Below are 57,227 nucleotides of genomic sequence, written 5' to 3' on the forward strand. Positions count from 1 at the left end.
GCGGAAATAGCCGTCGCTGTCGCGCACCACACGGTCGCCGGTGTGATACCACAGGTTGCGCCAGGCTTCGACGGTCTTTTCCGGCATACCGAAGTAGCCACAGGCGAAAGCGAAGGGCTGCTCGGCGCGCAGTACCAGTTCGCCCGGCTCGCCATCGGCTACCGGCCGATCCTGGCTGTCCACAACGCGAGCACTGAAGCCTTTGGCCAATCGGCCCATGAAACCAGGCCGCTGCCTCTCCAGTGGCCCGCCAATCACAGCATTGGTTTCGGTGGCGCCATAACCATCGATCAGGCCGATACCGGTGCGCTGGATAAACGGCGCATGGAACTGTTCCGGTACGCCCGGCGCCAGCGCGACACGCACGTTGTGCGTGCGCTCCTGCTCATTGTGCGGGCGGCTGAGCAGGATAGGCACCATCGCGCCCAGCAGATAAGTCACCGTTGCCCCGGTTTGCGCCAACGCCTGGTAAAAACCACTGGCGGAAAAGCGTTTGTCTACCACCAACTGTGCGTCGTGCAACAAAGCCTGGAAAAAGGCGTTCAACGCATTGGTATGGAACAGTGGCAAGCAGGTGTACAGCACATCGCCGGGCACTACTTGCAGGTCACCACCGGTATTCATGCCCCACCAGAAGAACTGTGCGTGAGGGCAGATCACGCCCTTGGACAGCCCGGAAGTTCCGGAGGTGTAGAGGATAACCAGCGGGTCACCATCCTCCAGCACTGCAGGTGGCGCCTTGGAAGCACTGCGAGGCGGCATCGACTGCACCCGTAAACGCCCCTGCCATCCCGCGTCGACCGTACACTGGGGCGAAACGACCCACAGGGTTTCGATAGCAAGCGCTGTGTAGTCCAGTGCTGCAAGCACGTCCAGATGGACTTCTTCACTGACCAGCAAGCGCGCCCCACTGTTCGCCAGGACATGAGTCAACTGCATGCCGCGACAGGCAGTATTGATAGGCACCGCCACCGCGCCCAGCCAACCACACGCCAACAATACCTCAAGGAACTCGGCGCGGTTGGCGCACATCAACGCTACCCGGTCCCCACGTTGAATGCCATATTCCGCCAGCGTTGCCGCACGCGCTGCTATCGCATCGACAAGTTGCGCCGCAGTCCAGGTGCTGCTTCGGTCGGAAAAAAGTGCAGTGTCAGGGCTGCGTTCAATACGTTTGGACAACAACACTGGAAGTGTAAGTGCTCCGCCAGTTGCTGGTTGCTTGCAAAAACTTTCGTCCATTACTCAACGCCTCAAATTGTTGTATTGCCTGGCTGTTGTTCCGAAGTCTATGAACCTGTAATCTATAAGTCAAATTCATGACTATTATTTTGTTAATAAATGGGATTTATTCGGATGCGCAATTTGAATGATGTCGATCTGAACTTGCTCAGGGTGTTTCAAGCCATCATGGAGGAACGCAGTTTGACACTCGCGGCTGGCCGCCTGGGGATTACCCAACCGGCAGTAAGTTATGCCCTGGGTCGCCTTCGCACGTTATTTGATGATGCGCTGTTCGTGCGTACGCCGGAAGGCATGCTGCCGACCCAGACCGCCGAGCGTATTGCCCTTCCGATCGGGCGGGCACTCACGGCCGTACGTGACGCCCTGAATGAAACCGAACCATTTGATCCTGGCACCAGCGACCGTGAGTTCCGTTTGTGTATGTCGGACATTGGCGAACAGGTATTCCTGCCGGCACTCTGCGAACGGCTTCAGACCCTCGCGCCGCGCATCAAGCTGTCATCTGAGCTGGTACCCGTCGCCATGGTGGTCGAGCGCATGCGCATGGGGCAGCTGGACTTTGCCATCGGCAATCTACCCACGCTGAAAACCACCACCCGATACAAATCCCTGTTTCATGAGCAATACGCCTGCATGACGCGCAAGCGAGACGGACTTCCGGCAGAGCGCATCAGCGTGGAACAGTTTCTTGCCCTCTCCCACGTCAGTATCACGTCTACCGATAGCAGCCACGTGGCCATCGAGGACACCCTGGCTTCAAGCGGCCTGAACCGCCAAATCGCCTTGAGGATTCCGCACTTCACGGTGGTGCCGCAGATCCTCAGGCATACCGGGTGGATGGTTACCCTGCCTGAAGGCGTCGCCCGTGCGCTGAACCATTCCGGAGATTTCGTCATCTATCCACTGCCCGTGGAGATGCCGGGGGTCGAATCCACCGTTCACTGGCATGGTACTTATGACGCCGATGCCGGCAATCGATGGTTCAGGGAATTTCTGTTCGAAACCTTGCGCAGGTGAGGCGGCGCTTGAGAACCCTCGGTGTATCGCTACAGCGAGGAATTCAACTCAGAGATAAGCTCTTCCCGATACTTGAGCGCGGCGACTGCGGACTCGCCCAGGGCGCTGGCGACCGCACTCAGCAGTCCCTGCGCCAGGAGCATGAACGCGCACATGCTGTTGCTGAAGAACAGGCTGTGGTTGGGCACATAAAAACTGTGCAGCGCGGTCTTGGCCAGAGGCGAACTGGCAGAGTCGGTCAAAGCAACAACCTTTACCCCGTGTCGTTGGGCCACCTCGGCGGTCGCCAGCACGCTCGGGGTATACGGGAAGCAGCTGGCGACAACCAACAGGTCTCCGGCATCCAGTTGAGCAAGCGCATCAGCAACGCCTTGGCGACTGGAATCCAGTGCGCTGACATCCGGCCGAAGCATTCCAAGCCCGTAAGACATGAACAGCGCCAGCGAATTGAATTGCCTCATGCCATGGATGCGCACACGCTTGGCGCTGCACAGCAGGTCGACAACCTCGTCAAACGCAGCGGGGTCGACCTGCTCGACCAGACTGGCGATGTTGGCGCTTTCCTGGCGCCCCAGTCGCGCCAATTGGCTAATCGCTCCAGCGCCTTCCGTATTGACCACCAACCGCGAGGCCTGGTCGCTGTAGAAGCTTTTGCCCTCTGTCAGCTCTCGTCGGAAGACATCCTGCAATTTGCTGAACCCTGAATACCCAAGCCGTCTGGCGAGCCTGGACAGTGTCGAGGCGTTGACCCCGAACTGCGCGGCCAACTCAGTGATTGAAGACACCGCCGCGTGTTGCGGCGATTCAATCATCTGGGTCAGCACTCGCGTCGAACTGCCGCCTAAAGCGATATCCACCTCTTGTCTATCGATGGCAGCCAGCAGCTGTTTCAGTTCAGCCACTGTTTCGGGTAGGTATTCATTGAACTGCGTCATCGGAGCTATCCGTTATTGGTCTAACACAACGGCGCCCTGGGCGTCAGGATGATCTGTCACGCGGCGCGCATAAACCCGCCATTCTACAGCGCTGGACGTCAGCGTGAAGATCGCCGTGGCAAGCGTATTTTCGTCATCAGGGTCATCTCCGGCGCAGCGGTAGACTGGCAACGTTGCGCTCTGCTCGTCGCGCAGGATTTGCAGCGCCAGCGTGAGATCGAGCTTACGGCTTGAGCCGGCCAACAGATGATCGACGCGCTGCTGACGAGCACCAGAACTACCTGTCACGATCTGCTTGAAATCCCGGAACGACGCATCGACCAGATGGTTCGAGTGGCCAGTCGATGCTTCAACCTCACGCACGACAACGCCATCTGACGTTGCTTCGACGCTGACGACACGAGCGCTACCCGCTTGCCCGAACGCGTGGTGGAACGCCCCGGCGCGAGGCATCGGGGAGACTGCGGCAATGGCCTCATCCACCGTTCGGGCATCCAGCGAAGCCCGCCCCAGAATCATCCGAGGCACGCCCACGGGGATATCAACCGGGCGAATATTGTTGACCGTCGCAACGACGCCGAACTCGTTGACTGCAAAGGTATGGCCCGCAATCGAGCCGGGATAGACGAAGCTGATGAAGGCCGCACCGTCCTCCGGCTTGGCGTGGACAATCGCACAATCACCGCGCAATTGCGGCAGCCCGTCTTCATTGTGGGCGATCAGGGTCCCCTGCTCTGCCTGGCCCAATACCGTGGTACAGCCATCCACACTGACCAACCCAGGAAAATCGCCCCTGCAGTTCCACATGAAGACTTCATCGACGGGCAATTCAAGCCCGGCGGCCAGGCCTTCGATCTCCTGCCAGTAGCGCGGATAGCGTTCACGCACCAGCGTTTTCATTTGCCGCGCCTTGTCCGTATCGGCCAACGAAACGAGGTGTTGCCAGAGCGGCAACCTGCGCAGTTTGCCATGTACGGATTGACGACCGAATTCACCCAGGCGCCGTCCGAGCTCGAACGCATCGCCGGCGATGTGAAGTTGAGTGAGCATCGCATTGCCCCTTATGAAACGTGCTGGAGAAACTCGCGCAAGCGCGGGCTGGGTGGGTTGGCGATCAGCTCTTGTGGCTTGCCATCTTCGGCGATGCGCCCCTTGTCGATGAAGATCAGTCGGCTGGCTACCTTGCGCGCGAAATCCACTTCATGGGTGACGATGACCATGGTCATGCCCTCCTCTGCCAGCGCCTTCATCACCGTCAGCACCTCATGACGCAGCTCAGGGTCCAGCGCCGAGGTCGGCTCGTCGAACAGCATCATCTTGGGCTTGACCGCCAGTGCCCGGGCAATGGCCACTCGCTGCTGTTGGCCGCCGGACAGCTGCGACGGGTAATGGTCAGCGCGTTCGGCCAGGCCTACCTTGGCCAGCAGCTCACGACCAAGCGCATGCGCTTCGGCCTTGCTTGCCCCGCGCACCCGGATCGGCCCGAACGCCACGTTTTCCAGAGCCGTCATCTGTGGGAACAGATGGAACTGCTGGAACACCATGCCGGCTTCCTGGCGAATGAGGCGCTCATCGACCTTGGGGTCGTTGACCTTCAAGCCGTCGACAATCAGCTCGCCCTCGGTGACTTCTTCCAGCTTGTTGATGCAGCGCAGCAAGGTGGATTTGCCAGAGCCCGACGGCCCGATGATGACCACGACCTCACCGCTGGCAATGCTCAGGTCGATGTTATGCAGCACCTGGGTGCTGCCGAAGTGTTTGGAAACGTTCTTGAATTCGATCACAGGATTTTCAACCTCGCTTCCATACGGCGCAGGATGTAGCTGAGCACCAGGGTAATGATCAGGTAGATCACGGCCACGGCAGACCAGACCTCCATCGCACGGAAATTGCCGGCGATGACTTCCTGGCCCTGGCGAGTCAGTTCGGCCACACCGATGACGATGAACAACGACGTGTCCTTGATACTGACGATCCACTGGTTGCCCAGGGCCGGGATCATCCGACGAAACGCCAGCGGTGTGATGACATAGCGAAGGGTGTCGCGGCCAGAGAGACCCAGCGCCAGTCCAGCTTCACGGAAGCCCTTGTTGATCGACAGCACAGCGCCTCGGGTAATCTCGCCGATGTAGGCGCCCGAATTGATCATGATGGTGAACACAGCGGCCCCGAACGGATCGATGCGCACGGGAATCATCAGGGGCAAGGCGAAGTAGATGAACATCACCTGCACCATGATGGGGGTGCCGCGAATCAGCTCGATGAATACCAACGCTACCCGACTGCTGAAGAAACCGCCGTAAGCGCGGGCGAAGCCCGCGATCACGCCGATGATGGCGCCGCCGATCAGGCCCAGGATCGAGATCCAGAGCGTGAGTTTGGCGCCTTCCAGCAGAACCGGGAGCGCATCCCAGATGGCGCTCCATTGAAAATGCATGACGGTGAACTCTCAGAAAACTTGGGAAGATTTACTGTGGTTGGGTGCCAAACCACTTTTCATAGATTTTGGCGTAGGTGCCATCCTCCCGAAGTTTCTTCAGGGCTGCATTGACTGGCTCACGCAATTCGCTGCCTTTGGGGAAGCCGATGCCGTATTGCTGTGCCATCATCTGCGCGCCCACGGCTTTGACCTGACCTTCGCCGGCGGTCTTGATGTAATAAAGCACGTTCGGCGTATCGTGCATGGCGGCGTCGACGCGCCCCGTGCGCAGCTCCAGGTAGGCGTTGTCGATGTTCGGGAACTGACGCAGATCCTTGGCCTTGAGATTGGCCTTGGCGTAGTCGGCGGCCGACGTTCCGCTCTTCACCGCCAGGCTTTTGCCGGCAATGTCTGCTTCCCCCTTGATGGTCTCGTTGTCACTCTTGACCATCAGCAGAAAGCCGCTGTCGTAGTAGCCGTCGGAGAAATCGATGGCCTGTTTGCGCTCTTCCTTGATCGTGATCCCCGCCAGCGCCGCGTCCACGTTATGGGTTTGCAACGCCGGAATGATGCCGTTGAAATCCATCGGCTTGAGCTGGTAGGTCACCCCCAGCTCTTTGGCGATGGCCGCCCACAGATCGATGTCGAAGCCCACATACTCATTACCCTGCTTGAATTCGAAAGGCACGAACGCCGTGTCTGTTGCGATCAGCAGCTCTTTCCCGGCAGCCATTGAGGTGCCTGAAATGGCCAGAGCAAAAGCTGCAAGCGATACCTTAAGAAATTTTTTCATCGTCTTTCCTCTGTAAGGGGGAGGCTCGGTTGCCGTTGGCGGCCCGAGGGAAAGCGGCAGTAGCAAGATATGGGGCAGGCCCCTGATTGTTATTGGCGGCAATTCCATGCCAGTGGTGCGCGTGCACCAGCGCAAGGCGAGCCGCGCTCCCTGCGGCTAGATGCAAATATCCGTTGCTTATGATCTATATGCAAGTATTATTTGCACACCCCTTGGAGGTGATCATGAGCCACGTCTTGCATCGAAGCTTCAACCATACCTACCCCACAGCCGTAGCCGGTGACGGGCCCTATCTGATTGATAGCGCCGGCAAGCGCTACCTGGATGCCAGTGGCGGCGCAGCAGTTTCCTGCCTTGGCCACAGCGACCCCGAGGTCATCGAGGCGGTACGCCATCAGATTGGCCAATTGGCCTACGCCCACAGCTCTTTCTTCACCACTGACGTCATGGAAGAGCTGGCAGATTTTCTCGTCGCTCGCGCGCCGAAGGGTCTGGAGTCTGTCTATTTCGTGTCCGGGGGTTCTGAAGCGGTGGAAACCGCACTCAAGCTGGCGCGGCAATACTTCGTGGAAATCGGTCAACCCAGCCGCAAGCATGTAATTGCGCGTCGTCAGAGCTATCACGGAAACACGTTGGGCGCCCTGGCGGCAGGTGGTAACGAATGGCGACGGCGGCAATTCGAGCCATTGCTGATCAACGTCAGCCACGTAAGCCCGAGCTATGCCTACCGTGATCAGTTACCGACTGAGACCGTCGAGCAATATGCTCAGCGCCTGGGCGCAGAGCTGGAATCGGAAATCTGCCGCCTGGGCCCGGCAAACGTCATGGCTTTCATCGCTGAGCCTGTCGTAGGGGCCACCTTGGGTGCCGTTCCAGCTGTCGCGGGCTACTTCAAACGCGTGCGTGAAATCTGCGATCGCCATGGCGTGCTGCTCATTCTCGACGAAGTCATGTGTGGCATGGGCCGCACGGGTTCATTGTTCGCGGCCGAACAGGAGGGAATCACGGCCGACCTGATCACTGTCGCCAAAGGGTTGGGCGCCGGCTACCAGCCGATTGGCGCAACGATGGTCAGCGCGAAGATCCGTGACGCTATCGCCAACGGTTCAGGCTTCTTTCAGCATGGCCACACCTACATCGGCCACGCGACCGCCTGTGCCGCGGCATTGGCCGTGCAGAAAACCATCGAGAAACGCGGGCTTCTGAACCGGGTCGTGACGCTGGGAGACACCCTGCAAGCACGCTTGACCGAGCGGTTCGGCGAGCACCCTCATGTGGGTGATGTCCGCGGGCGCGGGCTATTTCGTGGCATCGAACTGGTCAATGACCGCGCAACGAAAACGCCTTTTGATCCATCGATCAAACTGCACGCACGGGTGAAGAAAGCCGCCATGGCACACGGCCTCATGTGCTACCCCATGGGCGGTACTGTGGATGGGCAACAAGGCGATCACATTTTGCTGGCGCCGCCCTTCATCATCGACTCAAGTCATGTCGACGCGATCGTGGACAAGCTCGCGCTGGCAATAGACAGCGCAATCGCGGGGGTTTGAGAGGACGCTTATGAACATTCGATCCCGATTGACCTCACTCCATGAAGAGGAGATGAGCCAGGATCAGCGCAAGGTGCTGAGTGACATCCTTCAGGGGCCAAGGGGAAATCTTGACGGCCCCTTCCTCGCCTGGATCCATAGCCCTGCACTGGCTGATCACGCACAACGGCTTGGCGCTTTCTGCAGATACCACACGCGGCTGGACCTGCGTTTGAGCGAGCTGGCGATCCTGCTCACCGCAGCCTGGTGGCAGTCCCAGGCAGAGTGGCAGATCCATGAGCCTATTGCTCGCAGCAGCGGGCTCAGCGATGAGGTCATCGAGGCGCTGCGGGTACAACGTACGCCCACTTTCATCCAAAAAGATGAGGCCATCGTCTACCACTTGGGTGAAGAGCTCTACCGTACGCGCCGAGTCAGCGATGAGCGCTACCAGGACGCGGTGGATGCTTTCGGCGAGCCAGCCGTAGTCGAGCTGGTTGCGATTTTCGGGTACTACGCCTTGGTGGCCATGACGCTTAACGTCTTCGCTGTCCGGCGCCCTACAACCGCACCTTTGCCATTCCCTGAACCTTGATGACGGCCGCCGCAGGAGGAGCGGGAGAACTCGCTCCTGCAGCTTGGCTGACGTCCTGGTTCCAGCGCCCTGCTACATCCGTATGCTGACTAATCCTGGGCCGGCTCATAAAGGCTTACCGCGCGGGCATCCACCGCTTTTGGCAGTAGCCCTTCGCGATAGAACGCATCGGCGATGCGCTGCTGCTCGGCCAGGTTCTCCAGCTTCACTGGCTGCACGTCATAACTACGCCGGGCATTGGCCTGCTGCACCGTGGTGCTGTCCAGGTTGCCCCACAGCGGGCCGAGGATCCGCGCGGCCTGCGCCGGGTTGGCCTTGGTCCAGGCCCCGACCTCGCGCAAGGCCAGGTAGACCTGCTGGAGCACCTCGGGGTGGGCCTTGGCGTAGTCGCTGCTGGCCAGGTAATAGCGCTGGTAGCTGGCCAACTCGCTGCCATCGGCCAGGATGCGCGCGTTCTGCTGGCGCTGGGCACTGGCCACGTAAGGGTCCCAGGTCACCCAGGCATCGACCTTGTGGTTCTCGAAGGCGGCCCTGCCGTCGGCGGGGATCAGGTAGGCCGGGGTGATGTCCTTGAACGTCAGCCCGGCCTTGGCCAGGGCCTGGATCAGCAGGTAATGGCTGCCTGCCGCCTTGGTCACCGCCACGCGCTTGCCTTTGAGGTCGGCCAGGGTCTTGAGCGGCGAATCCGCCGGCACCAGGATCGCCTGGGCCGTTGGCGATGGTGTTTCGCGGGCGAAGTAGGTCAGCTTGGCCCCCGCCGCCTGGATGAACACCGGCACGGTGTCGGCGACGTCCGCCGACAGGTCGACATTGCCCAGGTTCAGTGCCTCCAGCAGCGGCAGCCCGCTGGGAAACTCATGCCAGCTGACCCGGATGCCCTCGGCCTGCAGGCGTTGCTCGAGGCTGCCACGGGCCTTGAGCAGGGTCAGCAGGGTCGAGGACTTCTGGTAACCGATGCGCAGGGTCTGGTCGGCGCTGGCCAGGCTTGGCAGCAGGGCGCTGGCCAGCAGCGCCAGACCCAGCTGGCGTAGAGCTTTGAATGGCATGAAGGAATCTCCTGAGTCAGGGTTGTGCGGCCAGCTTGGCTGGTCGCAGGAATGCTGAACCCGCTGGCGAAGGTCGGTGCCACATCGAGGCGTTCGTTCATCAGGCCGTGGGCATGATAGAAATCGGCGGTGTCCTGCTGCGTTGCCACGGTCTGTGGGTCGATCACTTGCCAGCGCAGATGGCGGCGTTCGAACTGCAGGCGGGCGGCATCCTCGGGGAAGCCAATGATCGCGGCCAGGGTTTTCGAATAGCTGTCCAGGTGCTGGTTGGCCCACACCTGCGCCTCGGCCAGGCGGTTGAGGTAGTCTTGCAGTGCTGCACGCCGCGCAGGCTCGCCCAGCGCCTTGTCGGTGGCGGCAAGGAAACTGTTGCCGCTGGACAGACCGCGGCCGTTGACCAGCACCCGGCCCTGCCCGCTCAGCTCGGCCAGCGCGGTGTAAGGCTCCCAGGTCGCCCAGGCGTCCACCGCGCCATTGGCCAGGGCGATCTTGGCGTCCACCGGCCCGAGAAAACGAAACTCCACGTCCTTCTCGCCGAGCCCGGCCTGGTCCAGTGCCTTGAGCGCCAGATGGTGCCCGATCGAACCTCGGCCAGTGGCAATGCGCTTGCCCTTGAGGTCCGCTGCGCCTTGCAGCGGCGCATCAGGCCGGACCAGCAGCGCGGTACCGTAAGGGTCTGACTTGTCCACGGCGACGGCTTTGACCGGCGCCCCCGAAGCCAGCACGAACAACAGCGGCGCATCACCAATGATGCCGGCATCGATCGCCCCGGCATTGAGTGCCTCGGCCAGCGGCGCGGCAGCGGGGAATTCGGCCCAATGGATGTCGTAGGGCAGGTCGCGCAAGGCGTCGGCTGCCTCCAGCTGGGCGCGCATGTTGCCCTTCTGGTCACCGATGCGCAGGGTCAGGCGCTCTGCGGCAATCGCCTGGCCTGTCAGCAACAGGGCCGCGGCAAGGGTCAACAATTTCGTTCGAATGGACATGGCGCTCCTCGCTGCCTGGGCGGGCAGCGTCATGCGGCCCGGTCAGGCGACTCTAGCGACAACCGTCAAATAAACTAAATTGATTTTAGGAATAACCTAATATGCGTTTTAATCAAAGCAAACCCTGCAGATGTCATTACCCGCCAGTGCGATTATGCTGATGCCTTATTTTTCCCGTTCGATCCTGTGAGCGCCGATTATGAAAATCGATGATATGGACGCCTTCGTCGCGGTCATTCGTTGCCAGTCGACCAACCTTGCCGCCGAAGCCTTGCAACTGACGCAACCGGCCATTACCCGCCGGGTGCAGAACTTCGAGGAAGACCTTGGCGCCACCCTTCTCGACCGCAACACCAAACCGCTCAAGCCGACGCCCATGGGGCTGCGGGTGTACGAGCAGTGCAAGGCGATCCTGCGCGAGATCGACTCGCTGCGCGAACTGGTGGCCAACGATGGCGCCCCGTCGGGCACGCTGCGCCTGGGCGTGCCGCAGACCCTGGGCGATGTGGTACTGCTTGACGCCCTGGCACAGATCCGCGAAGCCTACCCACAGCTACGCACCCAGGTCAGCAGTGGCTGGGGCAGCAGCTTGATCGCGCGCATGGAAAACGGCGAACTGGACGCTGCTGCCGCATTGTTCCCGCCAGGCAAGATCTTCCCCGAGGGCATCGCCAGCCAGTCCATCGCACGCATGCCGCTGAAAGTGGTGGCGGCCAAGGGTAGTGCAGGCAAGCGCAGCTACAAGCTCAAGGACTGCTATACCCGCGGCTGGGTGCTCAACCCTGACGGCTGCGGTTTCCGCGCAGGGCTGCAGCGAGCGCTGAGCGAACAGGGGCTGAGCCTGTCCATCAACCTGGAGACCTTCGGCACCGAGTTGCAACTGGGGCTGGTTGCCAATGGCCAGGGCCTGGGGTTGGTCCCGGAACCGTTGCTGCAAGCAAGCCGGCATCGCGATGCCCTGGACGTGCTCAATGTCACCGATTTCAAACCGCAGGTAGACCTGTGGCTGTTCCATCCGCGCTACCTGGGTAATTTGCAGGAGCCAGTGGAACTGTTTGGTGAAGTAGCCGGGCATAGACTGCTGGGCTGAGCGTCCCGAGGACCAGCGTGTGCAGCGTCACTAAATGCATTTTTCGCATAACATGATGCTGCATAGATTCTTAAAACAAATAATTAGCATAGAACAAAAAAGACTTTTACAGCCTTCATCCATACGAATACGGTCTTAAGCACTTACCGTCATTCAGGGATGAAACCCCATGAGTCACCCCTCCGACAGCGCCCTCGCCGAGCTGACGCAGGCCCTCGCCGCCAATGCCGAGCGCTATGATCGCAGCGGCCAGTTTCCGCAGGACAACTTCGACCTGCTGCAACGTCACGGCCTGCTCGGCTTCACCGTGCCCCAGGCCCTCGGCGGCGGCGGTGCTGACCTTGCCAGCGCTCGCCGGGTGATCGGCGCGGTCGGCAAGGGCGACCCGGCCACCGCGTTGATCCTGGTGATGCAGTACCTGCAGCATTTCCGCCTGCAGGACGAAGCGCGCTGGCCCGAGCACCTGCGCCAGCGCGTGGCCCGTGAAGCCGTGCAACAGGGCGCACTGATCAACGCGCTGCGCGTCGAACCCGAACTTGGCAGCCCCGCCCGCGGCGGCTTGCCGGCCACCGTCGCCCGGCGTACCGCCGAAGGCTGGCGCCTGAGCGGGCGCAAGATCTATTCCACCGGTAGCCACGGCCTGACCTGGTATCTGGTCTGGGCGCGCAGCGACGATGCCGACCCGCTGGTGGGCGGCTTCCTGGTGCACCGCGACACGCCCGGGATCACCATCATCGACGACTGGGACCACCTGGGCATGCGTGCCACCTGCAGCCATGAGGTGCGATTCGATGACGTGCTGATCCCTCTCGACCACGCCGTCAGCGCCAGCCCTGCCAGTGCCGCGAGAGCCGAACTCGATGGCCACGGCCTGCTGTGGATGGCCGTGCTGCTGCCAGCGGTGTATGACGGCGTGGCCCGCGCCGCCCGCGACTGGCTGGCGGGCTTCCTCAAGCAGCGCACGCCGTCGAACCTGGGTGCGCCGCTGGCCAGCCTGGCGCGTTTCCAGGATGTGCTGGGGCGCATCGACACGCTGCTGTTCGCCAACCAGAGCCTGCTCGATGCCGCCGTCGCCGGGCAAACGGCGGCGCAGCACGCCGGCCAGCTCAAGCACCTGGTGAGCAGCAATGCCATCCAGGCCGTGGCCCTCGCCGTCGAGGCCGCCGGCAACCCCGGGCTTTCGAGACGCAACCCGCTGGAGCGGCACTACCGCGACGTACTCTGCAGCCGCATTCACACCCCGCAGGACGACGTGGTATTCGGCCAGGTCGGCCGCGCCGCGCTGACGGAGGTTCGCCCATGAGCCATTCGATCATTGCCAGCCAGCTCGACGCCCAGGCCAACCAGCAGCTGCGCGAGCAGTTGCCAGACCATGAAGTGCTCGACATCGCCCCCGGCCAGTTGGCCCTCGAAGCACCCGCCGATGTGTTCATCCTGCGCCCGGTCAATGTGCGCGGGCAGCGCGTCGACAGCCCGCCGCCAGGTTGGCCCTGGGGTTTGAAATGGGTGCAGCTGGTGTCTTCGGGCATCGACTTCTACCCCGACTGGGTCTTCAAAGGCGCGCCGGTGACCAGCGGCAAGGGCGGCAACGCCGAGCAGGTGGCCGAGTTCGCGCTGGCCCTGGTGTTCGCCGCTGCCAAGCACCTGCCAGGGCTTTGGGTCAAGGATGCCGACTGGCGCCTGACCCCGCTGGCGCCGCTGCGTGGCCGCACCCTGGGTATTCTCGGTTTCGGCAGCATCGGCCAGAGCCTGGCGCGCAAGGCCGTGGCACTGGGTATGCGGGTGCTGGCCCTGAGCCGCCCTGGCCAGCCAATTGCCGAAATACCTGGTGTGCAACGTGCCGACCACCTGCGTCAGTTGTTCGCTGGCAGCGACCATCTGGTGCTGGCCGCCCCGCTCACCCCTGCCACCCGCGGCCTGATCGACCGCCAAGTGCTGAGCGACGCCCGCCCTGGCTTGCATCTGGTCAACATCGCCCGGGGTGGGCTGCTCGACCAGCAGGCCCTGCTGGAGGCCCTGGACAGCGGTTTGATCGGCCGTGCCAGCCTGGATGTCAGCGACCCCGAGCCGCTGCCCGTCGGCCACCCGCTGTATCACCACCCACGGGTATTTCTGTCACCCCATACCTCGGCCATTTCCGAGGAGGGTTACCCCGCCTTCCTTGAAGCCTTCCTCGCCAACTTCCACCGCTACCGCGCGCAGGCGCCCCTGGCCAACCTGGTCGACACCACACGCGGCTACTGATTACCGGAGAGCACACCATGAGTTCACTGTCTGCCATCACGCCCCGTTCTGCCAATGTGCGCGAGCGGGTCAGCGCCGAAGAATGGGAGGTACGCGTCAAGCTGGCCGCAGCCTACCGCCTGGCGGCGCTGTTCCGCTGGACCGACCATATCTACACGCACTTCTCCGCCCGCGTGCCGGGGCCGGACGAACACTTCCTGATCAACGCCTTTGGCTTGCTGTTCGACGAAATCAGCGCTTCCAACCTGGTCAAGGTGGACGTCGACGGCACGATCATCGACGACCCACTGGGCCTGGGTATCAACCAGGCCGGCTATGTGATCCACAGCGCCATTCACCGCGCCAGGCCCGACCTCAAGGCGGTGCTGCACACCCACACCCGCGACGGTGCGGCGGTGTCGGCCCAACGCGACGGCCTGCTGCCGATTTCCCAGCACGCCCTGGCCTATTACAGCCGGGTGGTTTACCACGATTACGAGGGCGTGGCCCTGGACCTGGACGAGCAGCAGCGGCTGGTGGCCAACCTGGGCGACAGCAACATCCTCATCCTGCGCAACCACGGGCTGCTCACCGGCGGCATCAGCGTGGAGCATGCGTTCCGCGAACTGCATGGGCTGGAGCGGGCGTGCAACATCCAGGTGGCGGCCCAGGCCGGGGGCAATGACCAGCTGTTGCATGCACCGCAAGCGGCGATTGCCAAGGTGCATGAGCAATCGAAGCGGTTTGCCGATGGCAAGGGCGAAGGTATCCAGCGGCATTGGGATGCGTTGATCCGGCAGCTGGATCGCGAGGGCCGCGATTACCAGGACTGATTGCAAGGCAACCGTCGTCTGTGCCGGCCTCTTCGCGGGTACAGATAACCCTCTCTCATCGAAGGACATCCCATGCCCCCACTGCATCGCCTGTTCGCCACCGGCTGCCTGGCCCTGGCCCTCGCTGCCTGCTCGCCCGCCGACGACAGCACCACCAGCAAAACCCTCAGCGTTGCCTTCTGGGGCGACAACACCACCCTGGTCAGCGTCGACCCTTTCCAGGTCTACTGGCTGGAACACCGCGTGTTGCTGCGCAACGTCGCTGAATCGCTCACCGACCAGGACCTGGACAGCGGGCGCATCATCCCGTGGCTGGCAAAAAGCTGGGAGATCAGTGCCGACGCCCTGAACTACACCTTCCACCTGCGCCAGGACGTCACCTTCAGCAATGGCGAGCGCTTCGATGCGCACGCCGTGAAAGCTGCCTTCGACAGCAACAAAGCCTTCGCCAGCCAGTTGCCCGCCACCTTTGGTGCCACCTACCTCGCCGGCTACGACCACGCGGAGGTCATCGACGACTTCACCGTGCGGCTGGTGCTGTCACGGCCCAATGCCGGCTTCCTGCAGGCGACTTCCACCACCAACCTGGCGATCCTCGCGCCGGCCTCGTACCAGCTGACCGCGCAGGAACGTTCGCAAGGCAAGATCATCGGTACCGGCCCGTTCATCCTCGAGCACTACACCCCCGAGGTCGGCGCACGCCTGGTCAAGCGCCCCGACTACGCCTGGCCGTCGGCCAACATGCGCAACCAGGGCCCGGCCCACGTGGAGGCCGTGGAGATCAGTTACATCCCCGAGGAAAGCGTGCGCAATGGCCTGTTCCTGCAGGGCAAGGCCGACATCCTGTGGCCACGCAACCCGTTCTCGGAAGTCGACCTCAAGCTGTTCCAGTCCAAGGGCGCGACCATCCAGAGCCGCTCGTTGCCAGGCCCGGCGCTGAACCTCTACCCCAACACCCGCAACGACCGCCTGCTGGCCGACCGCCAGGTGCGCCTGGCGCTGCAGAAAGCCATCGACCGTACCAGCTACGCGCACACCGTGTACAACGCAGCGTTCCCGGTGGTGAGCGGCGTGTATGACGTCACCACGCCGTATTTCAAGCCACAGGCCAGCAAGCTTGCCTATGACCCCGAAGGCGCCGAGCAATTGCTGGACGCCGCTGGCTGGCGCAAGGGCGAGGATGGCTACCGGCACAAGAACGGCCAGCGTTTGACCCTGCGCTACAACCTCACTCCGGCCGAAAGCGCCGGTGACGTGCTGGTGCAGGACCAACTGCGCAAGGTGGGTATCGATCTCAAGCTGAATGTGCTGACCCGTGCCGAATGGGTTGCCGGCAACGCAGCCGGTAACTATGACCTGACCTCCACCTACATGACCCGCGCCGACCCGATCATCCTGCAGACCATCCTCGACCCCCGCTCGGCCAACAGCGCCACGCTGGCCACCAACACCTACGAGCCACCCACACTGGCCAAGGCCCAGGTGCTGTTTGACCGCGGCATCACTGCCACCGCCGATCCGCAGCGGGCACAGGCCTATGGCCAGCTGCAGGACCTGCTGATCGACGAAGCCTCGGCGTTCCCGCTGTACGAGCGGGTCTGGCAGGCCGCCACCGCGCCGCGGGTCAAGGACTTCCGCTGGACCGCAGAAGGCTTCGCCCTGTTCAGCGACATCCAGGTCGGCCAGCCATGAAGCGCTACCTGACCGGCCGTATCGGCCAGGCGCTGCTGGTGCTGTGGGGTGCCTACACGATCACTTATTTCATTCTCTACCTGCTGCCCGGCGATACCCTGGCGATCATGCTCAGCGCCTCGGGCCTGGAGGCCGACGGCCTGTCACCCGAGGACCTGGCCAAGGCCCGCGCCTACTACGGGCTGGACAAAGGGCTGTTCGAGCAGTACTTCGACCTGCTGTGGCGCGCGCTGCACGGCGACCTTGGGCAGTCGCTGTCCCTGGGGCGTCCGGTCACCGCGCTGCTGGCCGAGCGCCTGCCGCAGACCCTGGCGCTGGCGGGCTCTGCCATCGTGCTGTCGCTGCTGGCCGGGGTCGGTCTGGCCTACCTGACCGCCTACCTGCAATGGCGACCGCTGAAGACGGCACTGGCCCGCCTGCCCTCGCTGGGCTTTTCGGTGCCGGTGTTCTGGATGGGCCTGCTGCTGATCCAGGTGTTCGCCTTCGCCCTCGGCTGGTTCCCGGCCACCGGTAGCCAGGGCCTTGCCAGCCTGGTGCTGCCGGCGATCACCTTGGCGATACCCAGCGCCGCCGTCTACGCCCAGGTATTGCAACGCGGCTTCCAGGGGGTGTGGCAGGAACCGTACATCACCACTGCCTTCGCCAAAGGCCTCAGCCGGGCCCAGGTGCAGGCCCGTCACGGCCTGCGCAACGCCGCCTTGCCGTTGCTGACCCTGGTCGGCCTGCAGGTCGGCAATACGGTGTCTGGCGCCGTGCTGGTGGAGACCATCTTCTCGCGTAACGGCGTCGGCCGCCTGGCACAGGAGGCCGTGTTGCGCCAGGACATCCCGGTAGTGCTGGCGATCGTCGCGGTATCGGCGACCGCGTTCGTGGTGGTCAACCTGCTCGTCGACTTGCTCTACCCCTGCCTCGACCCGCGCATCACCCATACGGCCAAGGTGAACTGAAATGACCATCGATATCTCCCTGACCCCGATTGGCACCGCCCCCGCCAGCGACGAGGCCCGCCCTGCAGTTACCTGGAAGCGTCGCACACGCTGGCAGCGCGCACGGCAAACCTTGCTCCCGTTGCTGCGCCGCCCCGGCTTCAGCCTGGCGCTGCTGGTCGTGCTGTTTGCCTTGTGCGCGGCGCTGGCACCCCACCTGCTGACCAGCTACGACCCTTATGCCACGTCGCCTGCCGACAAGCTCAGCGCCCCCGGCCTGGCGCACTGGTTCGGTACTGACGAGCTGGGCCGTGACCTTTACTCCCGGGTGGTGTACGGCGCACGCCTGTCGGTGATGGCCGCCCTGCTGGCGGTGGTCATCGCCCTGTTCGGTGGCCTGGGTCTTGGTGTACTGGCTGGTTTTGCCGGCGGGCGCATCGACGCGGCGCTGATGCGCCTGATCGATGTGTTGCTGGCCCTGCCCGGCCTGCTGCTGGCGCTGGCCATCGTCACGGCCATCGGCTTCGGCACGGTACCAGTGGCCGTCGCCGTAGGGGTCGGGATCATCCCGGGTTTCGCCCGCACCACCCGCGCCGAAGTGCTGCGGATCAAGACCCTGCCCTACGTCGAAGCCGCGCGCCTGGGCGGCGCCAGTTGGGCACGCACGCTGCTGCGCCACGTGCTGCCCAACGCCTGGGGCCCGGTGGCGGTGCTCGCCACCCTGGACTTCGGCGCCGCCATCCTGGCGACCGCCGGGCTCAGCTTCCTCGGCTTCGGCGCCGCTCCGCCAGCGGCGGAATGGGGCACGCTGATCGCCAACGGCCGCCACTTCCTCATCACTGCGCCTTGGGTATCCCTGCTGCCGGGGCTGTTCGTGGTGGCCGTGGTGTTCAGCCTCAACCACCTGGCGCGCAGCGCCGAGGAGCATGCCCGATGAGCCCGTCGCCGTTGATCGAGGTACGCGACCTGAGTGTCAGCTACGCCTTCGCCGGGCAACGCACCCAGGCCGTGAGCCAGCTGTCGTTCAGCCTGGCCCAGGGGGAAACCTTGGCGATCGTCGGCGAGTCCGGTTCGGGCAAGTCGACCCTGGCCAACGCCTTGCTCGGCCTGCTGCCCGGCAATGCCCAAATCGACCAGGGCCAGCTGTGGGTCGACGGCGTCGATGTGGCCCAGGCCGACGCGCGCACCCAGCGCCAGTTGCGCGGGCGTACCATCGGGCTGGTGCCACAGGACCCGATGGTCAGCCTCAACCCTACCCTGCGCATTGGCCGGCAGATCGCCGAGGCGCTGGTGCTGGCCCGCGGCCGGCGCTACCGCGAGGTGCACAGCGAAGTCCTGGCGTTGCTGGCCCAGGTTGGCCTGGACGAGCCAGCGCTGCGGGCGCGCCAGTACCCCCACGAATTGTCCGGCGGCATGCGCCAGCGGGTACTGATCGCCATCGCCCTGGCTGGCGCGTCGCGGCTGATCATTGCCGACGAGCCCACCAGCGCACTGGATGTAACGGTGCAGCGGCGCATTCTCGACCACTTGCAACAACTGGTGGCCGAGCGCGGCATCTCGTTGCTGATCATCACCCATGACCTGGGCATGGCATGCGACCGCGCCGACCGCCTGCTGGTGATGAAGCAGGGCAAGCTCATCGAGCACGCCCCCCCCAGGCGGATACTCTGGGGTGCACAGCATCCCTATACCCGTGCTCTGCTCGATGCAGCGCCGGCCTTCGTGCCGCGGCGCAGGCCGGGCGTGGTGCCGGGCCAGGCGCCACTGCTGCGCCTGAGCAACGTCGGCAAACACTTTGCGCTGCCGGGGCAGCCTGCCCCCTTCACCGCCCTGCATGACCTGAACCTTGAAGTGCACGCCGGGCAGACCCTGGCCATCGTGGGCGAGTCGGGCTCGGGCAAAAGTACAGCGCTGCGTATTGCCCTGGGGCTGGAAAAGCCCAGCCAGGGGCAGGTCGAGTTCGCCGGCGAAGCGGTCAGCACGCTCAGCTGGCGGCAGTTCCGCCCCCTGCGTCGGCGCATCCAGCTGGTGCAGCAGAACCCGTTTGCCGCACTCGACCCGCGCTTCACCGTGTTCGACAGCATCGTCGAGCCGCTGGTGTCGTTCGGCCTGCTCAAGGGCCAGGCACTGGAACGCAAGGCCCGCGAACTGATCGCCAGGGTGCACCTGCCGGTGCACTTCCTCGACCGCCTGCCGCGGGAATTGTCCGGCGGCCAGCGCCAACGGGTGGCCATTGCCCGGGCCCTGGCCCTGGAGCCGGACGTGTTGCTGCTCGACGAACCGGTCAGCGCACTGGACGTATCGGTGCAGGCACAGATCCTCGCCCTGCTGGATGAGCTGCAGCGCGAATCGGGCATGGCTTACGTACTGGTCTCTCATGACCTGGCGGTGGTGGCAAGCATGGCCGACCAGGTGCTGGTGCTGCGGCGCGGGCAGGTGGTCGAGCAAGGGCCGGCGCTGCAGGTGTTCGGCCAGCCGGCCAGCGCCTATACCCGAGCGCTGATCGAGGCCATACCTGGGCATTCGCGCAGCGTACTGCCCGTGGCGGTTTGACCGTTGTGCCACGCGGCACGGGCGTGCCGCGTGGATCAGACATTGAGGCCTATCTGGCCAGAGGTATTGAACGTGAGCAAACGACAGATCCATCTCGGCGCGATGATCCATGGTGTCGGCCACGGCTGGGGCGAGTGGCGGCACCCCGAGGCACTGGCCGACGCCAGCGTCAATTTCGCTTACTACAAGCAACAGGCACAACTGGCGGAGGCTGCGAAGTTCGACTTCGCCTTCATCGCCGACAGCCTGCACATCCACGCCCGCTCCAGCCCGCATTACCTCAACCGCTTCGAGCCGCTGACCATTCTCTCGGCGCTGGCAGCTGTGACCTCCCGCATCGGCCTGGTGGCCACCGTCACGGTCAGCTACACCGAGCCTTTCCAGGTCGCCCGGCAGTTCGCCTCGCTGGACCTGATCAGCGGCGGTCGTGCCGGCTGGAACGTGGTCACCTCATGGCTCTCGGGCACCGCTGACAACTTCGGCAAGGATCAACACCCTCCGCATGCCGTGCGCTACCGCATCGCCCGTGAACATGTCGAAGTCGTCCAGGGCCTGTGGGACTCGTGGGAAGACGACGCCTTCACCCGCGACAAACAGACCGGCGAGTTCTTCGACCCGGCCAAGCTGCACACCCTGGGCCACCAAGGCGAGTTCTTCAAGGTCAAGGGCCCGCTGAACATCCAGCGCTCACCCCAGGGCCAACCGCTGATCTTCCAGGCCGGGGTGTCGGAGGACGGGCGCAACTTCGCCGCGCAGAAGGCCGACGCGATCTTCGTCAACCCCGAGTCGTTCAGTGATGCCTGCGCTTATTACCAGGACCTGAAACAACGCGCCGCGGGCCATGGCCGCGACCCGGAGCAACTGTTCATCCTGCCGGGTATCCGCCCCATCGTCGGCCGCGATGAAGCCGAGGTCGAGTGCCGCTACCAGCAGGCCGTAGACCTGGTGAGCATCGAAGACGCGCTGGTCGCCCTGGGCCGGCCATTCAACGACTATGACTTCAGCCGGCACGACCTGGATGCACCGTTCCCCGACCTGGGCAGCCTCGGCGACAACAGCCACAAGGGCACCGCCGACCAGCTGAAACAGCTGGCCCGCGACGAGGGCCTGAGCCTGCGCGAGATTGCCTTGCGCTTCTCGCGCCCGCGACGGGACTTCACAGGGACCCCAGAGCAAGTTGCCGATGCCTTGCAAGGCTGGTTCGAGGGCGGCGCCGCCGATGGTTTCATCATCAACGCGTTGCTGCCCGATGGCCTGCAGTACTTCACCGAGCTGGTGGTCCCCCTGCTGCAGGCGCGCGGCCTGGTGCGCAGCGAGTACACCGGCAGCACGTTGCGCGACAGCTTCGGCCTGGGCGTACCGAGCAACCGCAATACCCAACGTCGCCTCCAGGCCGCCGTCGCCTGACCGCCGCCCCTTGAAAAGGAGTTCCACCGCATGACCCTCGAATTCATTGGCCTCATCGGCCCCCAGGAAAGCAGTGAATCCCAGGCTCCGCGGGGCCCGCTGGTTGACCTGGATTTCATCAAGGCGTTCGCCCAGGCCCAGGAATACGCCGGGTTCGACAAGGCCCTGCTGGCGGTCAACACCAGTGCGCCGGACTCGATGATCCTGGCCAGCTACGTCGCTGCACTGACCGAGCGCATCGGCCTGCTGGTGGCACACCGCCCCGGCTTCCAGGCCCCGACCTTCGCCGCCCGCCAGTTCGCCACGCTCGACCAGCTCAGCCGTGGCCGAGCCTCGATCAACGTGATCACCGGCGGCGACAGCGGCGACCTGCAACGCGACGGCGACTTCCTCGACAAGGATGCCCGCTACGCCCGCACCGACGAATACCTGGAGGTGCTGCACAATACCTGGACGCAGACCACGCCGTTCGACCACCACGGAACGCATTACCGGGTGGAAGACAACCTGACCCTGGTCAAACCCGTGGGCAAGCTGCCGGTGTACTTCTCCGGCGCCTCGGACGCGGCAGTGGAAGTCGCGGCCAGGCACGCCGATGTCTACATGATGTGGGGTGAGCCGCTGGCGCAAGTGCGCGAGCGCATTGCCCAGGTGCGCAAGGCCGCTGCCCGCTACGGGCGGGAGAACCATATCCGCTTCAGCCTGTCGCTGCGGCCGATCCTCGGTGCAACGGAAGAACAAGCCTGGGCGCGGGCCGAGCGCATCCTGGCCGAGGCCCGGCAACGCATCGGCATTCGCCAGGGCAACCGCCGCGAGAAGAACTTCGGCAAGAGCAACGCCGGTTCCGAACGCCTGGTGCAACTGGCCAGCCAGCGCAAGGTGCATGACACCCGGCTGTGGACCGAGATCGCCGCCCTGGGCGGCGGCGCCGGCAACTCCACCTCGCTGGTGGGCACGCCCGAGCAGGTGGCCGAGGCCGCGCTGGCTTACTACGAACTGGGCGTGAGCACCTTCCTGTTCCGCGGGTTCGAACAATTGCGCGACGCCGTAGAGTACGGGCAGGAGCTGATTCCGCGGATTCGCCAGCGGGTCGAGCAGTTCGAGGCGCAGCGCGCGAGCCGCACGGGCTAGAACGCCAGCGCCCGTCCGAGCGTCGCCCAGGCGGCGCTCGCTTCATGTTTCAGCATAAATACCCAACGGCAGCAAAAATCAGCGTTGCGCATTTTTCAATAAGACAATTATCAGATATATACATAATTAAGTTAGAACCAAAAAGACTTTCACATCAATCTGAAAGTCCATTAGGTTCTACATACCGACCCCGACATGGCGGAGGCAAATGGATTTGTGCCAGCCACCGTCGAGCCTTTCACCAGGGCAGCCCAACCGTTGCGCACATCCGGACCCAACCTTTTCGGAGCATGCGACATGGGATTGTCCCGTAGAGACCTGATCACCCGCCTCGCCGCCATTGGCGGCTATTCGGCAGCCCTCGGCGCGCTGGGGCACAATGCCCTGGCCGCCACCTTCCAACCCCTGCAACTGGCTGCCAATGGCGGCAATGGCAAGCGCGTAGTGATAGTCGGTGCCGGCATCTCCGGCCTGGTATCCGCCTACGAACTGCGCAAGGCCGGCTTTGCCGTCACCGTGCTGGAAGCACGCGAACGCGTTGGCGGCCGGGTCTGGACCCTGCGCCAGGGCGACCGCATCGAACACAACGACGGCAGCTCGCAAACCGTCGAGTTCGACCCGGGGCACTTCTTCAACGCCGGCGCGGCACGCCTGCCCAGCCATCACCTGACCATCCTGGGCTACTGCCGTGAGCTGGGCGTGGAGTTGCAGGTGCTGGTCAACAGCAGCCGCAATGCCCTGGCCCAGCCGGACCTGGCCCGCCCGCCGCTGCTGCTGCGCCAGGCGGTCAACGACACCCGCGGGCACTTCAGCGAGCTGCTGGCGCGCAGCATCAACCGCAACAGCCTCGATGCCGACCTCAGCAGCAGCCAGCGCAAGGCCTTGCTGGCGTTCCTCAAGGTCTATGGCGACCTCGACAGCCAGCAGCAGTACCGCGGTTCGGTGCGCGCTGGCTACACACGCTTTGCCGGTGCCGGCGACCAGACGCCAATCCAGCGCCAGCCGGTGCCGCTGGAGCAATTGCTGGACAGCAACCTGCTGCTGCCCCTGGTATTCGACGAGATCCCCGAGTTCTCCTCGACCATGTTCCAGCCCGTTGGCGGCATGGACCAGATCCCCAAGGCGTTCTACCGCCAGGTCAAGGACAGCGTACGCCTGGGCGCTGAAGTGCTGGCGCTGGACACCGGCACCACCGGCGCCAGGGTGACCTGGCGCGACCGCAAGAGTGGCCAGCAGCATGTCGAGCACGCCGACTACGCCATCGTCACCTTGCCGCTGCCGTTGCTGGCCAAGCTGCCGAACAACTTCGACCACGCCTTCAGGCAAGCCATTGCCAGCGTCGAAGGCGACAAGGCCAACAAGGTCGCCTGGCAATCACCGCGCTTCTGGGAAACCGATTTCCAGATCTACGGCGGGCTCAGCTACATCAACCATGAGGCGCGCACCTTGTGGTACCCCAGCGATCACCTCAACAGCGCCCAGGGCGTACTGGTCGCAACCTACAACACCGGCGAGGTGGCCCGGCAGTTTGCCGCCAAGTCGCTGCAGGCGCAGGTGGCCTCGTCGCGCCAGGCCGTGGAGTCGCTGCACCCCGGCCACAGCCACAAGCTTGGCCGGCCGGTGGTGGTGAACTGGTCGAAGATCCCGTTCAGCGAAGCCCCGTGGATCGTCCATGACGAAGTCGCACAGCCGGGCTACGACCTGCTCAACCAGCCCCAGGGCCGCACCTGGTTGGCCAGCGATGCCTTGGCCCATGGTGGCGTGGGCATCTGGCAGAACAGCGCAGCCGAATCCGCCCGCCGGGTGGTCGCGCTGATCGCCCGCCATGCCAGCCAGCCCACCCGCGGCGTCGCCGCCTGACCTGCAAGGAACCTTGCCCATGCCTCGTCTTCTCCTGCTTGCCGGAGTGCTCATGTCGCTCAGCCTCAACGCCAACGCCGACCCCATCACACGGATCGCGCCGCCCGGCTCGAATTTTCCCATCTCGCAACTGGTCACGGTACCGGCCGGCAGCCAGCTGACGTTCGTCAGTGGCACCCTGCCGGATGTCGTCGACCCCAACGCGCCCAAGGGCAGCACGGCCGCACTGGGCAACACCGAAACCCAGACCCGCTCGGTGCTGAACAAGCTGCGCACGGCGCTGCAGCGCCAAGGCCTGGACCTGGGCGACATCGTCCAGTTGCGGGTGTTCCTGGTAGGCGACCCGGCCAACGGCGGCGCACTCGACTTCGCCGGTCTGCAGGCGGCCTACACCGAGTTCTTCGCCACTGCCGAACAACCCCGCACCCCGACCCGCACGGCCATCCAGGTGGTGGCCCTGCCGCTGCCGGGCGCGCTGGTGGAAATCGACGCGATCGCGGCCAAGGCGCCGTGAGCGCTCCCGGCCTGGCCGAGGAACCCGCCGCCCAGGCCCTCGGCACGGTGATCGTCACCGGCAACCGGGGTAGCGAGAAACGCACCGTCACCAGCAGCCCGGTACCAATCGACGTGATCAGCGCCAGGCAACTGCAGGAAACCGGCAAGCCCGGCCTGATGGAAGCCCTCAGTGCCAGCGTGCCGTCGCTGACCCTGCCGGAGAAGACCGGCTGGGACGCCAGCGGCATGGCCCGCGCACCGAACCTGCGCGGGCTCAATGCCGCCCAGGTGCTGGTGCTGGTCAACGGCAAGCGCCGCCACACCAGCGCCACCCTGAACATCAGCGGCATCAACGCCGGCGCGGCGCCCAGCGACCTCGACCTCATCCCCATCGCGGCCATCGACCATGTCGAAGTGCTGCGTGACGGCGCCGCTGCCCAGTACGGCTCCGACGCCATCGCCGGGGTGATCAACGTGATCCTCAAGGCCGACACCCGTGGCACGGCGGTGAGTAGCGTCGGCCAAGGCTACGACGGCAAGAAACAGACCGTGCAGCAGAACCTGAACAAAGGCTTCGAGATCGGCCGCGACGGTGTCGTCCAGCTGGCCCTGGACGCCCGCAGCCAGAACGACGACAACAAGGCCAGCGCCAACGGCTACAGCCAGGCCGAAGCCCTGGACCGGGCCGGCAAGGTCACCTACGGCGGCTATGGCACGCCGAAGATCAACCTGCTGACCCTGGGCTACAACGCCGAACTGCCGCTGCAGGACGACCTCACCCTCTACTCGTTCAGCACCTGGTCCTACCGCAAGGCCGAGCAAGGCCAGAACTTCCGCCTGCCGACCATCGTCAACACCATCACCACCGGGCCCAACGGCCGCCCTGCCGGCTATACGCCTACCTGGTACATCGAAGAGTACGACTACCAGGCGGCGTTCGGCGCCAGGGGCCTGGGCGCTGAGTGGGACTGGGACCTGTCCAGCACCTACGGGCGCAACCAGGCCGAACAAGGCACCTGGAACAACCAGAACCCGTCCCTGGGCGAGGCCACGCCCGACCATTTCGAGTCCGGCACCTGGGTCAGCTCGCAGCTGACCAGCAACCTCGACCTGCGGCGCAGCTTCGAGGTCGGCCTGGCCAGGCCCCTGGACGTCTCCTGGGGCCTCGAGCAGCGCCGCGATACCTACCAGGTCCAGGCCGGCGACTGGGCCAGCTGGGCCGACGGCGGTTTTTGTGTGGCGCCTGGCAACTGCGCAGCTTCAGGCGCCCAGGTCACCAACGGCATCTCGCCTGCCGAAGCCAGCAGTGCCAGCCGCAACAGCTACGCCGGCTACCTGGATGTCGGTTTCAACCCGCTACCCCAGTGGTACTGGGGCGCGGCCCTGCGCTACGAGCACTATGACCGCGGCATCGGCGCCACCCGCAGCGGCAAGCTGACCACGCGCTACGCGTTGACCCCCGAACTGGCCGTGCGGGCCACTGTGAGTAACGGCTTCCGCGCCCCGTCGCTGGCCAACAGCCTGTTCAGCGCGCGCTCCACCACCTACGGCGTGGTCGATGGCGTATACCAGTCGATCAACTACGGCGTGCTGCCGGTGGACTCTGCCGCGGCCCAGGCCCTGGGCGCCGAGCCGCTGAAACCGGAAAAATCCACCAACTACAGCCTTGGCCTGGCCTGGCAGCCGAGCGAGCGCCTGGCCTTCACCGCCGATGCCTACCTGATCAACGTGCGCGACCGCATCACCCTGACCGGCACCCTGCTCGGCCCGGAAGTGACCCAGGCCCTGCTGGCCAACGGCATCGACTCGACCTCGGGCGGCCAGTACTTCACCAACGGTGCCAGCACCCGCACCAAAGGCCTGGACCTGGTGGGCAGTTATGACCAGGACCTGGGCAGTGCCGGGAGCGTGAAGTGGACGGCAGCCTTCAACTGGAACGACACCGAGATCCTCGCCTACAAGGACAGCGTGAGCATCCTCGGGACCGCATACGAGCTGATGAACCGCCAGGCGCGCAACCTGCTGACCGAGGTGCAGCCGCACACCAAGCTGATCCTCGGCGGCAACTGGCGGCTGGACCGCTACCGGGTCAACCTGGGGCTGACCCGCTACGGCTCGTGGCGCGAGGTGAATGCGGCCAACGACCGCTCGCTGGACCGCGAGTACAAGGCGCGCTGGATCACTGACCTGGATGTGGGCTACCAGCTGACCAAGGACCTGGAGCTGGCGATCGGGGCGCGCAACCTGTTCGACGTGTACCCCGAGCGCCAGGCGCCAAGCAGCAAGACCATGGTCAAGGGGTACGGCGTGTATTCGCCGTACGGCTTCACCGGGGGGTACTACTTCGGGCGGCTGACCTACACCTTCTGAGGCAGTCGGGGCTGCTGTTGCGGCCCCGACGACCTAGCGGCTGAAGCGCGGGATCGGCAGCCCCAGGCTGTCACGCAAGGTAGTCCCCTCATAGGCAGTACGATAGACCCCGCGCGCCTGCAACAGCGGCACCACCTCCTGGGTAAACCGGCGAAACTGTCCCGGATGGCCAATGTAGATATTGAAACCATCCAGCGCCCGCGCCTCGAACCACTCAGTCATCTTCGCCGCCACCGTTTCAGCCGAGCCCACGAAAGCGCCCGGTCGCAACTGACGGCCGAACTCGACCGCCTGGCGCAAGCTGAAGCCCTTGGCCAGCGCCTGGTCGGCGATACGCTTGGCGTTGGTGAAGAAACTGCTGCGCGCATATTCCAGGCTTTGCTGGGGGAACGGCGTGTCCAGGTCGTACTGGCTGAAATCATGCCAGCCAAAATTGCGCCCGAACTCCTTCAGCGCCAGTTCGAAGCTGTGGTCGACCTGGTGGTAGTGGCGTTCGATCTCACGGGCATGCTCGTCGTTATCGCCCACATAGATCTCCGCCCCCGGCAGCACCAGCAGTTGCTCCGGATCGCGCCCCAGGCGCGCGGCACGGGCCTTGATGTCGCGGTAGAAGGCCTGACCCTGCTCGATACTGGCGGCATGGGTGAACACCACGTCGGCAGTGGCGGCGCCGAGGTCGCGGCCCTGCTCGGAATCGCCGGCCTGGAAAATCACCGGCTGCCCCTGGGGCGAACGCTGGATGTTCAACGGGCCGACCACCGAGAAGTGCGGCCCCTTGTGGTCGAGGGCGTGCAGCTTCGCCGGGTCGAGGAAGCGACCGCTGGCCCGGTCACGAGGGAAGGCATCGTCTTCATAGGAATTCCACAGGCCTTGCACGACCTGCACATGTTCCTCGGCCCGGGCGTAGCGGGTGTCGTAGTCGTAATGCTCGTCCAGCCCGTAGTTGCCGGCGGTGCCGGCATCGCCGCTGGTGACCACGTTCCAGCCCGCGCGGCCCTTGCTGATCAGGTCCAGCGAGGCCAGCCGGCGGGCGACGTTGAACGGTGCGTTGTAGGAGGTGGTAAGCGTACCGACCAGGCCCAGGTGACGGGTACTGACCGCCAGCGCCGAGAGCAGGGTCAGCGGCTCCAGGCGGTTGAGGTAGTGCGACGGTGAGCCCGGGGTGATGAACTGGCTGTCGACGATGAATATCAGGTCGAACAGTGCCGCCTCTGCCTGGCGTGCGATGTCGATGTACCAGTCGATGTTGACGCTGGCGTCGGCTGGCAGCTCGGGATCAAGCCACAGGTTATGTCGGCCCGGGCCACCGCAGCCCATGGTCAGGGCGCCGAGTTTGATCTGTCGTTTGCTCACGGGAAATCCTTTCAATGGCTGCTGGAATCGGCCGCCTGGAAGGCCGCGCCAAACGAGTTGTCGAACAGCTCTGCGGCTGGGTAGGCCTTGATCAGGCCGAGCCCGGCGAAGAAGTCCACGGTCTTCTGCGCGTCGACGATCACCTGCGGGTTCAACGGCGCCAGGTCGGTGCGGGCGCGGGCGAACCAGGCACGGGCGATGTCGCGGTCGGCGCGGGTGCGCTGGGCCCAGGCATCGGCGTAGGCCTCGGTATTGGCCGGGTTGTCCAGGGCCCAGTCGCGGGCCTTTTTCAGGCGCTGCAGGAAGTCGGCGATCTGGGCACGCTTGTTCTCCACGGCTTTGCTGTTGGCCACCACGAAACTCTGCGCCGGGATCACCCCTTCGGCGGTGGCCAGCACCCGGGCGCCCTGGCGCTCCTGCTGGGTGACATAAGGCTCCCAGGTGGCGATCACGTCCACCGCACCGCCATCCAGGGCGTGGGAAGCATCCAGGGCACTGAGGTAGCGCAGCTCAAGGTCATCGCGCGGCACACCCGCCTTGTCCAGGGCGCTGAACAGCAGTTGCTGGCTCCACGAGCCTTTCCAGATCGCCGCGCGCTTGCCGCGCAGGTCCTGCAGGCTGTGAATCGGCGAATCCTTGCGCGCCAGGATGGCCACGCCTTCGAGGTTCTGCCGGCTGACCGCGATCACCTTGATCGGCGCCCCCAGGGCCCCGAGGAATAACGGCGGAGCATCACCGAGCAGGCCGATGTCGAGGCTGCCGACGTTGAGTGCCTCGGCCACCGGCGAACCTGCGGTGAACTGCTTCCACTCCAGGGTATAGGGCAGGTTGTCGAGCACGCCGGCCGCTTCCATCACCGCACGGGCATTGTAGCTCTGGTCACCGACTACCAGGCTCTGGGCAGCGGCGGCAAGGCTGAAGGTGGTGGCCAGCAGCGTGGCGGCCAAATGTTTGATGTAGCGCACGTTCGTCTCCGGATACCCGCCTGGGGTATGTGAGGCGATCCGCGCGTGCGGTCTCGTCCAGGGTTTATTTATAGCCTTAAGGCATTGATTTAGCGTTTTTTATAATTTAAAGCGTGTTCGCCGGCCTGTGAAATGCGCATTAGGCATAACCTCATGCTTGCGACCGGCACCATTTCAAAACAGAACAGCACCAGTGTAAATGCGATTTTTGCATATTAGCTTATTATCATTTTGCATTTTGAGAATAGAGAGGAGGTTTGCTAGGGTGACTTCAAACCCGAAAGCCGAGCCTGCCCCATGACCCAGAACCTGCGCCCGGAGCGCTTGCGTCATTTCATAGACCGCTTCGCCGCGTTGCTCGACCAGCAACCTGACGAGGCCACCCTGCTCGACCATGGCCAGCAACTGCTGGCCGAACTGCTCGCCGAGGACGACTGGTTGCCGGGCGAGCTTGCCCAACCCGATCCGCAGCGCTACCAGCAATACCTGTTGCATTGCGACTCGCGCCAACGCTTTTCAGTGGTGAGCTTCGTCTGGGGCCCCGGGCAACAAACCCCCATCCACGACCACCGGGTCTGGGGCCTGATCGGCATGCTGCGCGGCGCCGAGCTCGCCCAGGGCTTCGCCCGCGACGCGCAGGGCGCGCTGCGGCCCGAGGGCGCGGCGGTGCGCCTGGCGCCGGGCCAGGTGGAAGCGGTGTCGCCGCGTATCGGCGACATTCATCAAGTCAGCAATGCCTTCAGCGACCAGGTTTCGATCAGCATCCACGTCTACGGCGGCAACATCGGCGCGGTCAAGCGCGCCGTATACGCCGTGGACGGCAGCGAGAAACCGTTCATTTCCGGCTACTCCAACACCCACCTGCCCAACATCTGGGACCTGTCCAGCGAGAACCCTGCCCGATGAGCACCGTCACCACCCGCCACTACCACGACATCCGCCACGCCCTGCTGGCCCGGGAGGAACTGGCCCTGATCGACGTGCGCGAAGAAGACCCGTTCGCCCAGGACCACCCACTCTTCGCCGCCAACATTCCGCTGTCGAAACTGGAGCTGGAGGTGCTCGCCCGGGTGCCGCGGGCAGATACCGCCATCACCGTCTACGACAATGGCGAAGGCCTCGCTGCCGTGGCCGCGCAACGCCTGTTGGCGCTGGGCTACAGCGACGTCGCCCTACTCGAAGGCGGCCTTGCCGGCTGGCGCGCCGCCGGTGGCGAGCTGTTCCGCGACGTCAACGTGCCCAGCAAGGCCTTTGGCGAACTGGTAGAGAGCGTGCGCCACACGCCGTCGCTGGCCGCCGAGCAGGTGCAGGCGCTGCTGGATGAAAAGGCTGACGTGGTAGTGCTGGATGCCCGCCGTTTCGACGAATACCAGACCATGAGCATTCCGGGCGGCATCAGCGTGCCCGGCGCCGAACTGGTGCTGCGCGTGGCCGAACTGGCGCCGGACCCTAACACCCAGGTGATCGTCAACTGTGCCGGGCGTACCCGCAGCATCATCGGTACCCAGTCCCTGGTCAACGCCGGCATCCCCAACCCGGTGGCGGCCCTGCGCAACGGCACCATCGGCTGGACCCTGGCCGGCCAGCAACTGGCCCACGGTCAGCAGCGGCGCTTCAGCGAAGTCGGCGCCGGCACCCGTGCCAATGCGGCGCGCCAGGCCCGAACAGTGGCCGACCGTGCCGGGGTCCTGCGCCTGGAGCGCGCCGGGCTGGCGCAATGGCAGGCCGAAGCCGGCCGCACCACCTACCTGTTCGACGTGCGCACGCCCGAGGAATACAGCACCGGGCACCTGCCTGGCAGCCGCTCGGTACCGGGTGGTCAGCTGGTGCAGGAAACCGACCATGTGGCAAGCGTGCGCGGGGCGCGCATCGTGCTGGTGGATGACGACGGTGTACGCGCCAACATGAGCGCCTCGTGGCTGGCACAGATGGGCTGGCAAGTGGCGGTGCTCGATGGCCTGGTCGCGGCGGACTTCAGCGCGACTGGCGAATGGCAGCCAGCGCTGCCGGAATTGCCCGCAGTCAGCGCGGTGAGTGTCGAACAACTGGCCAGCTGGCTGCAGGAGGACGGCACCGTGCTGCTCGATTTCACCACCAGCGCCAACTACGTCAAGCGCCATATCCCCGGTGCCCACTGGGCAATCCGCGCCCAGTTGGGGCAAGCGCTGGAACGCCTGCCCCAGGCCAGCCGCTTCGTGCTGACCTGTGGCAGCAGCCTGCTGGCGCGCTTTGCCGCGCGCGATCTGCAGGCCCTGACGCGAACCCCGGTGTACGTGCTCGAAGGTGGCACCGCACGCTGGATCGCGGCCGGGCAACCGCTGGAAACCGGCGAAACGCGGCTTGCCGTTCCACGCAGCGATCGCTACCGGCGCCCGTACGAGGGCACAGACAATCCCCGCGAGGCGATGCAGGGGTATCTGGATTGGGAGTTTGGGCTGATTGCCCAACTCGAGCGTGACGGCACCCATGGGTTCAAGGTGCTGTGAGCCTGGACAAGTGTTCACCTGGGCGGATGTAGCGCCGATGAGACCGAGCGCCGCGCGGGCGGCGCTCGGTCTCATCGGCAACGAAGATCTTGAGCCAAACACTAGGACAGCCCGCTAGGGGTCGAAAGCTGTCATGCGCAACCGTCCGCTCTACGGCGCATTTTATCTACTTGAAACCGCTCGTGAGGGCAGCCGGGTTTTACTGACGTGTATCGTTCCGGCCGTTCCGTGCAGCGATTTGCCTGTCAAGACTTGATGGCATATAGCCATCAATTGATAATCGTGCTTTCTCCCCCTCACGCAAGGACCTGCCGTGAAGAAGCGCTACCTGACCCTCCTCCCCCTCTGTGCTCTGTTACTGCAGGGGTGTGGTGTGACCATGGCCCGTTATGAGCCCAACTTCCAGAACGTTCAACAGCTCAAGCAGAATGCGCCACTGCAGCCGGTGCAAGAGGCCCAGGTTGCAGCTGACGCCGGCCAGGACTCGCTCATGGTTCGTCTGAACCCGATCTCTTCACCCGAAGGTAGCGTTCCCCTGCACATTCAAGCCGCGATCAATGACGAACTCCGTCATGCCGGCCTGCTTGATCCGCGCGCCGTTCGACAGCTACAAATCCAATTGATCAAGAGTCAACTCAATTCTGGTGTAGCCAACGGCCATGGTGAGCTGGCCGCTCACTTCACTGTGCGCAAGGGTGATGTGGTGTTGTATGAAACCACGAAACAGGTGCAGCAGGACTGGAACAGCAGCTTTTTCGGCCCGATCGCCATACCCGCTGCAGCGAACAACTACAACCCGATGCTGCAAAACCTGCTCAAGACCCTTTATACCGACCCGCAGTTCATCCAGGCCTTGAAATAAACACGGAAATAGAGCCGCAGTCGCGGCTCATTTCTCACCGCCTCAGCTGCGTGGGACAGGTGTATCGACAGCGGAGTACTTCAGGCGATTGCTCTCGAACCAGTCCTTCAGCAGTGCATTCACCTGCCGATTGAAAGTATCGGTAACCGCTGCTTTCGGGGTGTTACCTACGAGTGGCAGGAACCAGATTCCCATCCACGTATTGATCGCGTCATGGTTGCTGCTCTTGCCAAGCGACTGACCACGGTCGTCCAAGGTTTCCAGGCTCATGGTGTATTGGTCTGTTGCCAATGCCGGAATGATCGTGAACGTGAAACCACTGATGAAGGCGAGCACCATCTGCCCACCACCAGGCGCATGGTTGTAGACCTTGAGCCGAAGGTTGTAATCGCCAGGTTGCTTCTCGAACTCATCAAAGGTCACATGGCCAAAAAGGCCTGATTCGTTGAACGCACGCTTGAGCTCTGGTTTCAACATGTCTCGAGCTTGCGGTACTTCATTGGCGCTACTGGGATCGCCCTGAAAAAAGTCAAAATCCACATAGACGTTCGGCTTGTTCGCGTAGCTGGCCATCGACGGCAGTTCCACAGGCGCTACCTCATCCTTGGTGAAGCTCGCGCATCCACCGAGGCTGACAGCCAAGGCAAGCCCCAGGAATTTTACAAATCGCATTTCATCTTCCTTGCAAGATCAATAAGTTGCTTCACATGAAGTCGATGCGGATTCTAGAGGGATTTCGTTGATTGCAAAAGGCCATCACTGTTGCCGAGCATTGGCTTTGCGATTGCGCCTGATCACGCGAGCACCACTGAAACGTGGCTGAAATGCGCTGACGAAGCCATGTACCCGTCAAGCAAGGGCACGGGTGTCTGCGCGCCTACAGGCCGCTCCCACAAGCACTAGAAATCCACCTTCCCCCGCCCCGCCTTGACCGTGCTGCGCCTGGCTTTCCCCTCGAGGCGGCGGGTCTTCGAGCCGAGGGTCGGTTTGGTGGGGCGGCGTTTCTTCTCGGTCTTGCCGGCAGCGATGATCAACTCGGCAAGACGCGCCAATGCGTCGGCCCGGTTCTGCTCCTGGGTGCGGTACTGCTGCGCCTTGATGATCAACACGCCGTCGCCAGTGATGCGACTGTCACGCAGCGCCAGCAGCCGCTCCTTGTAGAACTCGGGCAAGGATGAGGCCGGGATGTCGAAGCGCAGGTGCACAGCGCTGGACACCTTGTTGACATTCTGCCCACCCGCGCCCTGCGCGCGAATGTAGCTCAGTTCGATTTCGGCATCTGGCAGATGTACGTTATTGGAGATGATCAGCATGGCATGGCCCCTGGGAATCGCCCCCATTATCGCCGCCTTCGTCGCGGTCCCATAGCACAACACAAGATTCTTTGAATCAGCATGTGGAATTCAGTTGCAATGATGTCCCGCACCGCTCGTCGTACCAACTGCAGATTGAAACCAACACGCCGGGGCCAGGCCTCTCGAACCGGTATGAATGTTCTCAACTGCAGGAGCTTCTACCATGCGAGACTTCCCTACCCCGCCGTTTCCTTCTCAGCCTCAGAGTGTCCCTGGCTCACAGCGCAAGATGGAGCCCCATCCGGATTGTGGTGAGCAGTCGTACACCGGCCACAATCGCCTCGAAGGCAAGATTGCACTGATTACCGGAGCAGACAGCGGCATCGGACGGGCAGTAGCGATTGCCTATGCCCGTGAAGGTGCCGACGTCGCCATCGCTTATCTGAATGAACATGAAGACGCGCAAGAAACCGCACGCTGGGTCGAAGCCGCAGGCCGTCAATGCCTGCTTTTACCCGGAGACCTGGCGCAGAAACAGCACTGCTACGACATTGTCGAAAAGACAGTGAGCCAGTTCGGGCGTATCGACATCCTGGTCAACAACGCGGCATTTCAGATGGCCCATGAGTCCCTGGAAGAGATTGACGATGATGAATGGGTGAAGACCTTCGATACCAATATCACCGCCATCTTCCGTATCTGCCAGGCGGCACTGCCTTCCATGCCCAAGGGCAGTTCGATCATCAATACGAGCTCGGTCAATTCCGACGATCCGTCCCCCAGCCTGCTGGCCTATGCCGCGACCAAAGGGGCCATTGCCAACTTCACTGCTGGCCTGGCTCAGCTGCTTGGCAAGAAAGGCATTCGGGTCAACAGCGTCGCGCCAGGCCCTATCTGGACGCCTTTGATTCCGGCAACCATGCCGGACGAGGCCGTCAGGAACTTTGGCTCCAGCTATCCGATGGGGCGACCGGGGCAGCCGGTCGAAGTCGCGCCGATCTACGTGCTGCTGGGCTCCGACGAGGCCAGTTACATCAGTGGCTCGCGTTACGCAGTGACTGGCGGCAAACCGATCCTTTAGCGACGATCCTGGGCGAAAGGCTCGCCCTCTGGCGAGCCTTTCGCTTTTGCATGGCAGTATCAGCGTTTGTGCTGAACGTGATCACGGGCCGTTTTCTGCGCTGTCGAATCATGGGCTGTACCCGTGGATCCATCCGGACGATGGGCATCGTTGTCTCGTTCCTCTTCCCCATGCGGCTTCGTCTGCGCGCCTGCCTTCTGCCTGTCACTCTCTTTCTTCATCTTGCGCTCCGGAATTTCAGCCTTTGAACAAGGGAAGCCCGAGCGCGGACAAAGTTCATTTTTCTCTAAGGAGAACCAGACGCCGGATAGCCGTGTCGGAATCAGAACAGGTGATATCGAAGGCACACCGATGGAAAGAGAACCGGTAGAGGCTCAACAGGGTGCAGCTCAGCGAGATGAGGGTGGATGGTTGCCCCTGGAGCAGTATGCTGCGCTCGGCGATGGGCGCTCTGTGGCACTGACTGGCCTGGACGGTTCCATCGACTGGTGGTGTGTGCCGCACATGGACTCACCACCCCTGTTCGACAAGCTGCTGGCTCCGCAAACAGGAGGCTACTTTTCCATTACCCCCAACCAGCCGTTCGTTGCTGAGCGGCGCTACCTGCCAGGCAGCAACGTCCTCGAGACACGCTTCACGACCGACGACGGTCGTGCGCGGCTGACCGAGTCCTTGAACAGTGGCCCTGCCGGGCGTTTGCCCTGGGCCGAACTTGCCAGGCGCATCGAAGGTATCGAGGGTAGGGTCGACTTCGAGATCGCCATCGACTTCGGAACCCAAGCCGACACGGTAAGCCCCTACGTGGCGCCGAATGACAATGCCTGCGTTTTTCATGCGGGCCGAATACTCGGCATGTTCCTGCACGACCATCATGTGCACATCCAACGCAAGGACGACATGGGCGTCCGTGCTGTACTTCGCCTTGCTGCGGGGCAACGCTCAGTGGTCGCAATCATCGCGGGGCGTGATGAGCCGCTGGTGGTACCGCCATTGGCCCTGATCGATGAACGCATCGACGGCTCGCATCGGGAGTGGTGCCAATGGTCAAGGGGGCTGCTCTACGACGGCCCGTATCAGGCCCAGGTCATCCGAAATGCGCTGGCCCTCAAACTGCTGCTGTCCTCTCCGAGTGGTTCGATCATGGCGGCAGCGACCTCGTCCCTTCCCGAACGGATTGGCGGCGGCAAGAACTACGACTACCGCTTCGCCTGGATACGCGATGCCGGCTACACCATCGAAGCGTTTCTGGGCATCGGCGCTCAGCCAGAAGCCAAGGCTGCTTTTACCTGGCTATTGCGCCGGCTGGATGAACATGGGCCGCGGGTGTTCTATACCCTCGACGGTGCGATCGGTGATTGCCTGCGCCCGGTCGCTCTGCCTGGCTACAAGAACTCGCCACCCGTTGTCGGCAACGACGCCCGCGACCAACTTCAACACGGGGTGTTCGGTGACATCTTCGAAACAGCGCGCTGCTTCATCGACAGCGGCAACATTCTCGATGCCCCGAGCGCCATGCTCCTCTCAGGCCTTGCCGACCAGTGCGCCGACGGTTGGCGCCAGCAGGACGCCGGTATCTGGGAATTGCCGGAAAAGCAGCACTACACGATGTCCAAGATCAGTTGCTGGCAAGCCTTGAGCCGAGCCATCGAACTGGCAGATGGAGGCCATCTTCCCACCACCTGCCGGGAACGCTGGGATCGCGAGCGGCAGCGTATCCAGGAATGGATTGAGGTGCACTGCTGGAATGAGGAACGCCAGGCCTATGTTTTCCATCCACACAGCGCGCGGCTGGATGCCTCGCTGGCATTGGCCGTCAGGTTCGGCTACCCCAGCACGAAACGTCTACGCAGCACGCTGGACGCCCTCGACCATGATCTCAAAGCCGGCGCTTTCCACTATCGCTACACCGATGCACAGGGAGAGGAAGGTTGCTTCCTGGCCTGCACATTCTGGTTGATCGAAGCCTGGGCCATTCTGGGTGACCAGGATCGCGCGGTGGCCGCCTATTCAGACGCTTTGAAAGGGCTAGCACACGGGGTAGGCATCTACTCGGAGATGGTCGATCCGCAGACGGGGCAGTATCTGGGCAACCTTCCGCAGGGCTTGACTCACCTGGCGGCCCTAAGAGCTGCGATGGCCATCGGTGGCTACCATCCCGAAAGGTGATAACGCACGCGGCTGGCGACAGTATCAACTGGATGCCGCCTCACATGTCCCCAGCAGCACAGCGAGCCCGAACCAGAGGCCTGGACGCTGCAAATCAACGCGGGCGCCAGCATTCAGATTTTCAGCAAAACGCGGAAAGTCTTCCGGCAATCGCCTTGTTTTTCAGAAAACGCCCAACGGCTAGCCTGTCACCACTTCTCACCTGCAAGGACACCTCCGAATGAAAGCCATCGTCTACGACACCCCAGGCCTTCCGATTGAAGACTCGCAGTCGCTGTTCGAGCACGAACTGCCCAAGCCGACGCCGGGCGCCAGGGATCTGCTGGTCGAAGTCAAGGCCATCGCGGTCAACCCGGTCGACACCAAGGTCAGAGCCAGCCGTGGCGGCGACCGCCCTCAAGTGTTGGGTTGGGATGCAGTGGGTATCGTTCGCGAAGTCGGCGCCGAGGTATCGTTGTTCCAGCCTGGCGACGAAGTGTTCTATGCCGGCGCAATCGATCGCCCTGGTACCTACAGCGAGTTTCACCTGGTCGACGAGCGCATCGTCGGGCACAAGCCGCGTACGCTGGACAACGCCAGCGCCGCCGCCTTGCCATTGACCTCCATCACTGCCTGGGAGCTGCTGTTCGACCGCCTGGGTGTAGAGGAAAATGGCGGTGCCGGTCAGAGCCTGCTGATCATCGGCGCCAGCGGCGGTGTCGGCTCGATCCTGCTGCAGCTCGCCCGCAAGCTCACCCAGCTCCAGGTGATCGGCAGCGCTTCGCGCCCTGAAACCCAGGCATGGGTCACTGAGCTCGGCGCGCATCACGTCATCGACCATTCGGCAGCCATCGCCCCGCAACTGCAGCAACTCGGGCTGCACCCGGTGGACTACGTGATAAGCCTGACCCACACCGACAGCTACCTGGCGCAGATCGTCGAAGTATTGCGCCCGCAAGGCAAGCTCGCACTGATCGACGACCCGGCGCAACTGGATGTGGTGCCGTTCAAGCGCAAGTCGCTGTCCGTGCATTGGGAGCTGATGTTCACCCGCTCGCTGTACCAGACCGAAGACATGATCAAGCAGCACCAACTGCTGGAAAAGATATCGTCACTGATCGACGACGGGGTTATCCGCACTACCGTTGGCGAACATTTCGGCAGCATCAGTGCCAGCAACCTCAAACGGGCCCACGCGCTGATCGAAAGCGGCAAGGCGAAAGGCAAGATTGTCCTGGAAGGCTTCTGATCATTCATCCACACAAGGACTGGACAATGAACGCATGGTTCAAGATGGCTGGCCTGGCACTGGCCGTCACTCTCAATGGTGTGGCGCTCGCCGACAGTGCCAGCGGCAGCGGGGCACGCCTCGAACGCGTCTACGCCTTCAACGGGGCGATGCCGACCGGCGTGACGGTGAGCGAAACGGGGCGGATATTCGTGAACTTCCCAAGATGGGGTGATGACGTTCCGTACACGGTGGCAGAAGTCGCTCAAGGGCGATTGGTGCCCTACCCAGACCTGCAGACCAATGTGGCTGACCTTGCGCATCCGGCAAAAAACTTCATCAGTGTGCAAAGCGTGGTGGCCGACGGCAAAGGCCGTGTCTGGGTTCTCGACACGGCTGCGCCGAAGTTCGCCCAACCCACACGGGGTGGCGCGAAACTGGTCGCCATCGACCTGGCCACCAACAAGCCTGTGAAGACGGTGGTATTCCCCGATTCGGTGATCCTGCCGAGCACCTATGTGAACGATGTCCGCTTCGATTTTAGGGTGGGTGGTGAAGGTACAGCCTATGTCACGGACTCTTCGGTCAGCGGCCCGGGCGGGATCATTGTCGTCGATCTTGCCAGCGGCAATGCCGTACGGCGCCTGAACGGCGCCAAGTCCACTTCGGCGGACCCTGCATTCGTTCCGGTCGTGGAAGGCAAACCGGCACGGGTCACGCGTAACGCCAGAGGCGAGGCTGGTCTGTTGAGCGTGGCTTCCGACGGTATCGCACTTTCCAGCGACGGCCAGACCCTCTACTTCTGCCCGTTGTCGAGTCGACATCTTTACTCAGTGCCCACGCAGTTGTTGCGCGATCCATCAATAAGCGACGCCGAGCTTGAACAAGCGGTTGTCGACCTGGGTGAGAAAGGTGCTTCGGACGGACTTGAAGCCGATGCCAATGGCGCTGTCTATGCTGGCGATTACGAACATAACGCTATTCGCAAACGCCACGCCGACGGCAGCTGGCAGACCCTGGTCGAGGATTCCCGGGTGCTTTGGCCGGATACCTTGTCCATCGGCCCGGATGGATACCTTTACTTCACCGCCAACCAACTGCATCGGTCGGCAGGCTTCAACGACGGGCAAGACAAACGCGTGAAGCCCTATAGCCTGATGCGGGTGAAGGTCGACGCCGGGCCCGCCCGGACGTATTGACACGGCGCCATGGCGTGACGGGGCCACCAGCCCCGTCATCCTCCTCCGTTACCCGCCAGGAGTTGCTCGAAACGCTCCGCCAGGAACGCCCTCAGCGCCTGGACAGCGGGCGTGAGCGATGTCCGGTGAGCGCACACCAGCTGCAAGGGCGCGGGCTGACCGTAATCACCAGGGAACAGCTCGATCAGGCGCCCTGCACGCAGGTCCGCCAGAACGTCCAGCCTGGATTTGTAGACGATGCCAAATCCTGCAACGCCCCAGCGCCTTACGATATCGGCGTCGTCGCTGACGCGATCACCGGTCACGGGGATGGTCCTGAGTCCGTCGTGCGTATCGAAGCTCCATCGCTCGTAGGTCTGTTCGCCCATCACATAGCGCAGGCAGTTGTGCCTGGCCAGATCTTCCAGAGTGGCTGGCGCGCCATGTCGAGCGATATAGGCGGGTGAAGCGCAAGCCGTTCGGCGATTTTCCGCAGCAAGCATCAGCGCGACAAGGCTGGAATCGGCAAGCTGGCCGTAGCGGATACTCGCATCCAGCTGCTGGCCGACAAGGTCAGCCACCTGATCGCTGACCCGCAGTTGCAACAGCAACCTGGGGTGCAATTGCTGGAACGCGTCAAGCCAGGGCAAGAGCACATTTCTGCCGATATCCGAAGGCATCGACAAGCGCAGCACGCCGGCGATTTCATCGCGCCCTTCGGTCAGGGCAACCTCACCATTACCCAGTGCCTCCAGGGCCTGGCAAGCATGGGCCAGGTAGCGCTCGCCATCGTCCGACAGGCGCAAACGCCGCGTGGAACGCACGAACAGCCTGGCGCCCAGGCTGCCCTCCAGACGCTGGACGGCCCCGCTGGCCAGTGCTGGCGAGATATCCAGCAACCTGGCCGCTGCCGAGAAACTTCCTGCAGAGGCTGTGGTGACGAAGACCTGAAGGTCATCAACCCGAACTATTTTCTTCACAGTACATTGCCACCGAGTGCTTGAGCCACGAGGGGAACATCAGAAACGTGCCGGTTGCCGGCGTTATGGTCGTACTGCATGCAGTAGTCAGGCAACCCTCGAAATCATCCGTTGCCCCTGGCTCCCGTCTTCTGAAGCAGTGCCACGACTTGCTCGGCAGTGGCCTTGGCAGATTGTGGATTCTGGCCCGTCACCAAGCGGCCATCGACAACCACCTTGGAAGTAAATGGCAAGAATGCCTTTTCGTAATGCGCCCCGCGACGTTTCATCGCTTGCTCGGCGTTGTACGGGACCTTGCCCGCAACGCCCGCCAGCATTTCTTCGATCCAGGCATAGCCAGTCAGCCGGCGTCCCTCCACCAGAAGACGACCGTCAGACAGCCGGGTATTCAACAACCCACAATACCCATGGCAAACCGAGGAGACGACGCCACCACGCTCATAGATCTCGCGCGTCAGCCGCTGCAGGCCCTCGTCTTCGGGGAAGTCCCACATCACCGCATGGCCACCGGTAAAGTAGATGGCGTCGAAGTCTGCTGCCACCAGCATCTGCGGGCTCGAGGTGTTGGCAAGCCGTGCCATTGCCGCCGGGTTGTTCAACCAGGCTTTGCCCGTGCTATCGAGCAAAGGCCACTTGAGCGAGCGAGGCTCGAGTGGCGACTTGCCACCCAGCGGGCTCACCAGCTGCTGTTCATAGCCGCTGTCAGCGAACACATGCCAGGCATGCGTCAATTCACTCAGCCACAACCCCGTGGGATGGCTCGGGTCACTGTAATGGGCAACATTGGTGACGACGTGCAGGATGCGTTTGGTCATGCCTAGATACCTGATCGTTGAGGGATGGGGCCAAGCATCGCCCTCGTAAGGGCGAACAGTTCCTCGTCATAAGCGTTGAACACGGGCGACAAGCCATCAGGTCGGTTGATCACGCAGCAAACCGTCAAGCAAGGTGGTCAAGGCATCCTCGATGGCATGCTCGCCGACCTTCGCCGGCAGCAACCGGCCATCGATCGCAAGCAGGGTCAAGCCATGCAGGTGCGCCCAGCTTGCGGTCGCCTGTCCCAAGGCGGAGCGGGCGCGGATGGTGCCTTCCGCCTGCCCGCGCTCGAGTACCTCGATCACCAGGTAGAACGGCGCCTGGGCTCGCGGATCGACATGGATCTGCGCCGGGTCTCCGGCCTGGGTCGAGAACATCAACCGGTACAAGTCCGGATTGTCCTGGCCAAACGCCAGGTAGGCATAGGCCATGGCCTGCAAACGCTGCGGGGCTGACATCGTCGGCAGCATCGCGTCCTGCATCGCCGCGTTCAGTCGCTCGAAACCCAATAACGCCAGCTCATGCAGCAGCGCGCCCTTGTCTGGAAAATGCCGATACGGGGCCGAGTGGCTCACCTGGGCTCGCCGGGCTATTTCGCGCAGGGTGAATTGCCAACCCTGCTGTTCTTTCAGGGTCGCCAGCGCGGTGTCGATGATGGTCCGACGCAAGTCGCCGTGGTGGTAGGGCTTTGCCTCGCAGATTTCATCGGATGACATACGGCTCTCACCTCATGTTGACAGTGAACACATTGTCTTCCTAAGATCGCCGCGAATCAAGTTTACAGTGTCTACATTGCAAAACCCTGAGAGGTGCAAGATGACCATTGCCGCAATACCCAACCCTGCGATCGATGCCGCAACCATCCTTGAACAGCAGCGCCGCGCGTTTCTCGACGACGGGCCACCCGGCATTGCGCAACGCAAGGCCAGCTTGCGCAAGTTACGCGCGGCAGTGCTAGCCCATCGTCGCGATGTAGAGGAAGCAATCAACGCCGATTTCGGCAACCGCTCAAGGCACGAAACCGACATCATGGAACTGCTTGGCGTGGTCCAGTCCATCGATTACCTATTACGGCACCTGCGTCGCTTCATGAAGCCCGAGCGTCGTCACGTCGCCGCGTTTCACCGTACCGGCCGCGCCTATGTGGAGTACCAGCCCAAAGGCGTGATCGGCGTCATGGCGCCGTGGAACTACCCGATCGCGTTGACCTTCATCCCCTTGGCTACCGCCCTGGCGGCTGGCAATCGGGTGATGATCAAGCCCTCCGAGCTGACGCCACGCACCAGCGAGCTGATTCAGCGCATGCTGGCGGCCAGTTTTGGCGTCGATGAGGTGGCGGTGATACTCGGCGGCCCTGAGATAGGTGCACGCTTCAGCGCCCTTCCCTTCGACCACCTGTTGTTCACCGGTAGTACCCAGGTTGGCCGGATGGTGATGCGCGCTGCCAGTGACCATCTGGTGCCACTTACCCTCGAACTGGGCGGCAAGAGCCCTGTGGTCGTGGCCCCGGGGCATGCCGTTCGTAGCACCGTCGAGAGCATTGTCTTCGGCAAGCTGACCAACGCAGGCCAGACCTGCGTGGCACCTGACTACGCCCTGGTCCATGAAGATGACCTGGATGCATTCATTTCCCAGTACCGCGCGGCTGTCGCCCGTGGTTACCCGCAAGGCCCGACCAGCCCGGACTACACCTCCATCGTCAGTGACAGGCATTACACCCGCTTGCAGGCGCTGATCGAAGACGCGCGTACCAGCGGTGCCCAGATCATCGAGGCGGGCGTGATGCCAGAGCGCGCGGCGCAGCGACCGCGGACACTGGCACCGGTACTCATCGTGGGCGCTGGTGACGATACGGCGGTCATGCGCGAGGAAATCTTCGGGCCTCTGCTACCCGTGCGCACCTATCGCTCGCTCGACCAAGCGATCGGCTACATCAACGCCAGGCCACGCCCCCTGGCGCTCTACTACTTCGGCAAGGTGGGGGCCGACAGCGAAGCGCTACTCAAGTGCACCACCTCCGGCAACGTCGGCATCAACAACACCCTGATGCACGTCGCTGTGGACGACCTGCCGTTCGGCGGCGTAGGCCCCAGTGGCATGGGCGCCTACCACGGCATCGAGGGTTTTCGCGCCATGAGCCATGCCAAGGGCGTGTTCGTCCAGGGGCGCTGGAACCTGCCGAGGCTGCTGCGCGCACCTTTCGGCAAGCTGGTCGAGTTGGCCCTCGCCTTTACCCTGCGGCCACGTCCGTAACGGCATGCCCGGTGGCAGAAAAGCCGGCCCATTGGCGCCTTGACATTAAAGTTAAGTTAAACGTTAAGGTGCCAGTGCAAGGTACATCCAGTTCGGCGCCAAGCGCGATGCCTGGGCGCATTCATCAATGCGTAATGCAATTCACCGGAGAGACTGAAACGTGAAACTCGGAACCGTCGCTGCTGTGGCAGGTGCCCTAATGACGCCCGTTGCCAACCCCACCCTGGCCGACCCTGGCGGCATCCCCGGGCCTGTCGAAACCACTGTCATTGATATCGCAGGCCACCCGGTACCCGTGGTCAAAGATGGCTTGTACGACCGCTACCGCTCCAACCCGCCGCTGTCGGTGATCCAGACCGAAGCCCCAGGCATGGACCTCAGTTGGTTCAAGAGCCTGGAAAAGGCCAAGGTCGACATGGGTTTCGAATCCTACTCGCCTAACTTCTATTACAAGAACAGCAGGGTTACCGCCGTATACACGGCAGACCTTGATCGCCTGCGTGCGTTGATGCCCGCCGAAGTGCTCGACCAGGTGCAACCCCTGCAGGTCTGGCCTGGCCGCGGCCTAGTAGCGTTCACCGCCTACACCTACGACTATTGCGACAACGACAGCTACAACGAGATTGCCTTGTCGATCATCACCAACAAGCCAGGCAAGTCCAATCTCGGGCCGTTCAGCTTGATCGGCCAGTCCCTGTCCAAGGACTTCTGGGGTTATGTGCTCAAGTTGCCGGTAAATACCGAGCTTGCCCGTGTCCGTGGTGTGGTCGGCTACAACCTGCCGAAGTGGCTGACGCAGATCAACCGCCGAGAGGATGCAGCGACCGTGGCCTATGACATCGCCGATGCCCAGACGGGCAAAATCGACGTCATCTTCAAGGCCAAAAAACTCGACGACGTATCCACTGAAGCCGGCCTGGTAACCAACAGCTTTACCAACCTCGACCACGCGGGCCGGCTGAGCTATGGCTATGCAACGTCTCGGCAGACCCGCCACGGGTCAAGCATGAGCGCAGGCTCGGCACACCTGGAGCTCGGCGACGGGAGCCTGTCGACCTACATCCGTTCCTTGAAGTTGGGCAAGATGGTCAAATACGAATACGTACCTGAATTCCAGAGCGCCCTCTATGCGCCGAAGCCGCTCGCAAGTTTGAATACCGCTGACTGAATGCTGTATCAGCGCCGGCCCTCGAGCCGGCGCACCAACCCTTCATTTGGCAGGTGAAGCGCCTGCCTTGCCCAAGGCGATCTCTTCGCGCAGACGGCCAAGCACACGCTGGGTGTTGTCTACGCACGGCATGCCGTCCGGCTTGCTTTCAATACCATCGATCACCATCAGCAACTGCTCCTTGTTGCGAGCCAGGCGCTGCTGCAACAGTTCGATCTCCTCGACCTTGCGCTTCAATCCGGACAGCAGTTGGTCATGACGCCAACCTTGTGCACTCACCGGCAACAGATGGCGGATTTCATCCAGGGTGAAGCCTGCTGCCTGGGCGCTTGTGATCACTTCCAGTATCCAGACCGCATCAGCCGAATAGTCACGGTAACCATTGGCCTTGCGTTCAACGGATTGAATCAGCCCGCTTGCCTCGTAGAAACGGATTCGCGAAGCGGCAAGGCCGGTGATTTTCGCCAGTTCCCCTATCCTCATTCAACACCTGTACGCACGTCTTGAGCTTGAAGCTCACTTTAATCCCGCCAGCGCAAAAGCACCAACCTGGGTTACGGATGCAAATCATACGCTTGGGCAGAGCGACCCAACTCAGCCTCCCGGGTCTACGCTGGTCTTGTCTTGAAATCGGCGCAACGAAGGCTTGACCTTAAAGTTCACCTCAATCTTAAGGTAGGCGCCTTCCAATCAGCTTTCCAGGAGATCCAATGCAAACCGTTCTAGGCGCAACTGGCCAGATAGCCATGGAGTTGGCACGGGAACTGAACCGGACCTTTACCAAGGACATCCGGCTGGTCAGTCGCAATCCGCGCAAAGTCAGCGATTCCGACACGCTGGTCGCGGCTGACTTGCTCGACGCCAGTCAGACGACCAAGGCCGTTGAAGGGAGCAGCATCGTTTATTTCACCGCAGGTCTCCCACCAGATACACGACGCTGGGAAACGCAGTTCCCCACGATGCTGCAAAACGCTCTTGATGCAGCTCGCGCAGCGGCTGCCAGCTTCGTCTATTTCGATAACACGTATATGTATCCGCAAGATGATCGCCTGCTGACCGAGGACACGCCCTTCGCACCGGTCGGGCGCAAAGGCCGGGTTCGTGCGCGCATGGCGTCAATGGTATTGCAGGATATGCAACGCGGTGACATTCCTGTCGTCATCGGCCGCGCTCCGGAGTTCTACGGGCCCGGCAAGACGCAAAGCATCACCAATACCTTGATCATCGACAACATGAAGGCCGGCAGGACACCCCGCGTCCCGGTGCGGGACGATACCCTGCGCACACTTATCTGGACGCCGGATGCAAGCCGGGCACTGGCGGCGCTGGGGAATACACCAGACGCATTCGGGCAGACCTGGCACCTGCCGTGTGATGACGAGCGGCTGACCTACCAGCAATTTGTCAGCCTGGCGGCCCAGATCTGTGGCAGCGAGGCTACTTATAAAGTGCTGGGCAAATTGGCGCTGACAACTGCAGGCCTGGTATCCCGGCAGGTGCGCGAGCTGCGGGAGCTGCTGCCACGGTACGCACACGACAACCTGTTCGACTCCTCGAAATACAAGCAGCGGTTTCCCGATTTCAAGGTCACGAGTTACCGTCAAGGGCTCACGCAGATCTGGAACGAGCGGCTGGGCTGACAGTGGCCAAGCGCCACGGACATACAAGGATGTACCTCTGAGCGCGAGGAGCCAGCAGGCTCCTCGACATTGGCCTGGGGTCTTTGTCGAACTCGACTTGAACTTCAGATATCGACGGCGTGCTGCAACCCTCCCGCCAACGGCAACTCATAGGACTTCTTCACCGTCCGTACCACCAAGGTCGATGAATAGGTACGAATCGGAATTTCCCGGTAGGTGTCGAGAAACCGGTAGATGTAGTCGGTGTATTCGGTGGCGTCATGAAACTTGGCCACCATGACGAAATCGAACTCGCCGGTCATCAGGTAGCAGTCCTGGATCTCCGGGTGGCTGGCCAGGATGTGCTGCATCTTGCGGTCGATGTCGTTGCTGTCGCGGTCCAGCTTGACCAGAAAAAAGGCCGTCACCTGAATGCCCAGCTTGCGCTCGTCCAGTATCGCGACCTTGGCCTTGATGATGCCGGCGCTTTCCAGGCGCCGGATCCGCCGGTAGCAACTGGTGGAAGACAGCCCGACGCTGTCACTGAGCAACTCCAGATTCTGGCAGCAATCCTTTTGCAGTTTTCCCAGAATCTTCAGATCCATGGCGTCTGTCATTTTTCCCGTGTCTTCCTTGAAAAAATGCAATGAATCCGCCGCACGGACGCGCCAAGTTGCACGATTCCCTGCGCGCTGGCCCTCTAACATCAACTCAGCTTAGCAGCCCGGCCAGATCTGGCCTCCAGGGCGCAGGAGAGGGACCTCATGATCATTGCCAAACCGACGTGGACGGCGGACATCTACAACCTTTTTACCGCCCCCTACTGGATTCCTGCCGCGCAGCGGGCGGCCGTGTCAGCCTCCTGGATCGGCTGCATGAACGGCTATTTCGTGTACCTGGACGACCCGGCGTCGGTCAAGGCCTGGTCAGAAACCATCTACCAGCACCTGGCCTCGCGCAACATGCCGCTGACCCTCGACCAGCAGCAGTTCTGGCCCATCGATGCGCTGGAAACCTTCCGCTTGTGGGTCAACCAGGGCTGGCGTCTCGACGCCAGTTCGCCCTTCGATGTGGCCGAGCGCATTCCGCCGCCAGACCTGCCGCACCCGGTCAAGCGGGTACGGCAGGACATCCGCGCACTGAGCCTCGAGGAACTCAACCTGTACCGCGCCCGCCTGGATGACGTGATGCAGGTGGGCGACCCCGACAGCGGTTCGCCGTGGCAACGCTACGCCTACATCCATACCAACTGGTGCCTGCATTACCAGGAGGCGTTCGCCCTGTGGCACCGCGCTTACCTGTTGTACCTGGAACAACTGATCGACTGTGCCATCCCCTACTGGGACTGGATGGCCGAAGATGCCAGCGTCGACGGCAGCCCACAGGCCGGCCTGCCCCAGGCCTTTCTCGACGAAACCTACGTGCATCCGCACAGCGGCGAGACCCGGCGCAACCCGCTGCGTTACGCCGCGGCCAAAGACGGACGGTCCAAGGCTTGCGCCAGTGGTGCGGCCAATGAACCGGACTGCCGCTATGTGCAGCGCAATCCGCTGTTCTACACCCGTGGTGAAGAATCGCGCCTGGACCGCACCCGTTTGTACGGCATGAGCCGGATTTTCCAACAACAGGTGCTGGACGCCCTGAAGTTCACCACGTTCAGCCAGCCACAGGGCGTACCTGGCTATCCCTGGGCCAACATTCCGGTGTTCGACCCGCCCCAGGAAGACCGCCTGTACCCTAATCGTGCGCTCAATTTCGACGGCCTGTACGAGCAACCGCACGACAATTATCACGGCTGGATCGGCGGCGACATGGCCGACAACGCCTACACCGCCTTCGACCCGGTATTCTGCTCCTACCACGCCAACATCGACCGCATGCTCGAGGTCTGGATCAGGACCAACCCGGGGGCGCAGTTCACCACGCAATGCCTGTTGCAGCCATTTTCAGGCCGCGACGCCACGCAGGTCACCTTTACCAGCGCCGACGCCTGGCGCTACACCACGCTCGGCGACATGGCCCAGGACAGCCGGCATATCGGCTACGACTACGGTGTGCCGGTGGCGCCGCAATTTGGCACGCGCAAGCCGACTCGCCACGCCTGTTGCGAGCACGGCGCAGTGGCCGCCACCGTGGAAAATGGCACTGCAGGGCCCGGCCCGTGGGTGGTGTTCGATCATGTGCGCTGCACCCACGACACCTATCTGATCGACGTGTTTCTCGATCAGCCCGACGCCACCGCACAGCACGTCAGCGCCGACAACCCTCACTACGTGGGGCGCTTCAGCCGCATCGGCATGGGCCTGGAGGACGACAAGGGCCGCTGTATCAGCCATGGCGTGTCGCGCGCATTAAATGCGGCCCGCAACGCCACTGCGCTGGGCCTTGGCCCCGCCGACGCAGTGCAGGTGTCGCTGCTGGTGACCCATCTCGACAGTGGCCGCGTGCTGACGCCTGACGAATACATCCACCTGCCCGGTTTCATCGCCCAACTGGTGTGGGACGACCCACGCCAGACCCTCGCCGGCCCGCCCCCGGTCGCCGGCTGCTGCTCCGTTTCCACCCCACGCACACCTGGAGAACCGACATGAGCACGCCCTTCAACCAGTTCACTTCTCCCGCCGAACAAGCGCCCAAGGACTACAACAAGCTGGGCCTGGAAGACCAGCTGCCGACGTTCGAACGCGACTGGAACAACTACCTCACCGGCTGGACCGAATCGTCCATCATCGGCAACCCGTGGTCGAGCCTGTACGACGCGCCGCGCTCGGGCTACTACAACCCGCTGGTGGAAGGTTTCGGTGATGTGGTGGTGCCGGCGATCACCTGGGCACCCTTCCCCAACCGGCTATGGACGTTCTTTTACAACAACGGTGCCGCAGTCATTCCCCAGCTGGGCGGCAAAGCCATGACCCTGCAACAGGTGATGGAGCTGGCCGACTACGGTCAGATCACCCTCAACGACACCCTCTACACGCTGTACGACCCGGACAACAAGGGCACCCTGCTGCAGCTGCCGGCCAAACGCTGCCCCAGCATCGACTGGAACGGCAAGTACACCGCGTTCTCGCCCTCCGGCCCACGCGGCTGGCTGGATGAATACTGCGAGTGGTCGATCGTGCGCGATGCCAACGGCAACATGCGCAAGATCACCTTCACCTGCGAAAACCCGGCGTACTACCTGGCCATGTGGCGCATCGACCCGAACGCCGTGCTGGGCCTGTACCGCGAATACATCGACCCCAACGTGCAGCTCGAAGACCTGTACCTGCGCTACACCGTCGACTGCCCGACCGGCAAGGCTGGCGACCCGGTCATCGACCCCACCACCGGGCTGCCGGCCTATGACACGGTCAACAAGTGGAATGCCGGCACGGCCTGTGTGCCCGGCCAATATGGCGGGGCCATGCACCTGACCTCCGGCCCCAACACCCTCAGCGCCGAGGTGTACCTGGCCGCCGCCGCCACCATCCTGCGCCCGGTGACCAGCAGCCAGAACGCCCAGTCGCTGATCTGCTGCGCCCAGTATGGGCAGAACTATCGCAACTCCGACCCGCACATCGGCTTCATGGCCAACTCCAAGGCAGTGAACAACCGCTTGTCACTGACCAACCCGATTGGCCTGTACCTGCAGCAACCCACCGACTTCAGCGCCTGGAAAGGCCCGCAAGGCCAGGACGTGAGCCAGTATTGGCGGGTTACGCGCGGCACTGCCAAGTCGGCCGCCAACGGTTCCGACCAGATCCTCCAGGCCGTGTTCGAAGTGCCGGAAAGCGCAGGCTTCTCGATCAACCAGATCACCATCAACAAGCAACCGGTCGACTATGTGTGGGTGATCGCCGAACAACTGCTGGTGGGCCTGAGCGTCAGTGCCCTCCCGCCTGCCACCACGCCGCCTTCCTTCCCCTGCGTGCAGGACCGGGTGGCAGGCCTGCAGCCCTGGCCGGTGCAATTGCTGCCGGTGGACCTGTTCTATGGCCAGTCGCCCACTGACCTGCCGGCCTGCCTTGCGCCGGGCAGCAGCAACCAGTTCGTGCTGGTGGTACAGGGCGCCGACCCGAACACCACGGCGCAGAGTGCCAGGGTGCAGTTCTCCAACCCAGGCATTACCGCGCAGGTCACCCAGTTCCTGCCTGACGCCTCGGCCATCCCCGGGCAGACCAATGCGGGCGGCACCCAGGCCTACATCCTCAGCATCACGGTCAGCCCCAGCGCCGCCCCCGGCCTGGTAACGGTACGTGCCCTGAACCCGGGCGAGGACGTGAACGTGAGCGCGGCGGACCACCCGTGGGAATCCGGCCTGGCGCTGGTGCCTGGCGCCTGAAGCACGCCCTCTATTGCCGCACCTTCGGGTGCGGCTTCACTGCTTGCAAGGAGCGCGATGATGTCCAGGTTACGCTTGAGTCTCCTGTCGCTACTAAGCGGCATGCTGCTGTGCCTGTCGACCCTGCCAGCCGCCACGGCGGCGCCAATGTCGGACGCCGACACCTGTGTGCAGCAGCAGTTGGTGTTCAACCCGGGCAGCGGCGGGTTCCTCCCGGTCAACAACTTCAATGCCAGCAACCAGGCGTTCATGAACTGTTTTGCCTGGCAGTTGTTCATTGCCCTGAACTGGCCGGTGAATCCCGGCTGGCCAGCCACCGCCAGCCTGGCCGGCGAGCCCGACATGAACAGTAGCCTGGCGCAGTTCGGTGTGCCCTCGGAGCCTGGGCAACCGATGAGCGTGGCGCCGGTGTGGGCCAGCTACAAGGACGCCAACGACATCTTCCTGCCCGGCGCCCCCAAGCCCAGCGGCTGGGGCGTGCAAACCCTGGTGCCAGCCGGTTGCAGCACCCAGGGCAGCCTGCAGGCCCTCAAGGTCGGTGCCCGCAAGTTCATGAACGCCACCTCCGAAGGCGCGATCAACGCCGTGCACGGTTTCCACCTGTCCAGCGGGACACTCGCGTCCATTCCCGACCCGGTGATGGAAGCGTCCGGCGGCTGGCTGACGGATCAGGCGGGCAACCTGGTGTTCTTTGAACGCAAGGTGGGCAAGGCCGAGTTCGACTACATCGTCGACAAGGGGCTCTACGACGCCGCCAACCAGCTGAAGGTGGCGCAGAACGCCGACGGCACTACGCCCGAAGGGCTGTCGTTGCCGATCGGCGAGCCGATGCGCTCGCTGCCGCCGTCGCCGGTGCCGCAGGAACAACTTGGCGCGATCGAACTCAAGGCCGCCTGGCGCATACTGACCGGCAAACCCGAACTGTTCGGGCGCTACCTGACCACCGTCGCCTGGCTCAAGCGCCCCGACACGCTGACCTGTACCCAGGAGGTGGTGGGGCTGGTGGGCCTGCATATCATCAACAAGACCCAGGCATCGCCGAACTTCATCTGGACCACCTTCGAGCAGGTCGACAACGTGCCCGAGCCGGGCCAGGTACCGCCGCAACAAACCCCGCCGAACGGCTTCGCCTTCAACAACCCGGCCTGCGGCAGCGGCCCTGAGTGTGAACCGAACGTGCCCCGTATCCAATGCAAGCAACACCACCCCGACCGGGACTGCACCGATCTGTTCCCACGCGACCAGCCAGTGCAGACCACTCGCGAGCATCCTGTGCCGAGCGACCTGCAAGCGCTGAACGGCGCCGTGCAGGCCAGCTTCGCGCAGCACAGCCAGGGCAAGTCGGTGTTCCAGTACTACAAACTGATCAACGTACTCTGGACCCTCGCGCCCAACCCGCCCAGCCCGGAACCAGGCGCCAACGCGCCGGTGCCGTTGTCGTACGGTGCGTACATCAGCCAGGGCAACGTGCCGGTGGCCAACACCACCCTGGAAACCTATGTGCAGGGTGATGCCTGCAACCAGTGCCATCAGTACGCGACGATTGCCGGCAGCAGCTCGTTGGCCTCGGACTTCTCGTTCCTGTTCAACAGTGCCAGCTCCGCCAGCAAGCACAGCCTGATCAAGCGTGTCCAGAGCTTCGAAACCCTGAAGGAGCGTCGCTGAAGCGCAAACGGGGCGATCATCGATCGCCCCGACGCCGGTTGCGCCCTAGCCAGGCCCGCGGCGAAACACCAGCACCCGGGCCACGCTGCGCTGGCACACGGCGCCGTCCTGATTGCAGGTTTCGCTTTCCAGCAGCGCCATGCCCCGCTCAGGTCGCGACCTGGAAGCGGTCAGCTCCTTCACCGTTGTCGTCACGCGCAATCTGTCGCCCGGGCGCACGGCCTGTGGCCAGCTGATCTCGCTGCCAGCACCGATCAGCCCGCCAGCCAGCGGCACGCTAGCAACCAGCAAGCGCATCGTTACTGCCGCCGTATGCCATCCGCTTGCCGCAAGGCCATTGAAAAAGCTCGCCTGCGCCGCTTCGGCATCGGTATGAAAGGGCTGCGGATCGAACTCGGCGGCGAAGTGCAAAATGCGCTCGGTGGTCATTTCATAAGACTCGCTGGTGAAAGACGCACCCACCGCAAGGTCTTCGAAATACAGCTTGTTCTGCTCGACAGCTGCCATGTGCTCTCTCCTGGTTCGATGTGAAGGGCCTCTGACGCCCTGTTGTTCATGCAGAAACGACCCGCCTGGCATCCCGCCGCACTGCTTGCGGCGGCACGCCGAAGCCGCGGATGAACACCTCGCGCATGTGCCGCCGGTCCCTGAAGCCGGTCTCCCTGGCGACCACATCGAGGCTATGCCGGCTCTGCTCGATCATCAACCGCGCGGCCTCCAGGCGCAGGCCTTCCACGGCCTTGGCCGGTGATTGCCCGGTTTCGGCGGTGAATACGCGGGTAAACTGACGCGGGCTCAGATGCACCACCCCGGCCAGTTCCTCGACGCTCAACGAACGGCTCAGATGCTTGCGGGCATAATCCAGCGCGGCCTGGATACGGTCCGAGCGGGGTGACAAGGCAAGCAGCTCGGAATGCTGGGACTGCCCGCCTGAACGGCGCTGGTGCATGACCAGCTTGTGCGCCACCGACCTGGCCACTTCAGCGCCCAGGTCTTTTTCCACCATGCCCAGCGCCATGTCCAGGGCTGCCGTCATGCCGGCGGAGGTCCATACGGAACCCTCCACGATGAAGATGCGGTCTTCCTCCACCTCGACCTGCGGGTACATCTCGCGCAACTTCCTGGCATAGGCCCAGTGCGTTGTCGCTCGTCGCCCGTCCAGCACCCCCGCATGGGCCAGGACGAAGGTGCCGGTGCACAGCCCGGCGGTGCGCCGTGCGCCTTCGACGAAGCCGCGCACACTGGCCAGCACGGCCTCATCAGGTGCCGTCAAGGGCGTCAGGGTGCCAGTGACCATCCAGGTGTCGGCCAGGCCTGCGGCGCCCAAAGCCAGCGTGTCGATATGCATGCCCAGGGAGGAGCGCACGGTGCCGCCCTGGATGGAGAAGTTCTGAATCCTGTAGACCGCTTCGCCGGTGACGATATTGGCAAACTCGAACACCGCCTGGGTCGCCAGGGACATGATCTGGAAGCCTTCGGTCATCAGATAGCCAACCCGGTGCATCGTCGAAACTCCTGCTGCAATGTCTCGAAAGCGTACCATATACGTCGTTTGAGACAAGCGTGGCCCTTGTCATCATGGCTGCACCGCAACTCACCCTGGAGCATGACCATGACGCAGCAATACAAAGGCACCGCGCTCATCACTGGCGCTTCCACCGGAATCGGCTCGATCTACGCCGAACGCCTGGCCCGTCGCGGCTACGACCTGGTACTGGTGGCGCGCAACCGCGAGCGCCTGAATGACCTGGCCAGCCGCCTTACCAGCGAAACCCGACAGAATGTTGAAGTGTTTCCGGCAGACCTGGGCAATGCCGGTGACCTGGCCAAGGTGGAGCGCAAGCTGCGCGAAGACGCCAGTATCAGCCTGCTGGTGAACAACGCCGGCATCGGCACCCATACCAGCCTGCTGGAAAGTGATGTCGAGCGCATGGCCGAAATGATCACCCTCAACGTCACCGCCCTCACCCGCCTGACCTACGCCGCCGTGCCGGGCTTTGTCGCTCGCCGGCAAGGCGCGGTGATCAACATCTCGTCGGTGGTGAGCCTCGCCCCGGAGCGGCTCAATGGCGTGTACGGCGGCAGCAAGGCCTATGTCACCGCCTTCAGCCATTCCCTGCACAGGGAGCTTGCCGACCAGGGCATCCAGATCCAGGCGGTACTGCCCGGCGCCACCGCCACCGACTTCTGGCAGATCGGCGGCTTGCCGGTCGAAAACCTGGACCCCGCCATCGTGATGTCGGCCGCAGACCTGGTGGACGGTGCCCTGCAGGATTTTGACGCCGGCAAGCTGATCTCCATTCCCTCGCTGCATGACCTCGAGGCGTTCGAGCGCTACGAAGCCAGCCGCCAGGCCCTGTTCAGCCAGCTGTCCAATAACCGCCTTGCCCCGCGTTACGCCGCCAATTGAGCTGCAGAGGAAACGGAACCATGAAACTCAGCGCCAACACCATTTTCATCACCGGCGGTACCTCGGGCATTGGTCGTGCCCTCGCCGAAGCTTTCCATCAGCGTGGCAACCAGGTGATCGTGGCGGGCCGCCGTCAGGCACTGCTGGACGAGATCGCCCAGGCCAACCCCGGTATCGATACCGTGCGGCTCGACATCAACGACCCGCAGCAGATCAAGGAAGTCGCCCAGGAGGTCATCCGGCGCCACCCTGCGCTGAACGTGATCATCAACAACGCTGGCATCATGCCCTTCGACAACCCGGCATCCGGTGACCATGACGATGCCCAGGCGGTGAGCCTGCTGCAGACCAACCTGCTCGGCCCGGTACGTGTCAGCGCCGCTTTCGTCGAACACCTGAAACGCCAGCCTGAAGCCTACATCATCAACAACAGCTCGGTGCTGGCCTACTTGCCGCTGGCAGCCACCGCGCTGTATTCGGCGACCAAGGCTGCCCTGCACTCCTATTCCCTGTCGCAGCGCTTCAGCCTGCGTGACACCAGCGTGAACGTGCTGGAGATCGCCCCGCCATGGGTCGATACCGACCTGGTTCACAAAAGCGGTGATGAACGCGCCATGCCGCTCGATGCGTTCATCGAAGAAACCCTGGTCAAGCTCGAGACCGCGACAACCGAGGTGCTGGTGGACCGGGTCGTCGCGCTGCGCGCCAACCAGGGGATCAACGAGCACGCGCTGATCAACCAGTTCAACCAGGCGCTGGTCGAAAACCCGATCCCCGTTGCCTGAGTCGGCCCCGTCGGCCGCCCGCACGCATTTACCGCCAGGCCGTCACCAGGCCGAACGGAATGACGCGCCATAGGCATTAGGCGGCAATCGGCTGGCACCATCCGCTCTCAATCGGGAGCGGAAGGTTCCGGTCTGCGGTTGGCTCCGGTACAGCCCACGCTTCTGCAGCTCCGGTACGACCAACTCGACAAAATCCTCCAGCGTCCCGGGGCTGGTCAACGGGTTGAGCATGTAGCCACTGGTAGCCGAAATGCGCGCATGTTCCTCGATGCGGTCGGCCACCTGCTGCGGCGTGCCCACCAGAATCAGGTCGGTGCCCCGCGTGACGTTGGCAAAGCGCTTCCTGACGTCCCCCGCGGTCAACGGCTTGCCGCTGCCATCCGGGCGCATCATGTAGGAGGTCAGGCCTTCGGTGTGGTTCGACAGGGCATCACTGTCGGCATAGCGGCTCAGGTCGAAGCCGGTGTCACCGGCATAGCTGACCAGTTGGGCCTCCAGGTGATAGTTGCTTTGCAACTGATCGTACTTGCGCTGCGCCTCGATCTCGGTTTTGCCGGTGACAATGCGCAGTACCGTCAATGACTGCACATCGCCGCGGTCGCGGCCGCGGGCCTCGGCCATGGCCCAGATCTCTTCCAGGCCCTGGCGGATTTCGTGGGGGTCGGACTTGGCGATGAATATCAGCTCGGCATGTTTGGCGGCGAACTCGCGCCCCCGGCCCGACCAGCCTGCCTGAATGAGCAAGGGCGTGCGCTGTGGTGACGGCGCACAGAGGTGCGGCCCGGCCACCCGGTAACGTTCACCGACGTGGTCGACAGGCTTGACCCGGTGCCCCTGGGCATACAGCTGGCGTGCCTTGTCGGCGACCACCGCATCATCCGCCCAGCTGCCTTCCCACAGTTTGTAGACCACGTCCATGAATTCCTCGGCACGCTCGTAGCGGTCGCCATGCCTGATCATCTGTTCCAGGCCGAAATTGCGCGCCGCGCTGGACAGATACGACGTGACGATGTTCCAGCCGATCCTGCCGTTGGTCATGTGGTCCAGCGTGCTGAACCGCCGGGCGTGGGTGAACGGATGCTCGTAGCTGGTGGTAACGGTGGCACCGAACGCCAGGTTCCGGGTAATCGCAGCCAGCCCCGGGATGATCATCAACGGGTCGTTGGCAGGCGCCTCGACGGCCCATTTCACCGCCGCATCTGCATTACCGCCGAACACGTCGTAGAAACCCAGTACGTCGGCGAAGAACAACATGTCGAGGTTGGCCTGGTCGGCGATCCGGGCCTGGTTGGCCCAGAACTCGAAGGTGTTGGCCGCCAGGCGTTCGTCAGCCGGGTGAGTCCAGAGACTCGGTGCGCCACCGCAGCCGACACTGGCCTGTTCGTAAAGCGCAAACAATAGGGGTTTCGGGTCGGACATCGGCGGTTACTCGGTAGGCAAAAAGTTTTTAAATAGTAAATAGCAATATA

At 63.1% G+C, this 57,227-nt stretch carries 50 protein-coding genes and 1 pseudogene (1 of these 51 running past the window's edge); 31 read left to right on the top strand and 20 right to left on the bottom strand.

Features of this window, described 5'->3' with window-relative positions; all coding sequences use genetic code 11:
- On the bottom strand, positions 1-1,242 hold the 5' portion of the coding sequence (locus ACLEJP_RS04465) for an ATP-dependent acyl-CoA ligase (protein WP_440804665.1). 372 nt of this gene lie to the left of the window's left edge; the window shows 1,242 of its 1,614 coding nt (coding positions 1-1,242); the start codon lies at positions 1,240-1,242; its stop codon lies off the left edge, out of view.
- A 114-nt stretch (positions 1,243-1,356) separates the two neighbouring features.
- On the opposite strand from ACLEJP_RS04465, the gene ACLEJP_RS04470 reads away from it, so the two are divergent.
- A complete protein-coding gene (locus tag ACLEJP_RS04470; RefSeq protein ID WP_440804666.1) occupies positions 1,357-2,262 on the top strand; it encodes a LysR family transcriptional regulator in 906 nt (301 codons plus the stop codon).
- A 29-nt stretch (positions 2,263-2,291) separates the two neighbouring features.
- Here the strand turns inward: ACLEJP_RS04470 and ACLEJP_RS04475 are convergent, their stop codons facing one another.
- Genes ACLEJP_RS04475 through glnH form a run of 5 tightly spaced genes read right to left on the bottom strand, consistent with a single transcriptional unit; the run spans position 2,292 to position 6,409 of the window.
- Complete coding sequence (locus ACLEJP_RS04475; RefSeq protein WP_440804667.1) at positions 2,292-3,197, bottom strand: MurR/RpiR family transcriptional regulator; 906 nt, start codon at positions 3,195-3,197, stop codon at positions 2,292-2,294.
- A 12-nt stretch (positions 3,198-3,209) separates the two neighbouring features.
- Positions 3,210-4,247 (bottom strand): C45 family autoproteolytic acyltransferase/hydolase, encoded by a 1,038-nt coding sequence (locus ACLEJP_RS04480; protein WP_440804668.1) that lies wholly within the window; start codon positions 4,245-4,247, stop codon positions 3,210-3,212.
- An 11-nt stretch (positions 4,248-4,258) separates the two neighbouring features.
- Positions 4,259-4,981: a glutamine ABC transporter ATP-binding protein GlnQ gene (glnQ, locus tag ACLEJP_RS04485; RefSeq protein ID WP_406818830.1), complete on the bottom strand. Its 723-nt coding sequence runs from the start codon at positions 4,979-4,981 to the stop codon at positions 4,259-4,261.
- On the bottom strand, positions 4,978-5,634 hold the full coding sequence (glnP, locus tag ACLEJP_RS04490; RefSeq protein ID WP_170029801.1) for a glutamine ABC transporter permease GlnP: 657 nt from the start codon (positions 5,632-5,634) through the stop codon (positions 4,978-4,980). The genes glnQ and glnP overlap by 4 nt, the downstream gene beginning before the upstream one ends.
- Positions 5,635-5,665: 31 nt before the next feature.
- On the bottom strand, positions 5,666-6,409 hold the full coding sequence (gene glnH, locus ACLEJP_RS04495; RefSeq protein ID WP_440804669.1) for a glutamine ABC transporter substrate-binding protein GlnH: 744 nt from the start codon (positions 6,407-6,409) through the stop codon (positions 5,666-5,668).
- Between the two features lie 224 nt (positions 6,410-6,633).
- Here glnH and ACLEJP_RS04500 point away from each other — a divergent pair, with 224 nt between their 5' ends.
- Positions 6,634-7,962, top strand: coding sequence for an aspartate aminotransferase family protein (locus ACLEJP_RS04500; RefSeq protein WP_440804670.1), 1,329 nt, complete (start codon positions 6,634-6,636; stop codon positions 7,960-7,962).
- Between the two features lie 10 nt (positions 7,963-7,972).
- Positions 7,973-8,536, top strand: coding sequence for a carboxymuconolactone decarboxylase family protein (locus ACLEJP_RS04505; protein ID WP_406818833.1), 564 nt, complete (start codon positions 7,973-7,975; stop codon positions 8,534-8,536).
- A gap of 89 nt (positions 8,537-8,625) precedes the next feature.
- On the opposite strand, the gene ACLEJP_RS04510 is transcribed toward ACLEJP_RS04505, so the two are convergent.
- A complete protein-coding gene (locus ACLEJP_RS04510) occupies positions 8,626-9,582 on the bottom strand; it encodes an aliphatic sulfonate ABC transporter substrate-binding protein (RefSeq protein WP_440804671.1) in 957 nt (318 codons plus the stop codon).
- A gap of 32 nt (positions 9,583-9,614) precedes the next feature.
- A pseudogene (locus ACLEJP_RS04515) lies at positions 9,615-10,565 on the bottom strand (ABC transporter substrate-binding protein); the annotation flags it as partial.
- A 199-nt stretch (positions 10,566-10,764) separates the two neighbouring features.
- Here ACLEJP_RS04515 and ACLEJP_RS04520 point away from each other — a divergent pair.
- From ACLEJP_RS04520 to ACLEJP_RS04580, 13 genes are all read left to right on the top strand, one after another.
- Positions 10,765-11,655, top strand: coding sequence for a LysR family transcriptional regulator (locus ACLEJP_RS04520; RefSeq protein WP_440804672.1), 891 nt, complete (start codon positions 10,765-10,767; stop codon positions 11,653-11,655).
- A 169-nt stretch (positions 11,656-11,824) separates the two neighbouring features.
- A complete protein-coding gene (locus ACLEJP_RS04525) occupies positions 11,825-12,958 on the top strand; it encodes an acyl-CoA dehydrogenase family protein (RefSeq protein ID WP_406818837.1) in 1,134 nt (377 codons plus the stop codon).
- Positions 12,955-13,899, top strand: coding sequence for a D-isomer specific 2-hydroxyacid dehydrogenase family protein (locus tag ACLEJP_RS04530; protein WP_440804673.1), 945 nt, complete (start codon positions 12,955-12,957; stop codon positions 13,897-13,899). The genes ACLEJP_RS04525 and ACLEJP_RS04530 overlap by 4 nt, the downstream gene beginning before the upstream one ends.
- A 17-nt stretch (positions 13,900-13,916) precedes the next feature.
- Positions 13,917-14,711, top strand: coding sequence for a class II aldolase/adducin family protein (locus tag ACLEJP_RS04535; protein WP_406818839.1), 795 nt, complete (start codon positions 13,917-13,919; stop codon positions 14,709-14,711).
- 72 nt (positions 14,712-14,783) lie between these two features.
- Positions 14,784-16,403: an ABC transporter substrate-binding protein gene (locus tag ACLEJP_RS04540; protein WP_440804674.1), complete on the top strand. Its 1,620-nt coding sequence runs from the start codon at positions 14,784-14,786 to the stop codon at positions 16,401-16,403.
- Positions 16,400-17,350, top strand: coding sequence for an ABC transporter permease (locus ACLEJP_RS04545; protein WP_406818841.1), 951 nt, complete (start codon positions 16,400-16,402; stop codon positions 17,348-17,350). Before ACLEJP_RS04540 ends, ACLEJP_RS04545 begins: the two co-directional genes overlap by 4 nt.
- 1 nt (position 17,351) lies before the next feature.
- On the top strand, positions 17,352-18,266 hold the full coding sequence (locus ACLEJP_RS04550; protein ID WP_440804675.1) for an ABC transporter permease: 915 nt from the start codon (positions 17,352-17,354) through the stop codon (positions 18,264-18,266).
- Entirely contained in the window at positions 18,263-19,882 is a 1,620-nt protein-coding gene (locus ACLEJP_RS04555) for a dipeptide ABC transporter ATP-binding protein (protein WP_440804676.1), read from the top strand. The genes ACLEJP_RS04550 and ACLEJP_RS04555 overlap by 4 nt, the downstream gene beginning before the upstream one ends.
- Positions 19,883-19,954: 72 nt before the next feature.
- A complete protein-coding gene (locus ACLEJP_RS04560; protein ID WP_440804677.1) occupies positions 19,955-21,289 on the top strand; it encodes an LLM class flavin-dependent oxidoreductase in 1,335 nt (444 codons plus the stop codon).
- 30 nt (positions 21,290-21,319) lie between these two features.
- Positions 21,320-22,420: an LLM class flavin-dependent oxidoreductase gene (locus ACLEJP_RS04565; RefSeq protein WP_440804678.1), complete on the top strand. Its 1,101-nt coding sequence runs from the start codon at positions 21,320-21,322 to the stop codon at positions 22,418-22,420.
- A 297-nt stretch (positions 22,421-22,717) separates the two neighbouring features.
- Positions 22,718-24,280: a flavin monoamine oxidase family protein gene (locus ACLEJP_RS04570; protein WP_440804679.1), complete on the top strand. Its 1,563-nt coding sequence runs from the start codon at positions 22,718-22,720 to the stop codon at positions 24,278-24,280.
- 19 nt (positions 24,281-24,299) lie between these two features.
- Positions 24,300-24,794 carry a RidA family protein gene (locus ACLEJP_RS04575; protein ID WP_440804680.1) on the top strand — a complete coding sequence of 165 codons (495 nt, stop codon included), beginning with the start codon at positions 24,300-24,302 and terminating at the stop codon, positions 24,792-24,794.
- Entirely contained in the window at positions 24,791-27,145 is a 2,355-nt protein-coding gene (locus ACLEJP_RS04580; RefSeq protein ID WP_440804681.1) for a TonB-dependent receptor plug domain-containing protein, read from the top strand. Before ACLEJP_RS04575 ends, ACLEJP_RS04580 begins: the two co-directional genes overlap by 4 nt.
- Positions 27,146-27,178: 33 nt before the next feature.
- On the opposite strand, the gene ACLEJP_RS04585 is transcribed toward ACLEJP_RS04580, so the two are convergent.
- Positions 27,179-28,498 (bottom strand): LLM class flavin-dependent oxidoreductase, encoded by a 1,320-nt coding sequence (locus tag ACLEJP_RS04585; protein WP_440804682.1) that lies wholly within the window; start codon positions 28,496-28,498, stop codon positions 27,179-27,181.
- 11 nt (positions 28,499-28,509) lie between these two features.
- Positions 28,510-29,463, bottom strand: a complete 954-nt coding sequence (locus ACLEJP_RS04590; protein ID WP_440804683.1) for an ABC transporter substrate-binding protein — start codon at positions 29,461-29,463, stop codon at positions 28,510-28,512.
- Between the two features lie 297 nt (positions 29,464-29,760).
- On the opposite strand from ACLEJP_RS04590, the gene ACLEJP_RS04595 reads away from it, so the two are divergent.
- The 3 genes from ACLEJP_RS04595 (at position 29,761) to ACLEJP_RS04605 (ending at position 32,811) form a co-directional block, all read left to right on the top strand.
- A complete protein-coding gene (locus ACLEJP_RS04595) occupies positions 29,761-30,369 on the top strand; it encodes a cysteine dioxygenase (protein ID WP_440804684.1) in 609 nt (202 codons plus the stop codon).
- The gene (locus ACLEJP_RS04600) at positions 30,366-31,949 is read left to right on the top strand and encodes a rhodanese-related sulfurtransferase (RefSeq protein ID WP_440804685.1); all 1,584 of its coding nucleotides are present in this window, start codon (positions 30,366-30,368) and stop codon (positions 31,947-31,949) included. Before ACLEJP_RS04595 ends, ACLEJP_RS04600 begins: the two co-directional genes overlap by 4 nt.
- A 313-nt stretch (positions 31,950-32,262) precedes the next feature.
- Positions 32,263-32,811, top strand: coding sequence for a hypothetical protein (locus tag ACLEJP_RS04605; RefSeq protein WP_440804686.1), 549 nt, complete (start codon positions 32,263-32,265; stop codon positions 32,809-32,811).
- A 42-nt stretch (positions 32,812-32,853) separates the two neighbouring features.
- On the opposite strand, the gene ACLEJP_RS04610 is transcribed toward ACLEJP_RS04605, so the two are convergent.
- Positions 32,854-33,483: a hypothetical protein gene (locus ACLEJP_RS04610; protein ID WP_440804687.1), complete on the bottom strand. Its 630-nt coding sequence runs from the start codon at positions 33,481-33,483 to the stop codon at positions 32,854-32,856.
- Positions 33,484-33,710: 227 nt separating this feature from the next.
- Positions 33,711-34,124, bottom strand: a complete 414-nt coding sequence (gene arfB, locus ACLEJP_RS04615) for an alternative ribosome rescue aminoacyl-tRNA hydrolase ArfB (protein ID WP_170029778.1) — start codon at positions 34,122-34,124, stop codon at positions 33,711-33,713.
- A 205-nt stretch (positions 34,125-34,329) separates the two neighbouring features.
- Here arfB and ACLEJP_RS04620 point away from each other — a divergent pair, with 205 nt between their 5' ends.
- The 4 genes from ACLEJP_RS04620 (at position 34,330) to ACLEJP_RS04635 (ending at position 39,759) form a co-directional block, all read left to right on the top strand.
- A complete protein-coding gene (locus tag ACLEJP_RS04620) occupies positions 34,330-35,187 on the top strand; it encodes an SDR family oxidoreductase (RefSeq protein WP_170029777.1) in 858 nt (285 codons plus the stop codon).
- Between the two features lie 411 nt (positions 35,188-35,598).
- Positions 35,599-37,353, top strand: a complete 1,755-nt coding sequence (locus ACLEJP_RS04625) for a glycoside hydrolase family 15 protein (RefSeq protein WP_440804710.1) — start codon at positions 35,599-35,601, stop codon at positions 37,351-37,353.
- A gap of 220 nt (positions 37,354-37,573) precedes the next feature.
- Positions 37,574-38,581 carry a zinc-binding alcohol dehydrogenase family protein gene (locus ACLEJP_RS04630; protein WP_440804688.1) on the top strand — a complete coding sequence of 336 codons (1,008 nt, stop codon included), beginning with the start codon at positions 37,574-37,576 and terminating at the stop codon, positions 38,579-38,581.
- A 26-nt stretch (positions 38,582-38,607) separates the two neighbouring features.
- A complete protein-coding gene (locus tag ACLEJP_RS04635; RefSeq protein WP_440804689.1) occupies positions 38,608-39,759 on the top strand; it encodes an L-dopachrome tautomerase-related protein in 1,152 nt (383 codons plus the stop codon).
- A gap of 35 nt (positions 39,760-39,794) precedes the next feature.
- Here ACLEJP_RS04635 and ACLEJP_RS04640 read toward each other — a convergent pair whose 3' ends face one another.
- From ACLEJP_RS04640 to ACLEJP_RS04650, 3 genes are all read right to left on the bottom strand, one after another.
- The gene (locus tag ACLEJP_RS04640) at positions 39,795-40,709 is read right to left on the bottom strand and encodes a LysR substrate-binding domain-containing protein (protein ID WP_440804711.1); all 915 of its coding nucleotides are present in this window, start codon (positions 40,707-40,709) and stop codon (positions 39,795-39,797) included.
- Positions 40,710-40,822: 113 nt separating this feature from the next.
- A complete protein-coding gene (locus ACLEJP_RS04645) occupies positions 40,823-41,533 on the bottom strand; it encodes a type 1 glutamine amidotransferase domain-containing protein (RefSeq protein WP_440804690.1) in 711 nt (236 codons plus the stop codon).
- Between the two features lie 96 nt (positions 41,534-41,629).
- Positions 41,630-42,250, bottom strand: coding sequence for a TetR/AcrR family transcriptional regulator (locus ACLEJP_RS04650; protein WP_440804691.1), 621 nt, complete (start codon positions 42,248-42,250; stop codon positions 41,630-41,632).
- Positions 42,251-42,350: 100 nt separating this feature from the next.
- On the opposite strand from ACLEJP_RS04650, the gene ACLEJP_RS04655 reads away from it, so the two are divergent.
- Both ACLEJP_RS04655 and ACLEJP_RS04660 read left to right on the top strand, forming a co-directional pair.
- Positions 42,351-43,787, top strand: a complete 1,437-nt coding sequence (locus tag ACLEJP_RS04655; RefSeq protein WP_440804692.1) for a coniferyl aldehyde dehydrogenase — start codon at positions 42,351-42,353, stop codon at positions 43,785-43,787.
- Between the two features lie 199 nt (positions 43,788-43,986).
- Positions 43,987-44,955 (top strand): acetoacetate decarboxylase (ADC), encoded by a 969-nt coding sequence (locus ACLEJP_RS04660; RefSeq protein ID WP_440804693.1) that lies wholly within the window; start codon positions 43,987-43,989, stop codon positions 44,953-44,955.
- 42 nt (positions 44,956-44,997) lie between these two features.
- On the opposite strand, the gene ACLEJP_RS04665 is transcribed toward ACLEJP_RS04660, so the two are convergent.
- A complete protein-coding gene (locus ACLEJP_RS04665) occupies positions 44,998-45,438 on the bottom strand; it encodes a MerR family transcriptional regulator (protein ID WP_440804694.1) in 441 nt (146 codons plus the stop codon).
- 227 nt (positions 45,439-45,665) lie between these two features.
- On the opposite strand from ACLEJP_RS04665, the gene ACLEJP_RS04670 reads away from it, so the two are divergent.
- The gene (locus tag ACLEJP_RS04670) at positions 45,666-46,595 is read left to right on the top strand and encodes an NAD-dependent epimerase/dehydratase family protein (protein WP_440804695.1); all 930 of its coding nucleotides are present in this window, start codon (positions 45,666-45,668) and stop codon (positions 46,593-46,595) included.
- 104 nt (positions 46,596-46,699) lie between these two features.
- Here the strand turns inward: ACLEJP_RS04670 and ACLEJP_RS04675 are convergent, their stop codons facing one another.
- A complete protein-coding gene (locus ACLEJP_RS04675; protein WP_440804696.1) occupies positions 46,700-47,179 on the bottom strand; it encodes an Lrp/AsnC family transcriptional regulator in 480 nt (159 codons plus the stop codon).
- 159 nt (positions 47,180-47,338) lie between these two features.
- Here ACLEJP_RS04675 and ACLEJP_RS04680 point away from each other — a divergent pair, with 159 nt between their 5' ends.
- The 3 genes from ACLEJP_RS04680 to ACLEJP_RS04690 are packed head-to-tail and all read left to right on the top strand — an operon-like array spanning position 47,339 to position 52,563.
- Positions 47,339-49,165, top strand: a complete 1,827-nt coding sequence (locus tag ACLEJP_RS04680) for a tyrosinase family protein (protein WP_440804697.1) — start codon at positions 47,339-47,341, stop codon at positions 49,163-49,165.
- Entirely contained in the window at positions 49,162-50,898 is a 1,737-nt protein-coding gene (locus tag ACLEJP_RS04685) for a hypothetical protein (protein WP_440804698.1), read from the top strand. The genes ACLEJP_RS04680 and ACLEJP_RS04685 overlap by 4 nt, the downstream gene beginning before the upstream one ends.
- Before the next feature lie 60 nt (positions 50,899-50,958).
- Entirely contained in the window at positions 50,959-52,563 is a 1,605-nt protein-coding gene (locus ACLEJP_RS04690; protein ID WP_440804699.1) for a hypothetical protein, read from the top strand.
- Positions 52,564-52,608: 45 nt separating this feature from the next.
- On the opposite strand, the gene ACLEJP_RS04695 is transcribed toward ACLEJP_RS04690, so the two are convergent.
- Positions 52,609-53,070: a MaoC family dehydratase gene (locus tag ACLEJP_RS04695; RefSeq protein WP_440804700.1), complete on the bottom strand. Its 462-nt coding sequence runs from the start codon at positions 53,068-53,070 to the stop codon at positions 52,609-52,611.
- Positions 53,071-53,116: 46 nt separating this feature from the next.
- Positions 53,117-54,067, bottom strand: a complete 951-nt coding sequence (locus tag ACLEJP_RS04700; protein ID WP_440804701.1) for a GlxA family transcriptional regulator — start codon at positions 54,065-54,067, stop codon at positions 53,117-53,119.
- A gap of 108 nt (positions 54,068-54,175) precedes the next feature.
- On the opposite strand from ACLEJP_RS04700, the gene ACLEJP_RS04705 reads away from it, so the two are divergent.
- Together ACLEJP_RS04705 and ACLEJP_RS04710 are read left to right on the top strand one after the other, a co-directional pair.
- A complete protein-coding gene (locus tag ACLEJP_RS04705) occupies positions 54,176-54,973 on the top strand; it encodes an SDR family NAD(P)-dependent oxidoreductase (RefSeq protein WP_440804702.1) in 798 nt (265 codons plus the stop codon).
- A 20-nt stretch (positions 54,974-54,993) separates the two neighbouring features.
- Positions 54,994-55,758, top strand: coding sequence for an SDR family oxidoreductase (locus tag ACLEJP_RS04710; RefSeq protein ID WP_440804703.1), 765 nt, complete (start codon positions 54,994-54,996; stop codon positions 55,756-55,758).
- 42 nt (positions 55,759-55,800) lie between these two features.
- On the opposite strand, the gene ACLEJP_RS04715 is transcribed toward ACLEJP_RS04710, so the two are convergent.
- Positions 55,801-57,177 (bottom strand): LLM class flavin-dependent oxidoreductase, encoded by a 1,377-nt coding sequence (locus ACLEJP_RS04715; protein WP_440804704.1) that lies wholly within the window; start codon positions 57,175-57,177, stop codon positions 55,801-55,803.
- Positions 57,178-57,227: the final 50 nt, after the last annotated feature.

Origin of the sequence: Pseudomonas sp. SMV7, assembly GCF_052041995.1 — a bacterium.
GTDB lineage: Bacteria > Pseudomonadota > Gammaproteobacteria > Pseudomonadales > Pseudomonadaceae > Aquipseudomonas.

Coding starts and splice junctions, on each gene's coding strand:
- ACLEJP_RS04470 (WP_440804666.1), top strand. CDS start 1,357: ATGCGCAATTTGAATGATGTCGATCTGAACTTGCTCAGGGTGTTTCAA.
- ACLEJP_RS04475 (WP_440804667.1), bottom strand. CDS start 3,197: ATGACGCAGTTCAATGAATACCTACCCGAAACAGTGGCTGAACTGAAA.
- ACLEJP_RS04480 (WP_440804668.1), bottom strand. CDS start 4,247: ATGCTCACTCAACTTCACATCGCCGGCGATGCGTTCGAGCTCGGACGG.
- glnP (WP_170029801.1), bottom strand. CDS start 5,634: ATGCATTTTCAATGGAGCGCCATCTGGGATGCGCTCCCGGTTCTGCTG.
- glnH (WP_440804669.1), bottom strand. CDS start 6,409: ATGAAAAAATTTCTTAAGGTATCGCTTGCAGCTTTTGCTCTGGCCATT.
- ACLEJP_RS04500 (WP_440804670.1), top strand. CDS start 6,634: ATGAGCCACGTCTTGCATCGAAGCTTCAACCATACCTACCCCACAGCC.
- ACLEJP_RS04505 (WP_406818833.1), top strand. CDS start 7,973: ATGAACATTCGATCCCGATTGACCTCACTCCATGAAGAGGAGATGAGC.
- ACLEJP_RS04510 (WP_440804671.1), bottom strand. CDS start 9,582: ATGCCATTCAAAGCTCTACGCCAGCTGGGTCTGGCGCTGCTGGCCAGC.
- ACLEJP_RS04520 (WP_440804672.1), top strand. CDS start 10,765: ATGAAAATCGATGATATGGACGCCTTCGTCGCGGTCATTCGTTGCCAG.
- ACLEJP_RS04525 (WP_406818837.1), top strand. CDS start 11,825: ATGAGTCACCCCTCCGACAGCGCCCTCGCCGAGCTGACGCAGGCCCTC.
- ACLEJP_RS04530 (WP_440804673.1), top strand. CDS start 12,955: ATGAGCCATTCGATCATTGCCAGCCAGCTCGACGCCCAGGCCAACCAG.
- ACLEJP_RS04535 (WP_406818839.1), top strand. CDS start 13,917: ATGAGTTCACTGTCTGCCATCACGCCCCGTTCTGCCAATGTGCGCGAG.
- ACLEJP_RS04540 (WP_440804674.1), top strand. CDS start 14,784: ATGCCCCCACTGCATCGCCTGTTCGCCACCGGCTGCCTGGCCCTGGCC.
- ACLEJP_RS04545 (WP_406818841.1), top strand. CDS start 16,400: ATGAAGCGCTACCTGACCGGCCGTATCGGCCAGGCGCTGCTGGTGCTG.
- ACLEJP_RS04550 (WP_440804675.1), top strand. CDS start 17,352: ATGACCATCGATATCTCCCTGACCCCGATTGGCACCGCCCCCGCCAGC.
- ACLEJP_RS04555 (WP_440804676.1), top strand. CDS start 18,263: ATGAGCCCGTCGCCGTTGATCGAGGTACGCGACCTGAGTGTCAGCTAC.
- ACLEJP_RS04565 (WP_440804678.1), top strand. CDS start 21,320: ATGACCCTCGAATTCATTGGCCTCATCGGCCCCCAGGAAAGCAGTGAA.
- ACLEJP_RS04570 (WP_440804679.1), top strand. CDS start 22,718: ATGGGATTGTCCCGTAGAGACCTGATCACCCGCCTCGCCGCCATTGGC.
- ACLEJP_RS04575 (WP_440804680.1), top strand. CDS start 24,300: ATGCCTCGTCTTCTCCTGCTTGCCGGAGTGCTCATGTCGCTCAGCCTC.
- ACLEJP_RS04595 (WP_440804684.1), top strand. CDS start 29,761: ATGACCCAGAACCTGCGCCCGGAGCGCTTGCGTCATTTCATAGACCGC.
- ACLEJP_RS04600 (WP_440804685.1), top strand. CDS start 30,366: ATGAGCACCGTCACCACCCGCCACTACCACGACATCCGCCACGCCCTG.
- ACLEJP_RS04610 (WP_440804687.1), bottom strand. CDS start 33,483: ATGCGATTTGTAAAATTCCTGGGGCTTGCCTTGGCTGTCAGCCTCGGT.
- arfB (WP_170029778.1), bottom strand. CDS start 34,124: ATGCTGATCATCTCCAATAACGTACATCTGCCAGATGCCGAAATCGAA.
- ACLEJP_RS04620 (WP_170029777.1), top strand. CDS start 34,330: ATGCGAGACTTCCCTACCCCGCCGTTTCCTTCTCAGCCTCAGAGTGTC.
- ACLEJP_RS04630 (WP_440804688.1), top strand. CDS start 37,574: ATGAAAGCCATCGTCTACGACACCCCAGGCCTTCCGATTGAAGACTCG.
- ACLEJP_RS04635 (WP_440804689.1), top strand. CDS start 38,608: ATGAACGCATGGTTCAAGATGGCTGGCCTGGCACTGGCCGTCACTCTC.
- ACLEJP_RS04645 (WP_440804690.1), bottom strand. CDS start 41,533: ATGACCAAACGCATCCTGCACGTCGTCACCAATGTTGCCCATTACAGT.
- ACLEJP_RS04650 (WP_440804691.1), bottom strand. CDS start 42,250: ATGTCATCCGATGAAATCTGCGAGGCAAAGCCCTACCACCACGGCGAC.
- ACLEJP_RS04655 (WP_440804692.1), top strand. CDS start 42,351: ATGACCATTGCCGCAATACCCAACCCTGCGATCGATGCCGCAACCATC.
- ACLEJP_RS04660 (WP_440804693.1), top strand. CDS start 43,987: ATGACGCCCGTTGCCAACCCCACCCTGGCCGACCCTGGCGGCATCCCC.
- ACLEJP_RS04665 (WP_440804694.1), bottom strand. CDS start 45,438: ATGAGGATAGGGGAACTGGCGAAAATCACCGGCCTTGCCGCTTCGCGA.
- ACLEJP_RS04670 (WP_440804695.1), top strand. CDS start 45,666: ATGCAAACCGTTCTAGGCGCAACTGGCCAGATAGCCATGGAGTTGGCA.
- ACLEJP_RS04675 (WP_440804696.1), bottom strand. CDS start 47,179: ATGGATCTGAAGATTCTGGGAAAACTGCAAAAGGATTGCTGCCAGAAT.
- ACLEJP_RS04680 (WP_440804697.1), top strand. CDS start 47,339: ATGATCATTGCCAAACCGACGTGGACGGCGGACATCTACAACCTTTTT.
- ACLEJP_RS04685 (WP_440804698.1), top strand. CDS start 49,162: ATGAGCACGCCCTTCAACCAGTTCACTTCTCCCGCCGAACAAGCGCCC.
- ACLEJP_RS04690 (WP_440804699.1), top strand. CDS start 50,959: ATGTCCAGGTTACGCTTGAGTCTCCTGTCGCTACTAAGCGGCATGCTG.
- ACLEJP_RS04695 (WP_440804700.1), bottom strand. CDS start 53,070: ATGGCAGCTGTCGAGCAGAACAAGCTGTATTTCGAAGACCTTGCGGTG.
- ACLEJP_RS04700 (WP_440804701.1), bottom strand. CDS start 54,067: ATGCACCGGGTTGGCTATCTGATGACCGAAGGCTTCCAGATCATGTCC.
- ACLEJP_RS04705 (WP_440804702.1), top strand. CDS start 54,176: ATGACGCAGCAATACAAAGGCACCGCGCTCATCACTGGCGCTTCCACC.
- ACLEJP_RS04710 (WP_440804703.1), top strand. CDS start 54,994: ATGAAACTCAGCGCCAACACCATTTTCATCACCGGCGGTACCTCGGGC.
- ACLEJP_RS04715 (WP_440804704.1), bottom strand. CDS start 57,177: ATGTCCGACCCGAAACCCCTATTGTTTGCGCTTTACGAACAGGCCAGT.